This window comes from Pelatocladus sp. BLCC-F211 (genome assembly GCF_041928655.1).
Lineage (GTDB): Bacteria > Cyanobacteriota > Cyanobacteriia > Cyanobacteriales > Nostocaceae > Pelatocladus.
In genome coordinates this window covers 1-57671 of sequence record NZ_JBHFLM010000110.1, presented here as the reverse complement: position 1 = coordinate 57671, position 57671 = coordinate 1, and the positions used below count along the sequence as shown (strand labels likewise).

The 57671-nt window shown below is 39.5% G+C and carries 53 protein-coding genes (1 of these 53 running past the window's edge); 27 read left to right on the top strand and 26 right to left on the bottom strand.

Annotated features, from left to right (window positions below; translation table 11 throughout):
- From ACE1AT_RS13520 to ACE1AT_RS13510, 3 genes are all read left to right on the top strand, one after another.
- Window positions 1-1785, top strand: partial view of a M3 family metallopeptidase gene (locus tag ACE1AT_RS13520; protein ID WP_374869072.1) — the 3' portion only. It extends 318 nt beyond the left edge of the window; the window shows 1785 of its 2103 coding nt (coding positions 319-2103); the start codon falls outside the window, past its left edge; the stop codon is at window positions 1783-1785.
- A 143-nt stretch (window positions 1786-1928) separates the two neighbouring features.
- Window positions 1929-2738, top strand: a complete 810-nt coding sequence (locus ACE1AT_RS13515; RefSeq protein WP_374869070.1) for a DUF928 domain-containing protein — start codon at window positions 1929-1931, stop codon at window positions 2736-2738.
- Window positions 2739-3591: 853 nt separating this feature from the next.
- Window positions 3592-4449: a universal stress protein gene (locus ACE1AT_RS13510; protein ID WP_374869068.1), complete on the top strand. Its 858-nt coding sequence runs from the start codon at window positions 3592-3594 to the stop codon at window positions 4447-4449.
- A gap of 103 nt (window positions 4450-4552) precedes the next feature.
- On the opposite strand, the gene psbM is transcribed toward ACE1AT_RS13510, so the two are convergent.
- The 5 genes from psbM to ACE1AT_RS13485 form a co-directional block, all read right to left on the bottom strand.
- Window positions 4553-4669, bottom strand: a complete 117-nt coding sequence (gene psbM / locus ACE1AT_RS13505) for a photosystem II reaction center protein PsbM (protein WP_096678173.1) — start codon at window positions 4667-4669, stop codon at window positions 4553-4555.
- Window positions 4670-4801: 132 nt separating this feature from the next.
- A complete protein-coding gene (locus ACE1AT_RS13500) occupies window positions 4802-5098 on the bottom strand; it encodes a 2Fe-2S iron-sulfur cluster-binding protein (RefSeq protein WP_374869066.1) in 297 nt (98 codons plus the stop codon).
- A gap of 195 nt (window positions 5099-5293) precedes the next feature.
- Entirely contained in the window at window positions 5294-5431 is a 138-nt protein-coding gene (locus tag ACE1AT_RS13495; RefSeq protein WP_016863373.1) for a photosystem II reaction center protein K, read from the bottom strand.
- Between the two features lie 93 nt (window positions 5432-5524).
- On the bottom strand, window positions 5525-6646 hold the full coding sequence (gene tgt / locus ACE1AT_RS13490; protein ID WP_374869064.1) for a tRNA guanosine(34) transglycosylase Tgt: 1122 nt from the start codon (window positions 6644-6646) through the stop codon (window positions 5525-5527).
- A 166-nt stretch (window positions 6647-6812) separates the two neighbouring features.
- The gene (locus ACE1AT_RS13485; RefSeq protein WP_017311895.1) at window positions 6813-7265 is read right to left on the bottom strand and encodes a hypothetical protein; all 453 of its coding nucleotides are present in this window, start codon (window positions 7263-7265) and stop codon (window positions 6813-6815) included.
- 691 nt (window positions 7266-7956) lie between these two features.
- On the opposite strand from ACE1AT_RS13485, the gene cobS reads away from it, so the two are divergent.
- On the top strand, window positions 7957-8730 hold the full coding sequence (gene cobS, locus ACE1AT_RS13480; protein WP_374869062.1) for an adenosylcobinamide-GDP ribazoletransferase: 774 nt from the start codon (window positions 7957-7959) through the stop codon (window positions 8728-8730).
- Window positions 8731-8934: 204 nt separating this feature from the next.
- Here the strand turns inward: cobS and ACE1AT_RS13475 are convergent, their stop codons facing one another.
- The 3 genes from ACE1AT_RS13475 to ACE1AT_RS13465 all read right to left on the bottom strand — a co-directional run bounded on the left by ACE1AT_RS13475 (window position 8935) and on the right by ACE1AT_RS13465 (window position 10465).
- On the bottom strand, window positions 8935-9396 hold the full coding sequence (locus ACE1AT_RS13475) for a PPC domain-containing protein (protein WP_374869060.1): 462 nt from the start codon (window positions 9394-9396) through the stop codon (window positions 8935-8937).
- A gap of 112 nt (window positions 9397-9508) precedes the next feature.
- A complete protein-coding gene (locus ACE1AT_RS13470) occupies window positions 9509-10159 on the bottom strand; it encodes a ComF family protein (protein ID WP_374869058.1) in 651 nt (216 codons plus the stop codon).
- Window positions 10160-10252: 93 nt separating this feature from the next.
- Window positions 10253-10465 carry a hypothetical protein gene (locus ACE1AT_RS13465; protein ID WP_374869056.1) on the bottom strand — a complete coding sequence of 71 codons (213 nt, stop codon included), beginning with the start codon at window positions 10463-10465 and terminating at the stop codon, window positions 10253-10255.
- 175 nt (window positions 10466-10640) lie between these two features.
- Between ACE1AT_RS13465 and ACE1AT_RS13460 the strand changes: the two genes are divergently transcribed.
- Window positions 10641-10862 carry a helix-turn-helix transcriptional regulator gene (locus ACE1AT_RS13460; protein ID WP_096678183.1) on the top strand — a complete coding sequence of 74 codons (222 nt, stop codon included), beginning with the start codon at window positions 10641-10643 and terminating at the stop codon, window positions 10860-10862.
- A gap of 153 nt (window positions 10863-11015) precedes the next feature.
- Here ACE1AT_RS13460 and ACE1AT_RS13455 read toward each other — a convergent pair whose 3' ends face one another.
- The 8 genes from ACE1AT_RS13455 to ACE1AT_RS13420 form a co-directional block, all read right to left on the bottom strand.
- The gene (locus tag ACE1AT_RS13455; RefSeq protein ID WP_374869054.1) at window positions 11016-12227 is read right to left on the bottom strand and encodes an EcsC family protein; all 1212 of its coding nucleotides are present in this window, start codon (window positions 12225-12227) and stop codon (window positions 11016-11018) included.
- A gap of 146 nt (window positions 12228-12373) precedes the next feature.
- Window positions 12374-15142 carry a GAF domain-containing protein gene (locus ACE1AT_RS13450; protein WP_374869155.1) on the bottom strand — a complete coding sequence of 923 codons (2769 nt, stop codon included), beginning with the start codon at window positions 15140-15142 and terminating at the stop codon, window positions 12374-12376.
- Between the two features lie 559 nt (window positions 15143-15701).
- Entirely contained in the window at window positions 15702-15896 is a 195-nt protein-coding gene (locus ACE1AT_RS13445) for a DUF2949 domain-containing protein (RefSeq protein WP_016859551.1), read from the bottom strand.
- 501 nt (window positions 15897-16397) lie between these two features.
- Window positions 16398-16961 (bottom strand): DUF192 domain-containing protein, encoded by a 564-nt coding sequence (locus ACE1AT_RS13440; protein WP_374869052.1) that lies wholly within the window; start codon window positions 16959-16961, stop codon window positions 16398-16400.
- 77 nt (window positions 16962-17038) lie between these two features.
- Entirely contained in the window at window positions 17039-17725 is a 687-nt protein-coding gene (gene nblR, locus ACE1AT_RS13435) for a response regulator transcription factor NblR (RefSeq protein ID WP_016859549.1), read from the bottom strand.
- A 328-nt stretch (window positions 17726-18053) separates the two neighbouring features.
- Window positions 18054-18971 carry an NAD(+) kinase gene (locus tag ACE1AT_RS13430; protein ID WP_374869050.1) on the bottom strand — a complete coding sequence of 306 codons (918 nt, stop codon included), beginning with the start codon at window positions 18969-18971 and terminating at the stop codon, window positions 18054-18056.
- A 134-nt stretch (window positions 18972-19105) separates the two neighbouring features.
- Window positions 19106-20086, bottom strand: a complete 981-nt coding sequence (locus ACE1AT_RS13425; RefSeq protein WP_374869048.1) for an SDR family oxidoreductase — start codon at window positions 20084-20086, stop codon at window positions 19106-19108.
- Window positions 20087-20236: 150 nt separating this feature from the next.
- Window positions 20237-20344 (bottom strand): PetM family cytochrome b6-f complex subunit 7, encoded by a 108-nt coding sequence (locus tag ACE1AT_RS13420; RefSeq protein WP_016859546.1) that lies wholly within the window; start codon window positions 20342-20344, stop codon window positions 20237-20239.
- A gap of 308 nt (window positions 20345-20652) precedes the next feature.
- Between ACE1AT_RS13420 and pdxA the strand changes: the two genes are divergently transcribed.
- Both pdxA and ACE1AT_RS13410 read left to right on the top strand, forming a co-directional pair.
- Window positions 20653-21735 (top strand): 4-hydroxythreonine-4-phosphate dehydrogenase PdxA, encoded by a 1083-nt coding sequence (gene pdxA, locus ACE1AT_RS13415; protein WP_374869153.1) that lies wholly within the window; start codon window positions 20653-20655, stop codon window positions 21733-21735.
- Between the two features lie 200 nt (window positions 21736-21935).
- Window positions 21936-22448: a hypothetical protein gene (locus tag ACE1AT_RS13410; RefSeq protein ID WP_374869046.1), complete on the top strand. Its 513-nt coding sequence runs from the start codon at window positions 21936-21938 to the stop codon at window positions 22446-22448.
- Between the two features lie 80 nt (window positions 22449-22528).
- On the opposite strand, the gene ACE1AT_RS13405 is transcribed toward ACE1AT_RS13410, so the two are convergent.
- Window positions 22529-24157: a TAXI family TRAP transporter solute-binding subunit gene (locus ACE1AT_RS13405; RefSeq protein ID WP_374869044.1), complete on the bottom strand. Its 1629-nt coding sequence runs from the start codon at window positions 24155-24157 to the stop codon at window positions 22529-22531.
- A gap of 341 nt (window positions 24158-24498) precedes the next feature.
- On the opposite strand from ACE1AT_RS13405, the gene ACE1AT_RS13400 reads away from it, so the two are divergent.
- Window positions 24499-24954 (top strand): rhodanese-like domain-containing protein, encoded by a 456-nt coding sequence (locus tag ACE1AT_RS13400; protein ID WP_374869042.1) that lies wholly within the window; start codon window positions 24499-24501, stop codon window positions 24952-24954.
- Window positions 24955-25104: 150 nt separating this feature from the next.
- On the opposite strand, the gene ACE1AT_RS13395 is transcribed toward ACE1AT_RS13400, so the two are convergent.
- A complete protein-coding gene (locus ACE1AT_RS13395; RefSeq protein WP_374869040.1) occupies window positions 25105-25734 on the bottom strand; it encodes a ribonuclease H-like domain-containing protein in 630 nt (209 codons plus the stop codon).
- Between the two features lie 147 nt (window positions 25735-25881).
- Window positions 25882-26424, bottom strand: coding sequence for a CAP domain-containing protein (locus ACE1AT_RS13390; protein ID WP_374869038.1), 543 nt, complete (start codon window positions 26422-26424; stop codon window positions 25882-25884).
- Between the two features lie 408 nt (window positions 26425-26832).
- Between ACE1AT_RS13390 and ACE1AT_RS13385 the strand changes: the two genes are divergently transcribed.
- From ACE1AT_RS13385 to ACE1AT_RS13360, 6 genes are all read left to right on the top strand, one after another.
- Window positions 26833-27006: a twin-arginine translocation signal domain-containing protein gene (locus tag ACE1AT_RS13385; RefSeq protein ID WP_374869036.1), complete on the top strand. Its 174-nt coding sequence runs from the start codon at window positions 26833-26835 to the stop codon at window positions 27004-27006.
- Window positions 27007-27209: 203 nt separating this feature from the next.
- Complete coding sequence (locus tag ACE1AT_RS13380; protein ID WP_374869034.1) at window positions 27210-27500, top strand: glutaredoxin family protein; 291 nt, start codon at window positions 27210-27212, stop codon at window positions 27498-27500.
- A gap of 39 nt (window positions 27501-27539) precedes the next feature.
- A complete protein-coding gene (locus ACE1AT_RS13375; RefSeq protein WP_374869032.1) occupies window positions 27540-29039 on the top strand; it encodes a UDP-N-acetylmuramoyl-L-alanyl-D-glutamate--2,6-diaminopimelate ligase in 1500 nt (499 codons plus the stop codon).
- Between the two features lie 290 nt (window positions 29040-29329).
- Window positions 29330-30727: a DICT sensory domain-containing protein gene (locus ACE1AT_RS13370; protein ID WP_374869030.1), complete on the top strand. Its 1398-nt coding sequence runs from the start codon at window positions 29330-29332 to the stop codon at window positions 30725-30727.
- Between the two features lie 239 nt (window positions 30728-30966).
- Window positions 30967-32142 (top strand): AbrB family transcriptional regulator, encoded by a 1176-nt coding sequence (locus ACE1AT_RS13365; RefSeq protein WP_374869028.1) that lies wholly within the window; start codon window positions 30967-30969, stop codon window positions 32140-32142.
- 150 nt (window positions 32143-32292) lie between these two features.
- Window positions 32293-33147, top strand: coding sequence for a DNA adenine methylase (locus ACE1AT_RS13360; protein ID WP_374869151.1), 855 nt, complete (start codon window positions 32293-32295; stop codon window positions 33145-33147).
- Window positions 33148-33395: 248 nt separating this feature from the next.
- Here the strand turns inward: ACE1AT_RS13360 and ACE1AT_RS13355 are convergent, their stop codons facing one another.
- The 3 genes from ACE1AT_RS13355 to ACE1AT_RS13345 all read right to left on the bottom strand — a co-directional run bounded on the left by ACE1AT_RS13355 (window position 33396) and on the right by ACE1AT_RS13345 (window position 34770).
- Window positions 33396-33740 carry a hypothetical protein gene (locus ACE1AT_RS13355; RefSeq protein WP_374869026.1) on the bottom strand — a complete coding sequence of 115 codons (345 nt, stop codon included), beginning with the start codon at window positions 33738-33740 and terminating at the stop codon, window positions 33396-33398.
- Between the two features lie 147 nt (window positions 33741-33887).
- Window positions 33888-34133, bottom strand: coding sequence for an element excision factor XisI family protein (locus tag ACE1AT_RS13350; RefSeq protein WP_374869024.1), 246 nt, complete (start codon window positions 34131-34133; stop codon window positions 33888-33890).
- Window positions 34096-34770: a rhomboid family intramembrane serine protease gene (locus tag ACE1AT_RS13345; protein WP_374869149.1), complete on the bottom strand. Its 675-nt coding sequence runs from the start codon at window positions 34768-34770 to the stop codon at window positions 34096-34098. The genes ACE1AT_RS13350 and ACE1AT_RS13345 overlap by 38 nt, the downstream gene beginning before the upstream one ends.
- 294 nt (window positions 34771-35064) lie before the next feature.
- Between ACE1AT_RS13345 and ACE1AT_RS13340 the strand changes: the two genes are divergently transcribed.
- The gene (locus ACE1AT_RS13340; RefSeq protein WP_374869022.1) at window positions 35065-36072 is read left to right on the top strand and encodes a hypothetical protein; all 1008 of its coding nucleotides are present in this window, start codon (window positions 35065-35067) and stop codon (window positions 36070-36072) included.
- Window positions 36073-36251: 179 nt separating this feature from the next.
- Here the strand turns inward: ACE1AT_RS13340 and ACE1AT_RS13335 are convergent, their stop codons facing one another.
- On the bottom strand, window positions 36252-36707 hold the full coding sequence (locus ACE1AT_RS13335) for a Spy/CpxP family protein refolding chaperone (protein ID WP_374869020.1): 456 nt from the start codon (window positions 36705-36707) through the stop codon (window positions 36252-36254).
- Window positions 36708-37299: 592 nt separating this feature from the next.
- On the opposite strand from ACE1AT_RS13335, the gene ACE1AT_RS13330 reads away from it, so the two are divergent.
- The 12 genes from ACE1AT_RS13330 (at window position 37300) to ACE1AT_RS13275 (ending at window position 53178) form a co-directional block, all read left to right on the top strand.
- Window positions 37300-38949, top strand: a complete 1650-nt coding sequence (locus ACE1AT_RS13330; RefSeq protein WP_374869019.1) for a PfaD family polyunsaturated fatty acid/polyketide biosynthesis protein — start codon at window positions 37300-37302, stop codon at window positions 38947-38949.
- Window positions 38950-38963: 14 nt separating this feature from the next.
- A complete protein-coding gene (locus tag ACE1AT_RS13325; protein WP_374869017.1) occupies window positions 38964-39881 on the top strand; it encodes a hypothetical protein in 918 nt (305 codons plus the stop codon).
- Window positions 39882-40086: 205 nt separating this feature from the next.
- Complete coding sequence (locus ACE1AT_RS13320) at window positions 40087-41238, top strand: beta-ketoacyl-ACP synthase III (protein ID WP_374869015.1); 1152 nt, start codon at window positions 40087-40089, stop codon at window positions 41236-41238.
- Between the two features lie 169 nt (window positions 41239-41407).
- A complete protein-coding gene (locus ACE1AT_RS13315) occupies window positions 41408-43180 on the top strand; it encodes an SBBP repeat-containing protein (RefSeq protein WP_374869013.1) in 1773 nt (590 codons plus the stop codon).
- Window positions 43181-43260: 80 nt separating this feature from the next.
- Entirely contained in the window at window positions 43261-44493 is a 1233-nt protein-coding gene (locus tag ACE1AT_RS13310; RefSeq protein ID WP_374869011.1) for a hypothetical protein, read from the top strand.
- 126 nt (window positions 44494-44619) lie between these two features.
- Window positions 44620-46086, top strand: a complete 1467-nt coding sequence (locus ACE1AT_RS13305; protein WP_374869009.1) for an NAD(P)/FAD-dependent oxidoreductase — start codon at window positions 44620-44622, stop codon at window positions 46084-46086.
- A 137-nt stretch (window positions 46087-46223) separates the two neighbouring features.
- Window positions 46224-46523: a phosphopantetheine-binding protein gene (locus ACE1AT_RS13300; protein WP_374869007.1), complete on the top strand. Its 300-nt coding sequence runs from the start codon at window positions 46224-46226 to the stop codon at window positions 46521-46523.
- Between the two features lie 373 nt (window positions 46524-46896).
- Window positions 46897-48768 (top strand): hypothetical protein, encoded by a 1872-nt coding sequence (locus tag ACE1AT_RS13295; RefSeq protein ID WP_374869005.1) that lies wholly within the window; start codon window positions 46897-46899, stop codon window positions 48766-48768.
- Between the two features lie 47 nt (window positions 48769-48815).
- The gene (locus tag ACE1AT_RS13290) at window positions 48816-50222 is read left to right on the top strand and encodes a condensation domain-containing protein (RefSeq protein WP_374869003.1); all 1407 of its coding nucleotides are present in this window, start codon (window positions 48816-48818) and stop codon (window positions 50220-50222) included.
- A 38-nt stretch (window positions 50223-50260) separates the two neighbouring features.
- Complete coding sequence (locus tag ACE1AT_RS13285; RefSeq protein ID WP_374869001.1) at window positions 50261-51649, top strand: condensation domain-containing protein; 1389 nt, start codon at window positions 50261-50263, stop codon at window positions 51647-51649.
- A 52-nt stretch (window positions 51650-51701) separates the two neighbouring features.
- A complete protein-coding gene (locus ACE1AT_RS13280; RefSeq protein ID WP_374868999.1) occupies window positions 51702-52736 on the top strand; it encodes an NAD-dependent epimerase/dehydratase family protein in 1035 nt (344 codons plus the stop codon).
- Window positions 52708-53178, top strand: a complete 471-nt coding sequence (locus ACE1AT_RS13275) for a DUF2141 domain-containing protein (RefSeq protein WP_374868997.1) — start codon at window positions 52708-52710, stop codon at window positions 53176-53178. Before ACE1AT_RS13280 ends, ACE1AT_RS13275 begins: the two co-directional genes overlap by 29 nt.
- A 327-nt stretch (window positions 53179-53505) precedes the next feature.
- Here ACE1AT_RS13275 and ACE1AT_RS13270 read toward each other — a convergent pair whose 3' ends face one another.
- From ACE1AT_RS13270 to ACE1AT_RS13260, 3 genes are all read right to left on the bottom strand, one after another.
- On the bottom strand, window positions 53506-54405 hold the full coding sequence (locus tag ACE1AT_RS13270) for a carbohydrate ABC transporter permease (RefSeq protein ID WP_374868995.1): 900 nt from the start codon (window positions 54403-54405) through the stop codon (window positions 53506-53508).
- 125 nt (window positions 54406-54530) lie between these two features.
- On the bottom strand, window positions 54531-55826 hold the full coding sequence (locus tag ACE1AT_RS13265; RefSeq protein ID WP_374868993.1) for an ABC transporter substrate-binding protein: 1296 nt from the start codon (window positions 55824-55826) through the stop codon (window positions 54531-54533).
- A 109-nt stretch (window positions 55827-55935) separates the two neighbouring features.
- Entirely contained in the window at window positions 55936-57234 is a 1299-nt protein-coding gene (locus ACE1AT_RS13260) for a diguanylate cyclase domain-containing protein (protein WP_374868991.1), read from the bottom strand.
- Window positions 57235-57671: the final 437 nt, after the last annotated feature.

Below are 57671 nucleotides of genomic sequence, written 5' to 3'. Positions count from 1 at the left end.
GGTCAAAGTCAACCAATTTACAATGCTTTTAAAGCCCTTGCTGCAAGTGATGCTTGGAATGGTTTTGACTCAGCCCAACAGCGCATTGTCCAAGCTGCGATCCGTGATGCGGAACTTTCTGGGGTGGGTTTACAAGGTGAAGCACGCGATCGCTTTAATAATATCCAAATGGAGTTAGCGGAACTTTCTACTAAGTTCTCTAATCATGTTTTGGATGCGACTAAGGCTTTTAGCTTGACGTTGACAAAGAAAGAAGAAGTAGACGGTTTACCGCCTAGTTTGCTAAGTTTAGCCGCCCAAGCAGCACGAGATACGGGGTCAGAAAACGCTACTCCCGAAAATGGCCCTTGGCGCATCACTTTGGATTTTCCCAGTTACTATCCTTTTATGCAGTACAGCACTCGCCGGGATTTGCGGGAGGTTCTTTACAAAGCTTATGTCAGCCGTGCTGCTGGGGGAGTGTTGGATAACAACCCCATCATTGAACGCATCTTACAGTTGCGTCAAGAATTAGCAGAGTTACTTGGGTATAAGACTTACGCGGAAGTCAGTTTAGCAAGTAAGATGGCTCCGAATGTCGAAGCTGTAGAAAAGCTGTTGGAGGAATTACGCGGCGCTAGCTATGATGCTGCTGTCAAGGAGTTAGAAGAACTCAAAGCTTTTGCTGCAAGTCAGGGAGTCGCTGAAGCCAATGATTTAAAACATTGGGATATTGCGTTTTGGGCTGAACGTCAGCGAGAAGAAAAATTTGCTTTTACAGCAGAAGAGTTGCGCCCTTATTTTCCTCTTCCCCAAGTTTTGGATGGTTTATTTGGCTTGGTGAAAAGACTATTTGGTGTGAGTGTGACTCCTGCTGATGGTCAAGCACCAGTTTGGCATGAGGATGTGCGCTATTTCCAAATTGCTGATGAAACGGGTAAGGCGATCGCCTATTTTTATTTAGATCCCTACAGTCGTCCTGCGGAAAAGCGCGGTGGTGCTTGGATGGATATCTGTATTAATCGGGGTAAAGTTACCGAAAATGGCGTGAGTCAGACTCGCTTACCTGTGGCGTATTTGGTGTGTAATCAGACACCACCTGTTGATGGTAAGCCCAGCCTGATGACTTTCGCGGAAGTAGAGACTTTATTCCACGAGTTCGGTCATGGTTTACACCACATGCTGACTAAGGTCGATTATACTTCCGCAGCAGGTATTAATAATGTCGAATGGGATGCTGTGGAATTACCTAGCCAGTTTATGGAAAACTGGTGCTATGACAAAGCTACTTTATTTGGCATGGCTAGGCATTACGAAACAGGCGAACTTTTGCCAGAACATTATTATCAAAAGCTCTTAGCAGCCAAAAATTACATGAGTGGTAGTGCAACGCTGCGTCAACTCCACTTTAGCTTGTTGGATATCGAATTACATCACCGTTACCATTCTGGTGGTGGTGAAACTCCCAAAGATGTACGCGATCGCATTGCTAAAACAACTACTGTCATACCCCCATTACCAGAAGATGCATTTTTGTGTGCTTTTAGTCACATCTTTGCAGGTGGATACGCCGCAGGTTATTACAGCTACAAATGGGCAGAAGTACTTAGTGCAGATGCTTTTGCTGCTTTTGAAGAAGTTGGTTTAGAAAACGAGCAAGCAGTAAAAACCACAGGTAAACGCTACCGTGATACAGTTTTAGCACTCGGTGGTAGCCAGCATCCCATGGAAGTGTTTAAATTTTTCCGGGGTCGCGAACCGAGTACTGAAGCCTTGCTAAGGCACAATGGCTTAATAGCCGCTTAGTTTGTAGTGAGCGCTTCAGCGCTCATTACAAATCCGCAGGATTACTTATGATAAACTGTAGGGCAGGAACGAGGATAAGTTAATAACGTCTGAGTGTGGGTGGATACGGTCTTTGGTGAGACAGTTGTAAATTTTTAACTTGAATGTATCGCCCAAATTATCTGAAAGTCAGCCTGTCTTTGCTTTTAAATTTACTTCTGTGTGGTTTACCTTCGGTAGCTTTCACACAGACGATTGCTAAACCACAAACTCCAAGTAAACCAAATCAGGTCAACAACCGCAATCAGCAAAGTGGTAGTGTTCAAGTCAAGGTTCCGACCAAAAATCTTCCTGGACGTCGGGAAAATGGTAGTACACGTAGAGGTGGCTGTCTTTTTGGCGATCAACCGCTTTTAGTCTTATTATTACCATCCACTAATTTAGGATTGACAACTGCTGCTTATCCCAAGTTTTTCTGGTACACACCTGACAATACCGCTCAAACGATGCTATTTTCTCTCTACACAGTAGATGAAAAATTGCGTCCACGGACTTTGGTGTATCAAACTAATTTTAAACCCAGCAGTAAAGCTGCGATCGCGAGTTTGAATTTACCTAATAATGATCAAGTTCCGCCTTTAGCAATCAATCAAACCTATCAGTGGTCTGTCTCGATTGTTTGCGATATACAAGACCCTTCTCCGCGCTCTGTAATTAGTGTACACGGTTGGGTGCAGCGAGTTGCTATCAATAATAATGTAGCTAACAAGTTAAAGCGATCGACTTCCAGAGAACGTCTTTCTGTCTACGCTGAACAAGGTTTATGGTTTGATTTACTCTCAACAGTAGCGGAGTTACACGCCTGTAACCCATCGGATACCAAACTTTCTGATATTTGGACAAGTTTGCTACAGCAGATAGAGTTAGATTACTTAGCTAAACAGCCTTTGCATCAACAATGTCCGCGACGCTAAGGGACTTGCAGTTTTAAGGGACAAGGGGAGCCATTGCGCCCTTGCGGGTTAAGAGCGTTGTAGCACGTGGTGTGGACAAAGGGGACAAGGGAGAATCACTAATGACAAATTAGCTTTATTTGTGCCAACTTACTTAGAGCAGTACAATAACTTGATTAATAGAAACAATACCAGTCTGAGAGTTTAATTAAGGAAATTCTATACCACAGATAAGTAATACTTGTTTATAATTCTTTCCCTGATTACCAGAAAAATAGCTAACAGTACAATTAAATTTTGTCAATTATAAATATCCAGTTTATTAAGTAATTTATTGAAAATAAAATTTATGAAATTATCCCAGTGTTAAAAATTTGTTATTTTTGAGTCTAACTACTGTATAACTGAAGAATTTGCATCTGTATCTTGCTATCACTCTGTAAATATTCTTATACAAAGACTTCGCTTTTACTAACCATTTTCAGCTAAAGTGGTTTACTGAATAGCTTTTTGCTTGTCTTTGCAATACTTAACTAGAGATTAATTAAAAAGCGTAAACATAGATTAAAAGTGATAAAATTCATAACCATTCATTAAGTTAATCATGCAGAATTATAGAGTAAGCTAAATTATTAAAGCCTAGTTGAAAAGCTCAGTCACTAGGTATAAAGAGTAAGAACATTTAGTCAAGAGTCTGGTGTCGAAAATATTAATTGTTTGGTGTTAATTGTTAATTGTTGATTCTTGATTGCGATTAACAATTAAACATTGACTATTGGCTATTGATTATTGACTAAGTGATTTAGCAGGCGGTGAAAGTTAAAGTTGAGCCAATTACTAGAGAGCAAACAACTCACAGCTACGGAAGACGAAAATGATACAAAACATTTTGATTGCTGTCTCTGGATTGGGACACGCGGAAGAGATGCTTAAAACTTTGAAAGAACTGCCATCAATTCAACAGGCAAAAGTTACAGTATTGCACGTTGTTCCACCACAACGCACCGCCGATTCGATGACAGCGAAGTGGGAAGAAGGTGGCAAAATCTTGGCTAATGCGATTCAGTCTCTTGCTTTGAATCCAACTCAAGTCTCTTCCATTTTGCGACAAGGTGAGCCTAAAGATGTAGTTTGCCAAGTAGCAGATGAAATTGATGCAGACTTGATTATTATGGGTTCTCGTGGACTAAAGCGTCTGCAATCAATTTTAGCAAACTCCGTCAGTCAATACGTCTTTCAATTGTCCTCTCGCCCGATGCTGCTAGTCAAAGATGACATTTATGTCAAAAATATTAAGCGCATTATGGTGGCAATGGACAATTCTGATGCGTCAAAACGCTGCCTAGATTTGGCTCTATTCTTGATTCGAGATATCAAGGGTGGCGAACTAATTTTAACACATGTGATCACAGATTTAGGAGGAGGTGAACCTACTGCCACAACCCAGGTTACTGCTGACCAACACCCCGTTTTAGCTGCTGCTGCTGCGGAAGCAAAAAAACTGGGTGTGCAACCTCGTTGTGTGCTAAGTATGGGTAAACCTGGTGAAAAAATTTGTCGTTTAGCAGAAGAACTGAACGTAGACCTATTGTTAATGGGTTCTCCCGATCGCCGTCCTTCTATTGCTAAGAGTTTTGTCGATTTAGACCGACTTTTAGGTTCTTCTTTGTCTGATTACGTGAGAATTAATGCGACTTGTCCAGTGTTATTAGCGCGAACATCTGCTGCTTAAATCAGTTATCAGTGATCAGCTAGTAGCTGATCACTTTGAACTTTAAAAACCCTCACACTAAAAGTGCAAGGGTTTTTGTTTTATAAAAAAAATACACAAAGCATTAACTATCTTTTCTACCTTCGCGGCTAGCTGTTTGGATGTAAAGAATGATTAAAAAAACAGCAGGAACCAGCACAAATAGAATGCTGGCTACAAACCCCAGGTCATTAACCTGCATAGTAAGAAAGCCTCTCTTAGATTCCAGTCAACACTTTTAGGATACCATCATCATGGCTTGGGTGAGTTATTTGTCCTTTGTCATTTGTGATCTGTTCTTTGTCATACCAATGACTAATGACTATTGACTAAATTAAGGCTTTGTTACCACACTGACTGGCCCATTAACTACTGTTTGACAAGCAAGTCGGTAATTAGCAGGCTTTTTCTTTAAGAAACGGTTTTCTACTTCTGTAGGAGGTGATAAATTTTCCTGTCCTTCGATAATCTCTACAATACAGGTGCCACATTGACCATAGCCACCACAATTCATCATTTTTCCCCAAACTTTATAAATGTCTATGGCGTTTTCTAAAGCTTTTAGTCGTAAATTAGCACCATCAGCAGCAATAACTTCTTTATCCTCTTTCACGAATTTGATATTACCCATAGTTCAAACCTCGTTGACTGTTTGCCTGAATTAAGAGCTTGATTTGTAAATCAACTTGTTGAATCCTATATTAATTTATTTTAAAAAATAACAAAATATTAATAAATGTAAAATTTTATAACTAAAGTATAGCAAAAAAATAAGACAGGTGTTTCGCCTGTCTCCATAAAATTATGCAAATAACTTTTAAATAACTTATCTAAAACCCACGGCTGCTTGCCAAACAAAAGCTAGCAGTAAGAAGAACAAAGGAATGAGCGGGAGAACGTCTACTAAAGGGTCGAAGATTTGGAATGCTTCGGGTAGTTTAGCTAATAAAATTGCTGCTTCCATTTTTGTTTAAATCCACTTTATCCAACACAGCTTTCAGAATTGACAAACATCTTAACACGCATTGGTCATTGGTTAATAGTTAGTACTTCTACATCACTCCATGACTCCTTTTTTGAGCCACTGACCAAACTCTGTGGTAAAGGTGTCGTTCAATATAGCTTCTCGTATTTTTTGGGTAAAGCGAATCAGTTCGGTGATATTGTGAATACTCAATAATGTATATGCCAAAATTTCTTGCGATCGCACTAAATGAGAGATGTAGGCACGGGTAAAATTCTGACAGGTATAACAAGGGCAAGTTTCATCTAAGGGTGTAAAATCTTCACGAAATTTAGCATTCTTTAAATTCCAGCGATCGCCTAGTACCATAGCCGTCCCATGTCTTGCCCAACGTGTAGGGATCACACAATCAAATAAATCTACACCAGAGGCGATCGCAATCACCATTTCTTGATAAGTACCTACACCCATCAAATAACGGGGCTTGTGGTATGGTAACAACGGTGCGGTAACTTGTACAACTTGATGAATTAGTTCTGGTTCCTCGCCCACACTCACGCCACCAATGGCATAACCTGGTAAATCCAGCTTCTGCAAAGCTTCTGCCGCCTGACAGCGCAAATCTAAATACACTCCGCCCTGAACAATGCCAAATAATGCTTGTTCTTCCTGGCGTTGATGTGCTTCTATACACCGTAAAAGCCATCGGTAAGTGCGCTCTGTTGCAGCTTCCACCTCTTGGCGATTAGCTGTAGCAGGCGGACACTCATCAAAAGCCATAATCACATCCGCCCCTAGGGTATTTTGAATCTCGATAGATTTTTCGGGTGTGAATTTGATAATTTGACCATCGTGGGGTGAGCGAAATGTCACGCCTTCTTCAGATATTTTCCGCATTTCGCTCAGACTGAAGACTTGAAAGCCTCCAGAATCGGTGAGCATCGGCCCATTCCATCCCATAAACTTGTGCAGTCCTCCACCTCCTGACACAATTGCTTCTCCTGGTTGCAGGTGCAGGTGATAGGTATTAGATAGCACCATTTGCGCCCCTGTTTCCTTGAGTTGAGCAGGGGTAAGGGTTTTGACAGTTGCCAAAGTCCCCACTGGCATAAAACGAGGAGTTTCAACTACTCCATGTGGTGTGTAAAACACCCCAACTCGTGCTTTGGTGTGGCTACATTGAGCCAGACATTGAAAAGAGAAGTTTGTAGTCAAGAGTCAACCGATTTTGGATTTTGGATTTTGGATTTTGGATTGACCCCACAGATCAACCTGGGGGCAAAATCAATGGTCAAGAGCCAATGGTAGATCATCATAACTTATTCTCCCTTGTCTCCCTTCCGACCCCCAACCCCCAATCCCCGATCCCCGATCCCCGATCCTAAAATAGATCAGAGGGATCATCGTCAATTTCTGCATCCCATCTAGCTGAGAGTACTTGTTCCATCATTGCTTCTATGGCGCTGACATTTAAGCAACGCTCATCTCGCTCTTGCATAGGAGTAGAAAGAGGAATCAAGCGCAGACGACTTCCTTCTTGTACTAAGTCAAAGTAAGTTTCTTTTTGTGGTGATTGTTTTAATTCTAGGTAATCAAAACTACAAAGATTGAGATAAAGGGCGTGGTTAGCAACCAGAGTAGATCGTTGCGGATTGGCAAATACTTCCATCACATTCCCTTCACCGTCGCTCTTGCACTCACCATCCTGGGTGTAGAAATAGCGAACACGACCTAAATCTGTGAGTAATCGTCGCATATCGAGCTTGTTGACAACCACACCTGTGTTGATAATGCATGGAGCTGGTATCTTACTTTCGGGTAGATGGTGACTCATAATCCAATGACTTCTGGAGTGTAGATAAAAACTACCAGGACTTACGCAAACAATAGCTGCAACTCTGAAATCAGAGTATGGCAATTTATGAATTGCCATTACAGCGTGTAGTTTTGTGTAAAGTCCTAACTACATAGCTAAACAGTCGATCTCGTCGCTTGGTTGACCCCTGCTATTTAATATTTATCTAATAAATTGATCAACTTTGTATAGCGATCGCCTAATTAGCTGCAATAAATTATTTTTTGTTGACATAATGCCGGAAACGTGGTTTTTAATAATCTTAATAAATATACTTACTCCTAACAAAATAGAAGGTTAAAAGGTTAGCTGGAAAAGAAAAATCTGTGATCATTCGTTTTTTGTGTATCACATGATATTAGTATCTGAATTAAAAATGGTTAATGTATCTTTTTTTCTATTGTTTGTTTGATTAGTGCTAGTATATCAAGTTCATAATGGCTACTTTATTTATATCCTTTCTGAAAGCAAGTATTTATACATTTAGTACAGTTTTTACTGTGATCAGCATAACAAAATTTTTTGGTGAAGTTACTCATACTGGTCAATCTTATTTAAATTTTTAAAGATGAATTTCAGGGTTGTGCCGGAATTATGAGCGTCATTATTACTCGTCATTTGAACCATGATTCATGATTTATGACTACAAATAACAACTAGCGTAACTACTATGACCAACAAGTGTCAGTGGTGGAAACAACTACTACTTGGTATCGGATCGTCTGTTGTATTTTATACAATAATCCCTTTGCCATACATGTATGCTTTTGATTTCCAAGGAGTAGCCCGTTTTGCTCCTGTAATTGGACTGATGATTGGAGGGATTTTAGGCTTATTTGATGCTCTGCTAATTTATCTGGGTGTACCAGCACTAACCGGTAGTGCTTTGGTTGTATGCAGTTGGATGGCGATTACTGGAGGGCTACACTTAGATGGAGCAATGGATAGCGCTGATGGATTAGCTGTGGGTGATCCTCAGCGTAGACTAGAAGTTATGGCGGATAGCGCCACAGGTGCATTTGGAGCAATGGCCGCGATCGCTTTGTTATTACTTAAAACAGCTGCACTGACAGAGATAGAACAAAACCGTTGGTTAATCATCATGACAGCTGCTGGGTGGGGACGTTGGGGACAAGTGATCGCGATCGCTCGTTATCCTTACCTGAAACCAACTGGTAAGGGAGCCTTTCATAAACAAGCTATTCGTTCATATAAAGATTGGCTACCAACACTAGTTTTATTAATAGCTTTGAGTAGTTGGCAAATTTTCCTCAACCGTAATCAAATCTTTTTTGCCACAGCAATGATAGTTAGTGGAAGCGCGATCGCAATCATGACTGGAGCCTGGTTTAATCACAAACTAGGCGGACATACTGGCGATACTTATGGTGCTGTCGTGGAATGGACTGAAGCTTTGTTTTTATGTGTAATGACAATAATTTGATTTTATATTTGAGCGTAAGTCAGTGAGAATAAATCAAACTACGTTAAGTAATATATTTGAAATAAGTTCGTAGTAACCACTTTAGTGCTTAAAATGAGGACTTTAGTCCACCCTGCGGGTAGACACGAAGTGGCTTCTGTTCCCCGAAGGGGTTCCCGTAGGGTAAGTAGCCGCTCTTACGAGCGTCTACACTACAAACTTTTGTTATTTGACTGGTTGCAATCGCGTTACTTTAAGTTTAAAAGTCCCGACTCCAGTTTCGCCGAAAGACCGGACGCGAACGATGTAAGTTCCGGGTTCTACAATGCGGGTAAACAACAAAGAATTACTGCTACCATCAGGGCCATCATCATTTTCTGCGACTGTCGTACCGTCTGGTCCCAGCAGAGTGACAATACTATCAAAGTTTTCCGAACTGAGATCAACCGCGAGATTATCACCCTTTTTCAGACTCACCATATAGTCACGGGCAAATCCACCCTGACCTGTGGGAATATCTTTTTCTGACAGTGTATCAGAAACTTCATAACTGCCAGGAAGAGGAATTGGATTGTACAACTTGTTAACTTGAGCCAAAGCTGCTGTTGAACTTATACCAATTGCCAGCAAAGAGGCAGGAATGAAAGCAATTTGTTTTAAACTGACGATAAAAGCCTGACTTCTCATCCCCAAAAGTTTTCCCACAAATTAAGCGCGATTGGCCTAATTATAGTTGTCTCTAGTACAGCTTGCCCACGTATGATTCAGTTATCAGTTATCAGTTATCAGTTATCAGTTATCAAGGTTTAAATGATTTAGCAGTGGTTGCAACTGCCACTAAACCATAAACAGATATACTGCTTTGATGAAGTGTTTGGATTGCAGACCTAGCAGTTGCACCTGTGGTATAAATATCATCTACTAATAGTACTGGGAATTTCAGAGGCACACGCAAATCTTGCCCTAATCCAAAGGCTTCTGTTAAGTTTTCTTCTCGCCGTGAGGCAGATAAGCTAAATTGTGCTTCAGTTGCTTTAATTCTTTCTAAACCATGTTTTTTTAATTGTAATCCGGTGACTTCACAAAAGCTTTGAGCGATGAGTGTAGCTTGGTTATACCCACGTTGCTTGAGCTTTTTGGCGTGAAGTGGAATCGGAACAACTACTAAATTACGATCGCACTCCTGATGTGATAACCATGCTTCTGCTAACAATTGTCCCAAGGGACGAGCAACTTCGGGGTGATTTTCGTATTTCATTGTGGCGATCGCTCGTTTGAGGATACCGCCATATGCACCCCAAGCAAATATCGGTAGACAGTGGGTGTTGGGATTATGACATTTTTGCAGTTGGCGAATACAGTTTGGACATAGTTCTTGGGAGGTGGAACGCTGACACAAAGGACAATGAGATTGGAGAAAGAGGTTGAGTAGGTTTTTCCAATTGATCATTTGTCATTTGTGATTTGTCATTAGTTATTGGTCATTTGTAACAAATATTTCTCTGATTCGGTAGGGTGAGGATTGCTCACCCTGGATGGAAATTTAAATTGGTTTTGTTATTTTTCTAAGTGTTTGGGCAATGGCTTGAGCGTCTTTGTCAACAAAAACATCTTGCTCGCCGTTACTCCAAGTCAAGAAGCAGGTATATTGTAATTTATTGTGAATAGGTATATTCCGAAAACGAATCTGGCGAATGTAAGCTAAATTGATTAAACCTCTTGTAGCTGTTTGACAAAGAACGAGTTGTGGCATCATGGAATAGTCCTGAATCTATGTTTATGGAAATGTCCTGAATGTATGTTTGGGGACAGAGAGGGCGAGGGTACTTGGAGGTGCGATCGCCCTTCTCTTATTAATATTAAATCCCATTTAATAACACGTGTCAATGGGTTATATTAAAAAAATAATACACTGGGAGTAATCTTATCCAATGGGACTAACAAATAGAATTCAAGAATTTGGTAAAGAAAAAGGTATTCCTAGCGCCAACAAATTTTGGCAAATCACTGGACTGCCAAGAGCAACTGCATTTAGGCTTTGGAGAGATAGAAATATTTATCCGGACAGAGGAACCGTTGAAGTGATTTGTAAGCAATTAAACGCCCAACCGGGTGATTTTTTGAATTACGTAGACGAGACTGATGAGACTTGATTAGTTATCAATTATCAGTTATCAATTATTAGTTATCAGTTAACTGTTTTGGGTGCATCTTTATAAATATTAAGAGAGTTCGTAGTAAGGACTTTAGTCCTTAAATGAGGACTAAATGAGGACTAAAGTCCTTACTAAAAACTTATTAAGTGACTATTGAGTATTGACCATTGATTGAATTTGATTCAAATCAATACTAAATTTAGTGGCGATCGCATGAATAACTTTTTGTTCTGCGGATTTAATCTCACCATCGACTTTGGCAATTCTGTAAGCCTGAACTAAGAGTGGTATGGCAAAATCTCGGTTAAGTTGATTAAGCAGTTCTTGCAATGGCTGGGGTGATTTGATGTTTTTGCCTATTGCTTCCAAAGAAGTTGGACTGAGATTTAAAGCTTGTAACTCTGGCAAAATTTCTTCCCAAGTCTTGTCGGGATGTCTGGCGAGGATCATATGAACTAAGATTTGATCCATCACTGTTTGTTGAGCGATCGCAGTTTCTAAATAATTTTCGCTTTCTTGCTTGAGTTCTGCTAAGGTTTCTTCAGAAGTTAGAGACTTGGATTCATCTAGCTTGGCTTCATAAAATCGACAAGCCGCGTATCCTAAAGAATAAACCATCGTCGCGTTGGAGCTAGCACCAATTACCGCTCCCGCAAAAGGTACATTTCGCAACAAACCTAAACCAGCTGTTCTCAACAAACGGCCACCACCGAAAGCTAAACCGAAAATTGCCAAAACTTCACCTTTACGGCTCTGATCTTTTAAATCTAACCCATAGGCAGCAGCAATCTGATAAATCATTTCTGACTGTAACTGGGTTGTAGCTGCTAAGTCTACTGCTAATAGCGCCGCCGCAAATCCTGGTAATATACTGCTTGCAAACCCTATTCCACCTGCTTTCGCTGCTTTCTCTACCATGATCCGGTGAGCAATTTGGCTAGGTGATTCATGGGGATGTTCTTGCTGAAGCTTTTTCACCGCAGCTGTGGATTTTTCGATATCAACATTATCACTAGCACCAACTAACCAATTGAGATTTAACACGCCGGCGACTCTACGGATGAGTGAATTCTCACCCAGGCGTTCTGTTACATGTCCTGCTGTATGAGTTGCTTTCTCAATCAGATGGCGTGCTTGCTTGGCTGCTGCTTCCCCTACTTCGGCTGCTGTTTCTGCAACTGCTTTCCCGGCTTCGATTGCAGTGCTACCAGCGACTGTTCCTACTCCCACAGCGGTTCCAGCAGCACAGCTTAATGTTTCGGCAAAGGATTCTAATAAAGAATGCTTATCTTCTTGAATATCGGTAGCGGGTGTATTATTTGTTGTTTTATCTTTTGTATCTTTTTGAGATTTCTCTGCCATTGCTTGGCACCTTCAATCATATTCCTTCTATTTAGGTTTTAGCGGAGGTGCGATCGCTTTGACATCTTTCTGAGAGGATAAGTCGGTGGTGAAAATTAAAAATAAGGACTAAAGTCCCCACTACGAACGTAGGTTCTATTTTTTTATCAAGTCGCATTTTGCCAAACGGGAATTTCAATACAAAATTCGGTTCCTTCCCCTTGTTTGGAAGTGCAACATAACACGCCTTTGTGACTTTCAACTACAATTTGATAGCTAATAGATAATCCTAAACCAGAACCACGACCGGCAAGTTTGGTGGTAAAGAAGGGATCAAATACTTGTGCTTTGACTTGTTCACTCATCCCAGGGCCATTATCAGCAATTCGTACCCGGACATTATTAACAGCAAGTTCTGTGCAAATACGAATTTCTGATTTAGTCAAAAGTCCAGAATTTCTAACTATCGACTGTTGACGATAGACTGTTGACTCTTCTAAAGCATCGATGGCATTATTCAGGATATTAAAAAAGACTTGATTGAGTTTATCTGGATAGCATTCAACATTGGGTAATTCGCCGTAATCTTTAATAATTTGAATTGGAGAATTACGATTTTGAGAATTAAGTCGGTGTTGTAAAATTAACAGAGTACTTTCTATGCCTTCGTGCAAATTAACAGATTTCATCTCAGCTTCATCAAGGCGTGAGAAGTTTCTTAAAGAGAGGACTATATCCCGAATACGTTTAGCACCGACTTGCATAGATTCCAAAAGCTTAGGCAAATCTGTTACCAAAAAATCGAAATCTATTTCTTGCGATCGCTGGAAAATTTCTGCTCCTGGGTGAGGACAGTATTCTTGATACAAGCGCAATATATCAAGTAGATCAGATGTATATTGATTGGCATATACTAAATTGCCAGCAATAAAACTGATTGGATTATTAATTTCATGGGCAATACCAGCAACAATTTGCCCCAATGAAGACATTTTTTCACTCTGAACAAGTTGAATTTGGGCTTTTTTCAAATTTTCTAAAGAGACTTGTAAGGCACACTGAGCAGCAGAACGTTCAGCAATTTCTACTAATAATTGATGATTGGCATCTTTTAAAGCCTTGGTTCGCTTGTCTATCTGAATTTCTAATTCATCCTTAGCCTGAGATAATGATTTTTCTGCCAATGCTCTTTCTTGATGGAGAGCGATCGCTGCGGCGGCGGCGGCTAATAAATCCACTTCTAAGGAATCCCAAGAACGTACTTCTTGGCAATTATCAAAACCAATAAAGCCCCAGAATTTATTGTTTACGATCAGCGGCAAAACCAGAATCGAGAGAATATGATGATCAGTAAGTATATTTTGTTCTGGCTCCAGAAATTCTGTAGCTATGCCTGTAACAATATCACCTCTTGCTAACAATTCAATCCAACGGGGAAAAACTTCTAGCAAGGGTAAATTTTGTAAGGTTAGATTGTTGATTTCTTTGCTACACCAGACGCCACGCTGACGAGCAAACAATTTTTTTGTATGATCTCCAAAGTTCTCGAACAGGTAAACACGACTAGCACCAGAAGCTTGCCCCAGTGGTTCTAAAATGTGTGTATAGCAATTGCCATCAGTATCATCAGCTAGCAATCGCCGTTGTACTTCTACTAGTATTGCTAAATAACGTTCTCGCTTTGCTAAAGCAGCTTCAGTCTGTTTGCGTTCTGTGATGTCTACTAGCAAGCCATCCCAGAGAATGTCACCGTTTGCTAGTTTTTCTGGACGAGAAGCACCAGACAGTGACTTCAACTTCCCACTAGGATTAATAAAACGCCCTTCCCACACCCAAGGTTCTAAGGTTGTGGCTGAAATGGCGATTGATTCATGTAAAGTGTGGTGATCGTCAGGATGAACCTGTGATAATAGCAGTTGTGCATTTTGTTGTATCTGTTCTGGCTCTAATTCAAACATTTCCCGACAATAGGAACTAACGTAGGGAATATTCACTGAACCATCAGGATGTAGCACAAACTGATATATTACCCCTGGCATATGGGTTGTAAGTTTGTGAAATCTAGCTTCACTTTGTCGTAGCGCCTCTTGTGCTTTTTGACGCTGGTTTGCTTCCATTGCCAAGGTAACTAAGTCGGCGATACAACCCCCAAAATTTTGTTCTTCAATAGTCCAATGGCGCACACCCCCAGTAAATTCGTGACAGACTACGCCAATCATTTTCCCTTCTAACCAAATGGGTGCATCTAACATAGATGTGACGCCAACCGCAGGTAAGTATGTTGTCCCAAATTCGCAGGTACGGAGATCAGTATAAGCATCATTAGCAGCAATAGTACGCTCTGTTTCTAATGCTTGAAAGTATGCTGGATAGTTGACTGCTGCTAATTCTGCACCACTACTGTGACGCTTTGGCGTTTGTTCGTAGAGGTTGAGACATTCTATTTTGGAGCGATCGCAATTGTAAAGCCAAACGCTGACACGTTCTACTCCCAAGGTGCTAGCAGCAGCTTCTGTAATTTCATCTAAAGCATGATTTAAATCACCTAATGCCATAGTTTTACTCTTAGCTAGTGCCAACAACACTTGATTTTGTTGTTCCAAGCGAGTTTGAGTATGACGTAGGTTAACTTCACTGCTTTGTCGTTCAGTGATCTGACTGAAAGTACAGATTGTTTGGTTTGTATTGTCTTGCAGTTGAGTATTTACCAGCAACCAAATGTAACTACCATTTTGAGGATGAGCAATACCTAAAACTAGATTTTCTTGTCTTGAAAGCAGCAGCTTTGGGTTAGCAAATACTGTTCCGTCTGCTTGCAAAACTTGCCAATAAGCACCAAAAGCAGTAGTTCCCAAAAGTTCTTGTTCTGTACGATGTAGCAGTTGACAACCTAGTACATTGCAAAATAGAATTTCTGCATTTGTACCCAATACCATTAAGCCGACCGGTATTTGCTGGAGTAAGTCAGAAGAGATAATTGATGAAGACACAGGAAGAACAAAACGTGTAGACACGAGGCATTAAATAGGGATTTATGATTATACTTTTGTTCATACATTCTTATATATAAATAAGGATATAAGAACAATACAAAAATACGCCTATTTATCTAGTTTTTACCGATGAAATGACTATATTAAGTATTTTAATTTTCAAAATATAATTTTTGTTACCAAAAAATAACCGAAATAATACTGATATAACAATCATTCAAAAATTTTAAAGTCGCCCATAAACACGTAGAACTTCCGGGAGCAAGTTGACATACTCACCGCGCCTTCAGGTCGGTGAGTATGTCAAAAATGACGAATGACAAATGACAAATAACAAATTATTAACAAATTTAAAGAGCGAACTGAATTATCAGCCCGCTCTTGTAACTTGTTATAAGTGAAACAGTATAAATTACTTAAGCTAACTTTCCTTCTTGCGAGACTTCGTAGGAAGCCGAGTTGATGCCACATTTTTTGTTCCCTTCAATGAGCTATCCCTAATCTATGCCGCAGTTTCCATCCAGTCGTAGATTTGTTCTAACTGTTCGAGAGTTATCAACCCATACTGCCAAAGAATCATTGGCAAAGGCCCGGGATCTTGCTTGCTGTGGCGGAGTGCAACATTGATAGAAGCCGCAGAAATTGCCAAATCCTCTTGTAAAAAACGAATTAGTTGTGTGTAGTTAGATGGTAGCATTTTGTAGTTCACCCCCTTACGTTGTTTATGCTTCTCCCTGAGACTACATGTTATGCAGTAGTTCATCGGGCTTACAGCAAGCCTTTGATCAGTCACTGAGCTAACACAATCAACCCATAAATGGTGCTTATGTCTCTTGTGTTTTTGAAGAAAAGCACTGTTGAAGTTATTAATTGTAGCGCTACTTTCACTTGGGAAATATCGAGTAGCTAACCTAGATAAATTAGGTTTATCCTTTTTACCTCAGTTGTTTAGCTAAATACACCTGTAGTCAGAAGTATTCCTTAGCTAAATAATCGCTCATTGGCGAATCTTTACACGTACGCCAAAAGATAGATTTTAGTTACAAAAAGCCAAAACTCAGACCCCAGCTTGAAGACGTCAGGGCCTGTCTGTTTGACACTGTATTAAATATTAACTTTACTATTAACTTTTTTACCAGGTACTTAATTATTTTTTTATCAAAAATTTCTTATATCTTGTTGTATAAGCGTTTTAGCATCATGGTTGATTTTTTGATCTCCGTAATTTACCTGAATCCAAGTAAGCAATTTTAACAATATCTCCTTTTTTTAATCCTAGTTCGCTAGTTCGTCCAGATCGCAGTTCAATGACTTGATCTACTTGGGTTTTAGGACCATAGGTAGGGCAGGGATCAGCAGTACAAGGTGGTACAGAGGCTGCGACCGCCTGCACAACTCCTTTGCGGAGAAAAACCATATCTAGAGGTACAGGTACATTTTTCATCCAAAAACTGACCGCCATCGGCGTGGAAAATTGAAACAACATTCCTCGATTTGGGCTTAAAGCGGGTCGATACATTAACCCCATTGCTTGTTGTTCTGGGGTTTGCGCCACTTCCAAGTCTATTTTGGTGCCATTGGGAACAACAGCCTGAGCAGAAATAGGTAGCTGCTGACCCTTACTTGTATCAAGTGATAATTGCTCAGTTTTCACTGGTTGAATTTGAGAACTAGGTGTATCAGTGGAAGATTTTGCTGGTGTAGGCGATGAACAGCCTATTAACAGCACACCCAATAGGATAGAAAGGATTGTTTTAGTCATTGGTGATTGGGCATTGGGCATTAGCATTAGACGCGATTAATCGCGTCTCTACAATAGTCTGATAACTGATAACTGAACTAAGATTCTCTCAACACATAACCGACACCGCGCACTGTTTGAATTAGGCGCTTTTGTCCTTCGTCTTCTATTTTTAAGCGTAGGTAACGAATATATACTTCTATCACATTTGATTCACCCATGAAGTCATAACCCCAAACATTTTCCAGAATCTGTTCGCGGGTTAGGACTTCGCGAGGATGTTCCATCAAATATTTTAGTAATTCAAATTCTTTCATGGTCAAGTCGATCGCTCGTCCGTTATAAATAGCGCGACGGGTGGCGAGGTCTAAAACCAAATCGGCAAAACGTAACTGTTCTGTGGTGTCTACATCAGGTTTTAAGTAGAGGCGAATTAAGTTTAAAAAATCTTCCGACCGATAAGGCTTAAGAAAATAATCATCAGCTCCTGCTTCTAGGCAAGCTATGCGATCATCAACTGTATCCCGTGCCATCAAGACAAGCACAGGCGATCGCACTCCGGTAGTTCTCAGATTTTTACACAAAGACAGCCCAGACTCTCCTGCTAGCATCCGGTCGATCACAACTAAAGCTGGTTGGCGATCACGGCTTTGTTGCAAACCGTTCACCCCATCATGAGCCACAACAGAATCATAGCCAGATTCTTTTAAATCAAAAGCGATCTGATGAGCCAGACTCTCGTCGCTTTCAATCACCAAAACACAGGGGTTGTGAGCAAGCGTCATATGGATGTTGGATTTTGGATTTTAGATTTTAGATTCGTACAAATGTTCTAACGAACGCTTGTACACCAGTTATAAGCGTAATTCACAAGTTTACTAGTGATAGATATTATCCTGAGTTGACAAGCTATCTCAAATGTTTTAGCACGTCAAAGTATAGCTTTAGCAATAAAAAACTCTATACGCAGAAAATTTAATCTCTTGTTTAAGATTTCGGGTAATCGGGCATGGGGCATTGGGCATTGGGCATCGGGCATCGGGCATCGAGAGAAATTTCTCTGTTATCTTCCTTGTCTCCCCAATCCCCAATCCCCAATCCCCAATCCACCAATTACGGCAATTCCACTGAGGTTGGTTTGGCAATATGTGGCAGACCCCAACCTAGTTTTTCCCGTAGAACTCGGAAAAATTCTGGCGGTTGCAGGCGAACAAATCTAGCACAGTATTGCGATCGCTCTACATTTACGCGATCGTCTGGCAAAACATAACACCCACCATTACCATCAACTACCATTACCAATCGAGGAGTATTGACTGGATAAATGTTGACTGGTTCTGTATCAGGAAATACCAATGCCCTTGATGCCAAAGAATGGGGACAAATAGGCACTAGCTGTAATGCTGGTACACCCGGAATTACAACCGGACCACCAGCACTCAATGAATAAGCCGTAGAACCTGTTGGTGTAGAAATAATCACACCATCAGCAGCAATATCAACTGGTGCGTGACGACCCACTGCAATTTCAAAATGGCACATTGAGGTTAATGGTTCTCGATGTAGCACCATTTCATTCAAACAGAGGGCTTCCCACAGGATTGAATCTCCCCGAAACACTTTGACAGTGAGCATTGCTCGCTCTTCAACTTCATACTTACCTGCTATTAGTTGATCTACTGCTTGAGGCAGTTGATTGAGGTAAGTTTCCGTCAAAAATCCCATGTGACCTGTATTTACAGTGAGCATGGGGATACCACAAGAAGCAACTAAACGGGATGCTGCCAAGACTGTGCCATCTCCCCCTAGCACGACAGCGAATTTTGTTTCTGGGTCGAAACCAGGAGGTGTCAAACCCTCAATAGGTGTGTGACATATAGGACTTTCTGGGGTAGAGTAGCCCAACATGCCACCGATGCCAGTTGTGATGCAGACATCCCAACCGTGGGCGGTGAACTTTTCTTTAAGTTCAATAGCGACGCGACCCGCTATCGGTTTAACGTCGTTGTAGATAATGCCTACTTTCGGCACACTCAAATATCCAATCTTTAGGAGCTGCTCTTTATTATGTTAATCGTGACATACTTTGGTCAATTTAGTCATTAGTCATCAGTCTTTCGTTAATAGCTTTTGACCCTTGACCATTGGCCATTGATCCTTGACTATTAACTATTAACTTTTTTAAAAGGAGTTTTTTTGTCTTTTTTCTTTTTATTTTTCTCGTAATCTAGCTGTTTGAGTTTCTTCATAATGCGATTGAAGTACTCTTGCAAGTAGCTTTCTAGGGTTGTGGTGTCTTTGGAATCAAAACCAAAAACTTGGTATGCTTCATCCATCGAAGCATTGAGAGGTTTACCACTTGCTAGTACTTCTGTAAATGCCAGCCTGTCTGCTACATTCCATCCCCACTGGAAGAAGCGGAGAATTTTGCGGACAGTACGCAGTAAATTAATTGGCATCCGTGTGACTCTAGCTTCTCTGCCTGATAGGCGTTCGCACAAGCTAATTATTTCTTCTGCACTCCATGCACGAGTACCCACAACTGGGAAAGTCCGCTTTTCGGTTTCTGGTACACTCAATGCTCTAACTGCAAATTTAGCTATATCCTGAGTGTCCATGTAGGCTATAGGCGAAGATTCACCTGTTACCCAAACTGGCTGATTTTCTAAAATGGGGATGCCATATTGACCAATTAAGCCCTGCATAAAGCCGGCTAGTCGCAAGGTGGTATAATTTAAGCCCGATTCTGCTAAATAAATTTCTGTACACCGCTTAATTTCCATCAGTGGGACTTCTGGATATTTGTCGGCATCCAGTATGGAGAAGAATATAAAACGCTCTATACCTGCTGCTAAACACGCTTGAATTAAGGATACCTTGCCCTCCCAGTCCACTTTTTTAATACTTAATGAATCGGTAGGACGAGATGTAGCCGCATCAATTACGGCGGTAACACCTTCTAATGCAGCTTTTAATGTCTGGGGGTAGCACAGGTCTCCCGGTACAAGTTCCGCACCCCACTCTTTGAGAAATGCGGCTTTCTTAGCACTCCGGACAAGACAACGTACTTTATACCCCTCATCGATGGCACGACGAGCCACTTGTCTTCCCAAGGTGCCAGTGGCACCGACAATTAATAATGTCATGAGGGTTTTTTGCGAAACTTAAAGTTTTATGAATAAAATCTTAACAGAATTAGATGAGCAAACAAAAGTTTACATTATCTTTAACATGATGACAGGATCGAGAGACTACAGCAAAGCCTCTCGGTCTGGTAAAAATTTCAACTCAAAGAATTACTCTTCTTCTGCACCCTGGACTTTTAGCAACAACGCACCTAAAGCCCAGCCTACAAAAATTAAGCCAAAGGATAGTAGAGCTGCATTGAACATTTCGCCGCCCATTTGTTGTAGTTCTCCTTTTTTACAAATTGTTGAATTAAGTTAAGTCTACCAGAGCCTTTTGGAACTGCTATTAGGATTAGACTAATATGAAGTATTGTGACACAGGTTCTCAGATTAACCTATAAAGATAAACAGAGTGAATAGTATGTCTTGCTTGTTTTCGTGATTGTTTGTTTAGACAGCCACAAACCAAGTGCTGCTATTTGTTATACTCCATTTTCCTTTGTTGGGTGACACTTCACATTATCGCATTGAGGCGGTTTTGATGAAGGAAAGTAACAAGCTGTGTTAAGAAAATCACTTATATGATGTCTCAGTCCGATCAAAAAAACCTTATATCACCATTACAGCATCGCCCACGCCTAGCGCTAACCTTGGGAGATCCAAGCGGAATTGGACCAGAAGTGATATTAAAAGCTTTGGCAGATCCAGAACTGAGTAAAATTTTTGATGTGACGGTTGTGGGTAGCCAAGATTTACTTTTGGAAAACTATACTAGGGTTCTTGTCAGTGGGAATTTAGTACCTCTAGCGAATCCAGAAAATTTATCAATTCTGGATGTGCCGTTAGAAGAAGAAATTAAACGCGAAATTGTGATGGGGACAGGTAATGCAGCCAGTGGTGCAGCTAGTTTCGCGTATATGGAACGTGCGATCGCCTGTACCCAAAAAGGTGAATTTGATGCGATCGTGACTGCTCCGATTGCCAAATCTGCTTGGAAAGCAGCAGGGTATGATTATCCAGGGCAAACAGAACTTTTAGCTGAAAAGTCAGGTACAGATAAATTTGGCATGTTGTTCGTAGCGCGATCGCCCCACACGAGTTGGACACTAAGGTGTTTACTTGCAACTACACATATACCTTTATGTCAAGTGCCGGAAGCATTAACACCAGAGTTGCTGACAAAAAAACTCGATTTGCTGGTGGAATGTTTAGAGAAAGATTTTGGTCTTGATAGTGGCAAAATTGCGATCGCGGGTTTAAATCCCCACAGTGGTGAACAGGGACAACTCGGACATGAAGAACAAGAAAAAATTATTCCCTGGCTAGAACAAGAACGGCAAAAACGCCCCCAATGGCAACTAGATGGCCCAATTCCGCCCGATACAATGTGGGTTGAGCCAGGTAAAGCTTGGTACAGTGGCGTTAACTCAACCAAAGCCGCAGATGCTTATCTGGCACTTTACCATGACCAAGGTTTAATTCCGGTCAAGCTAATGGCATTTGACCGTGCTGTCAATACATCTATCGGTCTACCTTTTATTCGCACTTCACCAGATCACGGTACAGCATTTGATATTGCAGGTAAGGGAATTGCTGATGCAACCAGTATGAAAGCAGCGATCAACTTAGCAGGCGAATTAGCAAGAGTGAGGAGACAAAACAATTAAAAATTAAACATTAAAAATTAAAAATTGGGAAAGGAACAAGGAGGACAAGGGGAGCCACTGCGCCCTTGCGGGTTAAGAGCGTTGTAGTACGTGGCGTGGACAAGGAGGAATACTTAACCACAAATCAACAACCAAATCTTGACTATTGACCCTTGACCCTTGACTATTATCTGTGGTGTTTTTAACAATCACAATCAACGATGAATAATAACAAACTTCGCAACATACTCGTCGGAGCTGGAATTGCTGCTGTTGGTGCTATTGGAACTAAAGCCGCAGTAGATTATTTCCGCAATCGTGGGAAGGAAGAAGTTGTTGATGAAAGTCAGGGTGACGCTGTTGCTACCTCTCCCCAAGAAGTTGCTTATGCAGCTGTAGAAACTAACTCTGTGCAAGATTTTCTAGATAAAAGTTTTGGTGAAGCAGGGCGTTATGTCCCAAATCGGCCACCCAAAATATTTGATTATGAAAACAATCAATATATGGTCATTTGGGCATACGACAATAAACAACAAAAAAATCAAATGTTGGCTTTTCTCTACACCGATGAAGGTCGGAAAATGATCGCCAGTGTTGGGTATACCAATGAGAAAACTGACTACAATCTTAATTTAGATAGCACACCTTTTGCTGTGGAATTAAATAATCAACAATTGCGTTCTGGAAAATCTGAAACTGGTGGAACGAGCGATGTTGATTTTGTATTGGCTTAAAATTTTCTGAATTTATTTTTTTGTCAAGGTGGTTGAAAAGCCACCTTTTTTATTAATTTTTTTATTTTATGCCGACCTAATTACTTCTGTTCAATAGTGTCTCTGGTAATTTTATATGCTTCCACAAAAGTTCGATAGGATTCTTGAGAAATCTGTTCGGCGATCAAGTCACTTGCTACTTGTTCGAGAATTTGGTCTAATTTGGTTTTTAGTAAATCTTTGCTGATGGTTTTATCTTGTAATAATCCTACAACTGCCTTGATATACTCCGCAGAAATTTCTCTTTGTTTTTGCTCAATTTCTTGATAGAAAATTTCTTTCTCTCTTTCTATTGCTTCTCTTGTCGTTTTATAAGCTTCATTAAAAGTACGAAATGATTCTTGAGAAATTCTTTCGCCGATTAAAGCCTCAGCAGCATTTTTAAAAGTATTATCAAGTTGTTTTTGTCTATCTTCCAGCTTACCTATACCTTTATCCATAAGTTTGATAGCCGTATTAATATAGTCATCGGCTTTATCTTTTTTACTACGTTCTACCCATAATTTAAGTTGTCGAAACCAGGAAGCTACAAGGAGAAAAATAGTTAAAATTAAGGCTAAAAAATCTGCATTCTCTTGGACAAAAGATGGTTTATCTCGTTCGTAAAAAGCGATCGCACCTGGATGAATTGGTATACCTGTACCATCATTATCTCTGGGACGTGTAATACTAGCAACTAAAGGTTTGACTTCAGCATGACTTTCCGCGATCGCATCTGCTATTTCTTGACGATTTTCAAATATAATTTGCGTAATTTCTCGAATTATGTTGTTATCGATTTTTTCGCTAGCCACCAATAACCGATCTATAGCAACTGTATCTAATTCAGTCAAAGGCATAGGTGGATTACCCCTGTATGCTCCTTGGGGAATTTTCGCACTTTCAAAAGCAGGATACTTGATTTTCATTGCTTGTGCTTGAGCAATTGCTAACAAGCGCCCATCTTGATCTTGAACAAGCTGGGCAATACCAAGATTACCTAAAGCGCGGACACGAAACAGCGCATCTGCTCTTTTCGATTTAAAGTCTTCTTCTGCTTGCCTATCATCGTAATAATTACTTTTTAAACCTGAAATAATCATATCTGGTTTATCTTGTTTTACCAAACCATAATGTTCTGCTATTTTCAAAAAAGATTTATATTGTCCACCTTTAGCTGGTAAAGCAATGGTTTTACCTCGGAGTTGTTCAAATGCCTTAATATTTGGATCTCTAACAACTAACTGAAACAAATCTTGATACAACACTGCTACAGCCCGTGGAGAAGCTTGAATTTGAGAAGTTGCTGAATGAGATTGACGACTTTCAATCAGATCCATTTCTTGCCCAATTACATCTGCTTGAGCCGTCACTAATTCAGCTTTTCCTGTTTGTAACATTTCTAGATTTTGTGTTGTACCGCCTGTTGCAACTAGTTTAATGTTAATGTTGGATTTCTTTTGTATAACCTTTTGAATAGCTGCGCTAATAATATAGCTTTCTCCTTCTGGATCTCCCGCAGCAAGGATAAGTTGTGGTGAAGTGAGGCGGACAATTATATTCCAGATAATAAATAAGACTAAACCAACACTGGCAAAACCAAGGCTAATAAATACTAATTTTGATTGAGGATCAAGGTTTTCAAAAAAACTAATAAACCCTAAACTCCGAGGATTTTTAGATGTAGCCATACATGTAAAATTTTATTTAGTAAATCATTTAACAATAAAATATTTAAATGTATTATATTTGACAAAGATTAAATTGTGGTTAAACATCAAAAATTATCTACAAACTGACAAAATAAATTTTGAAATAAAGCAATATACCTCTAGATAGATAGAGAAAAATTCATCAGCTTCATTCTCAAGAAAGAGAAATTTTAGTAGCTTTTTTGGGTACATTTTGGTCAGTCACTTTAATTATGCACTCATCTCTGGGAGATTCAAATCCGGGGGACGTCCTGTATGTTCATATCTTGGCGTTCTCAGGTTTTGTCAATGTGCTTAGTCTAAATAAATGAGGAAAAATTATGGATAACAAACTTGTAGAAAATATAATTCCTTCACAACCCCCAATACATGCACAGTCTGATGTGCATGTATTGAAATCTCGTTTAGAGTGGGGAGAACCTGCGTTAACAATTCTAGATGTGCGCGATCGCCAAACTCACAACCAAGGTCATATCACAGGTGCGATGCCAATGCCATTAAATGAATTGGTAGATCGTGCAACAGCAAGCATCGCCAAAAGCCGCGATATCTATGTTTACGGTGCAACTGAGGAAGAAACAGCCCAAGCCGCACAGTCGTTAAGAAGCGCTGGCTTTGAACATGTATCCGAACTCAAAGGTGGTTTACCCGCATGGAAAGCAATTGGTGGTGCAACTGAAGGTGTTATAGAAGCACAAGTTCCTCCTAGTGCTGGTGCATACAATGTTGTGGATCGCATGAAAGAACATACAGAACAAGCAGAAAAAGAAGTATAAGTTTTTGTCATTAGTTATTGGTCATTGGTGATTGGTTGAGATGGGCTTATAGTTGCTTGGTTTAAATTCTGATCTCTTTTGGTAAAAACAATGACCAATGACAAATTACCAATGACCAACGACAAATGACCAATGACCAATGACCAAAACTTAATGTTCAAATATATCCTTGAATTGCAACAAATCTAGGGAGACTATAGTCGGTAAAAACTCAAAGCATTCTTGAGCAATCTGCAAACGTTCTTCTCGTTCAAGCATTGCGATCAGTTTTTGCTGAACTTTGAGTAAGTAGCGGACATCGTTAGCAGCGTAACTAAGTTGAGCTTCCGTGAGTCGATCAGCGTTTCCCCAATCGGAACTTTGGGAACTTTTATCTAGTTCTACCTGTTCTAGTTCTTGCACCACATCTTTTAAGCCATGACGTGGTGTATAAGTACGAACTAATTTACTAGCTATTTTGGTACAGAAAACAGGATTGACGTAAATGCCGAGATGGTAACGTAAGGTAGCTACATCGAAACGGGCAAAGTGAAATACTTTAACGATATTTGTCGCTTCCAGTAATTTTTTTAAGTTAGGAGCTTCAGTTTGTCCTTTAGCAACACGGATGGCTGTTACTTGTCCTTGGCTATTACATAATTGTACTAAGCACAAGCGATCGCGCTGTGGTATTAATCCCATTGTTTCTGTATCAACTGCGATCGCATCAGCTTGCAAATACTGGGAGAGAGAAGTGTCGCTAAGGTCGCGATCGCAAACTTGAAAATCTTGTAATTCCATGTAATCGTCACAAAAATAACGCAGTGTCTACTAGAAAATAATCCCATCAGACACTACATTATTGTAGTTGGTAGTTGATTGTTGGTGGCTAATAACAATTACCAATTACTAATTACCAATTACTAATTACCAATTAGCAATTACCAATTACCGATTACCAAGAAAAATTTGTGTCAAATAAACTTCACCTTTACTATTGGTCGCCACACCAATTCCGGTTAGATTGTAATTGCCTTTAATGTTGACTAAATGCTCAGGACTTTTGATCCAGCCAGTGACAGCTTCTGCGGCTGGATCATTATATCCTAGATTATAAGCAACATTTTCAGCAGCGCTTATGTAGCGAATAGGAATAGCATTAACTCGTCGTTCAAATCCTTGATGGCTAAAGGGAACTTTACCTCTAGCCATATTTTGACTATGAATTCTTGCTTGTTTAGATATCTTTGCATTTAGAGTTAGTTTTTTTAGACCTAGAGAAGCTCGATATCGATTAATTCGCTCAAAAACTAATTTTTCCAAATCAGTTGTTTTGAAAGTAACAGCAGACGCAATCTGAGGTGATGAAGTCAGTAACGTCTGATTGGCGAATAATTTTTTTGTTGAAGTGTGACCTAGTGAAGTGGTTGTTAACCCACCAGCAAGGACAAGCATACTTAAAGCAGTGCCAAAAGCAGATTGTCGAATCATGAAGGATTACTTAAGTAGTTTACTTGATTGATGAGACATGCACCCTGGATTTTTGTTTCTTGAGATACTCGTATAGTTTTCAGTATTCAAGAACTTTCCAAATGTTTGCCTATCCCGATTTTGGCGTTAATTACAGTTAATTACAATCCTATAAATGTAAAGTAATTTCAAATAAAAAATGAAAACTTCAAGAAGTTAAATAAATACCTAATTTGATTCCAGTATTTGCACTTAATTAAATTTACTGTTTTTCTATATCCTTATACATTTATAACTTCACATCTTTTTTAATAAAAATTAAATAACTATTAAATCGTCTCCATTCCTACTCTTGAAAGCTGGAAAAATTGTTATTTTCCTGAGCGAATAAAGCTTTGAATAGCTGGATTCCATTATTGAGCTAAATTGATGAGTCGAATTAATGGATTTGTTGGACGTCGTCATTTCTTGAAGCTAGCAGGCGCAGGAAGTATTGGTATGGTGTCCAGCGTTACTGGTTGTGATCTACTAAATGTACAACAAGCGATCGCACCCCAAACAACTCTCGCTGATGCTGTAACAGCCAATCGCATTCGGTGTTAGTCCTGAAAAAGCTTTAAGCAGTTGTAGCCAACATTAAATATCAAGCAAATAAGTTAATAGAAGATTCAACAATTTTATCTAGACTTGTTCGTCAAAATAAACTTAAAATTGTTGGCGCTTGTTACGATGTGCATACGAGTAAAGTATCTATCGTAACCTAATAAAAGTCTGTTGCTTGGCAATGTGAGAATTGGTATCAACAAATGCGATTGATCTTATACAGTAAGCCGGGATGCCATTTATGTGAGGGTTTGCAGGAAAAGTTAGAAAAAATTGTAGAGATGCAAAATTTTCCATCTCTACAGCTAGAAATTCGGGATATTACCACTGATGACGATTGGTTTAAAGCTTATCAATATGAGGTTCCTGTCTTGTTTGTAGCCAATCAAGCGAATGACGCTCAGGATAAAGAGAAAATGCAACTCATACCCCGTCCTTCTCCCCGTGCGACAGTACAACAGTTGGAAAATTTACTCCGGAAGTATCTATACTAATCCCTGATCTCTAGTTCCTTTTTTGAAGAGGTTCACAACATGAAACTGCGGGAGTTAATAGCTACTGTAGAAGGGATTTTGCATTTACCTGAGCATCCAGCAATGGACAGTGAGGTGACAGGATTAACAACAAATTCCCATGCTACCATTCCAGGAGATTTATTTATTGGTATGCCCGGAACACGGGTTGATGGTGGGGATTTTTGGCAAAGTGCGATCGCAGCTGGTGCTGTAGCAGTAATCATATCTCCTAACGCCGCACAGAAACACCCCCCCACCCCAGACGCTTGTGTCATTACCGCCACAGACATGACAAAAGCCTGCGCCCAATTAGCTAAAGTTTTTTATGATTATCCAGGACAAAAACTCAAGCTTGTGGGGGTAACAGGTACAAATGGCAAAACCACAACCACCCATCTGATTGAATATTTCCTTCACAAAGCCAATAAACCTACGGCTTTAATGGGTACTTTGTATACTCGTTGGCCAGGTTTCACCCAAACTGCCATTCATACCACACCGTTTGCAGTCGAACTGCAACAGCAGCTAGCAGCAGCCATAGCTGCTGGTAACGAGTATGGTGTGATGGAAGTTAGTTCCCACGCTTTGGCACAAGGACGGGTAATGGGTTGCCAATTTGAAGTTGGGGTGTTTAGTAATCTGACTCAAGACCATCTCGACTTTCACCGCGACATGGAAGATTACTTCGCGGCCAAAGCTTTGCTATTTAATTCTGATTATCTCAAAGGGCGGGCCATAATTAACGCTGATGATGCCTACGGACAGCGATTAATTACATCTTTAGATGCAAATAAAGTTTGGAGTTATAGTGTCAGCAATTCCACTGCTGATTTATGGATGAGTGATTTAAGTTACGAACCAAATGGTGTGAGTGGTAAACTGCACACACCAAAAGGTGATGTCGCTTTTCGCTCACCCCTAGTTGGTCAATATAATCTGGAAAATCTTTTGGCAGCAATAGGAGCAGTTTTACACTTAGGTTTAGATTTAGAATTGGTGGTATCTGTAATACCAGAGTTTCCGGGAGTTCCCGGACGGATGGAAAGAGTACAGGTGAATCCACAACAGGACATCAGTGTGATTGTAGATTATGCTCACACTCCTGATAGTTTAGAGAACTTGCTCAAAGCTGCGCGTCCGTTTATTCCTGGTAAGATGATTTGTGTGTTTGGTTGCGGAGGAGATAGGGATAGAACTAAGCGCCCCAAAATGGGGAAAATAGCCGCCGAACTAGCTGACGTAGCAGTAGTGACATCCGATAATCCCCGTACTGAAGATCCAGAGCAGATATTGCAGGACATTTTAACAGGAATACCGGAAACAATTCAGCCAATAGTGATCTGCGATCGCGCTACCGCCATTCGGAGTGCAATTTTGCAAGCACAACCTGGAGATGGTGTCCTGCTAGCTGGTAAAGGTCACGAAGATTACCAAATTCTGGGAACCGAAAAAATCCACTTTGATGACAGAGAACACGCACGCGACGCCTTAGAAGAAAAGCTAAGGACTAGAGCTTAGAGATTGGGGACAAGGGGAGCCAGTGCGTTGCGGAGGTTCCACGCCACCTGCTTTATGCCGGGGAACCCGTCCACCGCAGTGGCTCCTCCGTTGTAGCACCTGGCGTGGACAAGGGAGACAAGGGAGAATTTTTCTTCTTTGTTTCTTCCTCTCCTTGTCTTACTCTTTAAAGACAATTTATAAATACTGAATCGGCGTTCTCGGAACTGGAAATAAGTAGTATAAAATTATTCCACATTCCCCTACCAATGACAAATGACAAATAACAAATGACAAATAACAAATAACAAATGAATGTTTCTCTGGTTCAGGAACTATCAATATTTCAACTGGCTTTGGGTGGACAAACATCTCCTCCAGTGTCGTCAGTGACTCCTGCTACTCTGCTATCACTATTGAAGTCACAAATAGATTTATTAATAGAACAGCAGATTCCAGCAACTTTATGGGTAAAATTGCCACCAGGAAAAATTTGGCATTCAGAAATTCAGCGCTATCAGCAGCAGTTTGATAATTCTGGAGTAGTTTATAATTGCCAAATTGAGAATGTGGGGAATACTTTGCTTGATGGGGGAACTCAGAGAAACACTCCCTCTATAATTTCACCATCCCAAACCTATGGAAAATCTCCCAAGGCGCATTTACACCCCAGTTCAAAAATAGATCGAGAGTATTTCTTAATAGTATTATCAGCCAACTTTTGCAGCTTAACAGTAGCTGAAAGAGCAATTAAAAATCAGAGAAATTTGTTGACAATAACTACTATTGAACCACTAATAATCCAGCAGGTATTAGATGGTATCAAACAAGCAATAGTGCCAGAAAAATTTGCGATCGCACCAGATGATTTAATTTGTACTAGTACGCCTGAACCAGCATTGATGAGTCAATTGTTGACAAAACAACTGCAACGACAAGATGAAATTAACCGTCAAATTATTTCTCAGCGCATAGCCAAGATAGAACAGCAAAAACAAGCACTACACCATAGTTTGCTACTCAAAGACGAATTCTTAAGTAATGTTTGTCATGAACTGCGTACACCTCTGACGCACATGAAGACAGCTTTAAGTCTATTAAATTCGGCTAGTCTGAAAAACCCCCAACGCCAGCGCTATTCCCAAATGCTCAATACTCAATGCGATCGCCAAAATTCGCTAATTCATGGCGTCTTAGAACTGGTGCAGGTTGAGCATAATTTGGAAGCAATGCACCTAGAGACAGTACACCTTGCAGACATTGTACCTGGAGTAGTTAGTACCTATCAGCCCCTAGCACAAGAAAAAGGGATTATGTTAGCCTACACCGTACCGACAGACCTCCCTGCTGTTTGGTGTGTAAGTGGAGGAGTTAGGCAAATTGTCATTCATCTGCTTTCCAATGGCATTAAATATACTCCCAAAGGAGGCCAAGTTTGGGTGCGGGGACGTCTCCAAGGCAATTATGTTCAATTAGAATTTCGTGATAGCGGTATCGGTATTGGCGAAAGCGAAATTCCCAAAATTTTTGACCGTTTTTATCGCGTGCGTCCACTACCAATAGAAGATCCTGGTGGTGCAGGCTTGGGTCTGACAATTGTACAACAACTACTACACGGGTGTGGTGGCTCTATTTCTGTTAAAAGCAAACCTTCTGAAGGTTCTACTTTTACAGTCCAGTTAGCCGCTGTCCTTGACAAAAAGTCGTAGAAAGTGGAGACAAGGGAGACATGGAAAAATTGCTGCATCTACTTTAGGATTACCTGACTACGGTTTTCTGACTGCAACCGTACTACTTTGATAGTGTGAGGGGTGCTTGGAGTGTGGCGGGTGTGGGGTGTGCTTGGAGTAAAAACCAGTAACAACCAACAAATAACAATATCTACAGATGCATGTGTGGTGCGATCGCGCTAGTTTGTTTACTAGCCGATAAAAAAAAACACTTTTTAATGAATCAAAGTTTAACTGTTGTTCCTAATCAAGAACATAGCACCACAGAAAATCCTGTTGTTAAGCAACAACAGCTATCTATCAAGCAACTGATCATCCTGAGTGTAGAGTTACTTTTGGCTATACCCTTTGGTTTAGCTCTATTTCATTTTAATTTTGGTGGTATTGCTTGGATTTTTGGCGGAATCATTTCTGGTGCGCTGGTATTCCAGATATGTCGGGTTTTTTATAACTATTCACCTAAACCTAACCGCGCTGCTAGACAGGTGGGAATGATGTTGGTGGGTATAACTATCGGTGCTTCTAATGCCCATGCTAATTTAGCCAATATTACCGCTGGTGTTCCAGTTTTTGTTTTCCTCACCTTGTTTCTAATGCTCTGTGGAGGTTGCATTGGCTACATTTATTCTCGTTTGAGCAAAACTAATCTTTTGACATCAATGCTGGCTACAGTTCCGGGTGGTGTGGGGGTGATGTCAGCTATTGCGGCAGATTACAACAAAAATGTCACTTTGGTAGCCTTAGTACAAGCGCTACGAGTCACAAGCGTAGTTTTCCTTATTCCCTTAATAGCCAGAGTCACAAATCATACCTCTACTCAACCACAGATATCATCTACTAATCAGCCATATTCTCTAGAGCTACTTTTGTTAGTATTGGTCATCAGTACATTAGCAGTTTATATAGCTAAATTATTGAAAGTTCCTGCTGCTCCTTTTTTCGCCTCGTTATTAGTGGGAATAACATTTAATCCAATTCTCCATTGGCTACCTTTGGGAGGTGATATCTACTTTACTCCACCACTCTTGATCAAATTACTGGGTCAAACGCTGTTGGGAATTACTATTGGTGAGTATTGGGGCGAAAAACCAACTTTCCAAAAACGAACTATAGGATATGCTTTGATCTCAGTCGCAATGACTCTTGCTGCTGGGGTTGCTGCTACTTTGCTGGCGATGCAATTAACCTCTTGGGATTGGTTAACTTGTCTTTTGGTGACAGCACCTGGAGGAGCTGCGGAAATTATTTTAGTTGCTTTGACACTAGATCATAATGTAGAAATTGTTACAGCAGGTCATGTTGTACGACTAATTGCCATTAATAGTTTCCTGCCTATTTGGATATTTTTGTTTCGCCATTTTGAAAATAAAGAAGATAGAAGGAAAACGGTATAAAATGGTGTAAATCTGGAAGATGAAAATTTCTTGGTGTCTTAGTGTCTTAGTGTTGAAAAATTGACTTTTGAACCACTAAGACACCAAGACACAAAGATGAAAAGCCTAAAATTAGGGAAATTTTTTGAGGATAAACCGGATTCCTATACGATGTTCAAAAGCCCGCTGCGTTACCCTGGTGGCAAATCCAAAGCACTGAATACAATTGCTAAATACTTACCAGATAATTTTTCGGAATTTCGCGAACCTTTTGTCGGGGGTGGTTCTGTATTTATCTACCTCAAACAAAAGTTTCCAGACCGAAAATTTTGGATTAACGATTTAAATCCTGAATTGTACTTTTTTTGGAAAATTGCTCAATCAAATTTACCTCACCTAGTTAAAGAATTGCGTCTGATCAAAGATAAATATACAAATGGTAGATTATTATTTCAAGAATTGACCAGTATAGAAAATACTAAGACTTTAACTGAACTTGATAGGGCAGTGCGTTTTTTTGTTCTCAATAGAATTACCTTTTCTGGCACTGTGGAATCAGGTGGATTTTCACAAGAAGCTTTTCATAAAAGATTTACTCATTCTTCTATAGAACGTTTAGAAAAATTAGAAAATATTTTAACAGATGATATAAAAATTACGAATTTAGATTACAGTCAACTTTTAACCACAGAACAAGAAGACATATTTTTATTTTTAGATCCTCCTTATTTTATTGCTACAAAATCAAAGCTCTATGGTCGAGATGGTAATTTACATATTTATTTTGACCATAAAAACTTCGCTGAAATAGTGAAAAAATGTCATCATAAGTGGCTGATAACATATGATAATTCGCCCCAAATCCGAGATAATTTTAAATCATTAAATATCTATGAATGGGAATTACAGTATGGAATGAATAACTATAAACAGAGTGGAGCAGCCAAAGGGAAAGAATTAATAATTACTAATTACCAACCCAAAGAAGAAATAGAGAAAGAATTAATAGTACTGACTTCTAACTGATAGCTGACACATCCTACAAGTCCTTGACTAGCATTTCAGTAAAAATAAAATCACTGTAGGGTGTGTTAGGCGCATTTTTTGATCTCAATTTTTCACGAAAAACATGATAAAAGCGCCTAACGCACCCTACTGGACTGTCTAGGCTAAAATAGTGCATTAGATTTTTAGTTTTTTCAGCGAAGACAGCGCCTACTACGAACTTTTTTCTATTGCACTATATTTAGCCTAGACAGTCCACTACTTAAGATTTAGTTTATAAGGTAAAACTTTCCGAGTTCTAAGCTCAAAGTTCCGAGTTCTAAGCTTGAAGTTCCGAGTTCTAAGCTCAAAGTTCCGAGTTCTAAGCTCAAAGTTCCGAGTTCTAAGCTCAAAGTTCCGAGTTCTAAGCTCAAAGTTCCGAGTTCTAAGCTCAAAGTTCCGAGTTCTAAGCTCGAAGTTCCGAGTTCTAAGCTCAAAGTTCCGAGTTCTAAGCTCGAAGTTCCGAGTTCTAAGCTTGAAGTTCCGAGTTCTAAGCTCAAAGTTCCGAGTTCTAAGCTTGAAGTTTGAGGTTCTGAAGGTGAAATGTAATGTTTTGGGAGTATAGTCGCGAACAAAATCGCGATTTCTTTTCGCTATCTTTATGATCACCTCATGCTGTAACGCACCCTTGATTTTTAAGTCAAGACGCGATTTATCGCGTCTCTACAAGTGGTCTATCTGTCGCATTCTTTTTTCAAATAGGGATAACTGATAACTGTCTTTCAAGCTACACCATAGTCTGTATATTGTCGCAACTCTGGTGGACGGAACCCAAGTACAATATGCTCTATGGGAATTCCTGCTCGTTCTAAATCTGCTGCAATCCCTTCTTCTGTCCCATCTCTTTGAATCCAAATCTTGCCATCAATCAAGTCAATATGCACCAAGCATCCCAACCGATATCCATCCACAGGTAGCGATCGCGGGTGCTTAATATTCTCGTCTATGCAGTCCCAAAAAGGGAGCAAGAACCACTCCAGCGACAAAACCACCAATGTGCGCCCAGTAAGCAATTCCCCCGGTCTCTACACTCATATTGGCTGCTGCTTGTAGACTTGCAAAACCAGAAATCAAATTTTGAATAAAGTAAAGCCCAATCAGAAATAAGGCTGGAATTCTCACAGTTGTGACAAAAATACCTAAAAATATTAATGTGACAACTCTTGACTGGGGAAATGCAATAATATAGCCTCCTAAAATTCCAAAAATTGCACCACTTGCTCCCAATGAAGGAATCCCAGAATTCATACTGATAAACCACTGACATAGGGCAGCAAAAGCACCACAAATCAGATAATAAGTTATATACTTAAAATGCCCCAGTTTATCTTCGATATTATTACCAAAAACAAACAGAAATAGCATATTTGAAATTAAATGCCACCAACCACCATGAAGAAATTGGGACGTAAATAATGTTGTCCATTCGCCAGTGAAGTTGGTAGTTAATTGTTCAGGGATAACTGCATATAACTGCAAAAACTGATTTAGTTGTTCATTTGATAGTTGAAGTTCATGCAGAAAAATTAGAACGTTCATCCCAATCAACCCATAGGTGATGTATGGGGTAGTTCGCGTTGGATTTTCGTCGTACAAAGGAAACACAGGTGTTGTTCCTAATAATCTATATAACTGCAATATAGCTTGTGTGATTACTCAATGAATAATCATAATTAAGATGCAAGTAATAAAAATGACATGCTATGCTTGTATCGACCAAGTATTTAACTATATTTTATTTTTTCAATTTTTATTTGCCGAGCTAAGTAAATACTAACAACGATAAAGTAGATATATTTCTTTTATTACTATGTATCCAGTAATATTACTTATAAATTTGATATTATTTTTCTCTCAACCCTCGCTAAACTCTAAACCATTGCTCGAATAAGCTGTCAAATGAACACACATACTACTCAAAACATAACTGACATCATTGATCACCATCTTTCCTTTGCAGAAAAAACTGTCCAAAAATATTCAAAACAGACAAACTTAGATTCTCAAAGCATAGCGTTGTTTGAGCATAATTTTATACAACTGTGGCAAGAACTTACACATAGTTTTGAGAAACTGCTTCAGGAATTAGGTAAAAAGCGGCAAAATGTAGATACCGACTTAAAAAAACAAGTAGAAGTAACTTTGCAAATTTGTCGAACTGATACAGGAATTCCTTCTATATCAGAGATAGAAAGGCGGGTTCAGATTGAGAATAGCTATGAAATTGTCTACGAACAGTACCTGAATGAAGTTCGCGCTCATTTTTTGCAAAATTTATTATCTCTAGAGCATGAACTCGGGCGATCGCTTGAGCGAGTAAAATCTCAAATAGCAGAGATACTGATTAACAAGACAATTTTGGGAAAATTCACAGCCAGCAAAAGTTCTGAATTTATCCAAGTACTAGCAACAATAATACCAGATCAACTTATTTCAACTATACCAAGTCAGCTAAAAATTGCATTTCAAATATTGGCTGAGTGTAAACTGAGCTATCGAGAATTTATACTTTATCGCATTCGTCCCCATATAGATGGATTAACTCCAAAACAGCCAGAAACTCCTCAGTTGACGAATTCGCCTTCTGCGGAACAAATATTTCTCAATCTCAAGATAGCTCATGCCCAAAGTCTTCGTAAATGTGAAATAGCTTTAAAACAGTTGCTGAGTGAGCCTAATGAACTTGCTTTTGCGATCGCAGAAGAATTTGTTGATCGCACAATTCGTACAGCAGATGTGGAGAATGAATGGCAAGTTTTACTACAAAAAGTACAACCAAATTGGGATGATTTTTTTGCTAAACCAGAACAAATTCAACGCAAGTGGATTCACTCTACACAACAAACTACAGATACAAATATAGTAGTGAGCGAAGTAGATACAATCTTTACACTGATGGATTTTTAACTTAAACTTGCAAGCCATACATTTATTTGCACGCTTGCTAAAATCCAAAACCAAGATAATTTGGGGTAGACATTGCTACCCCAGAGAAAGTTATTAATTTGATGCTTCAGTAGATCAGCCTGAATAAATTTCTTTCGTTATAAAATATACTAACAACGAAATATCATTTATATTTCCTGCTAACGATTAAATTGTTGACGACGTGAAGCTTTATTTGCACGCATTTCTTGTAGTTTTTGTCTTTGTTCAGGAGTCAAAACCGCGTCAATTTGAGATTTTTGAGACTCCATGATTTGTCGCATTTGAGCTTTCTGATCTTCGGTAAGATTGAGGGAGGCTTTTAAATTGCGTCTTTCTTGACGATTTGCTTGACGATCTTTCTTTGCATTTGCGAGTTGTTCCCGTTGTTGTGGGGTAAGAATTGCATCCATTTTAGCCTTTGTATTCCGGCGAATTTCTGCTATTTGGGTTTTTTGTGTATCTGTTAGTCCTAAATTTTGGAATGGGCCTTTATCTTGAGGAACTTGTGCAACTTCAAAAGAAGATGAGGTTGTTTGTGCTTGGACTGCAAAGGGAATAGCAGTTAAACTCAGAGCAACAGCACCAGCAATCAGTGATAATTTTTTGAGTTTCATTTGCGACCTCTAGCGTTTTCTGTGTTTATTTGTCTCTATCTTAAGAATTTATATTTAACAGTCACATGAGGAGAAAGTCACATATAGCCCATGACTTAAGTCATGTTTGTGACGTGACCAATAATATAATGTAAACTCACAGATATCTGTCTACAATTAGTTTTAGTTATACCAATTCTTCGTGAAGCTGCATAGAATTTTTGCCCCCCCCCAACCCCCCCCCCCCCGCGGGGGGGGGGGGGGCAGCCCGGGGGGGGGGGGTGTTTTGGGGGTGAAAGATTAAATGTTTTTTAAAAAAAAAAAAAAAAAAAAAAAAAAAAAAGTTTTTTTTTTATTTATTTTTTTTTTTTTTTCTAATACCTTTTCTTTTTGAAGACGAATACAACCACCCCCCCCCGGCTTCGCCACCCCCCCCCGCTTGGGGGGTGGGTTTGGGGGTGGGGTAAAATTCTATGCAGCTTCACGAAGAATTGGTATAAGCTCCTTGATTATTACTGGAATGCAAAAAAACTAGTTTAATATTTCCGTTTCTCTAACAAAATAAAGCTAGGCGTCACTACTTCCTAAGCATACAAGATAGAGGGCTAATAACGTGAGTATTTTAAACACAATAATCTCTAAAAATCAAAACAATCTAAAATTTTCAGAGTTTTGTCACAAGCAAAATCAAGTTTGGCAAGGTTCTTTAGATTCTCTCTCTTTTGATCAAGAAGGTATAAAAAATAAGCTACTGAATTTAGAGAAACCTTGTTACATTATTAGATTAGATGATGAAATTGGTGTAACCAACGAAGGTTATTTACACCATTCCAATGGACAAACAGGAAAAGTGGAAATGCTGATAGCTATTCCACCGCTAGCTATTCAACAGTTAGGCGATCGCAATTTCTTGGATTTTTACAATGTTAAATATGCTTATATGACTGGTGCAATGGCTCATGGTATTGCTTCTGAAGAACTAGTCATTGCTCTTGGGAAAGAAAGAATTTTAAGCTCATTTGGCGCAGGAGGACTATCTCCTTGCCGTGTCGAAGCAGCTATTAACCGGATTCAACAAGCTTTACCAGAAGGCCCTTACGTTTTTAACTTACTTCATAGCCCCAGCGAACCTGCGATTGAACGTAGTACTGTTGATTTGTATCTCAAATATCAAGTGAGAACCATAGAAGCTTCTGCTTTCCTAGATTTAACTGACAACATCGTCTACTATCGATCTGCTGGGCTTAGTTTAAATGCAGCCAATCAAATCGAAATCAAAAATAAAGTCATTGCTAAAATTTCTCGCAGAGAAGTTGCAAGCAAATTTCTTCAGCCTGCTCCTATAAAAATTCTCAAGCAATTAGTTGAACAAGGTTTAATCAGCGAATTTCAGGCAAAACTAGCCGAACAAGTTCCAATGGCAGATGATATCACTGTAGAAGCTGATTCTGGTGGTCATACAGATAATCGTTCTCTAGTTTGCCTCTTACCCTCAATTTTAGAATTGAGAGATGAAATTCAAAATAAATACTGTTACGAAAAACCTGTTCGAGTTGGAGCAGCAGGAGGGATTGCAACTCCTCAATCAGCATTAGCTGCTTTTATGATGGGTGCTTCTTATGTTGTCACTGGTTCTATTAATCAGTCTTGTGTTGAAGCTGGAACTTCTCAACATACAAAACAATTATTGGCTCAAGCCGAGATGGCTGATGTGATGATGGCTCCAGCAGCAGATATGTTTGAAATGGGGATCAAACTTCAAGTTTTAAAAAGAGGAACTTTTTTCCCTCTACGGGCGCAAAAATTACTGGATTTATATAAAACATATGACTCAATTGAAGACATTCCAGCGGAAGAAAAAGATAAACTAGAAAAACAAGTTTTTAGAAATAATTTTGAAGTTATTTGGAAGGAAACCACAGCCTATTTATCCCAAAGAAATCCCGATAAATTAATCAAGGCTGCCAACAATCCTAAACTGAAAATGGCTCTCATTTTCCGTTGGTATCTTGGATTGTCATCTCGCTGGTCTAACTCTGGGGAAAAAGGTCGAGAAATTGATTATCAAATCTGGTGTGGTCCAGCAATGGGTAGTTTTAATGACTGGGTAAAAGGTACTTATATCGCTGAACCAAATAATCGGAAAGTTGTTGATATTGCTAACCATATTATGAGAGGAACTGCATTTTTATTCCGAATGCAGAGTTTGCAAATCCAAGGATTGCAAATGCCAGTTAACTACATTCAGTATCAGCCAAAATAGAAATTATCAAAGTTATGAAACGTATATTGGTTGTTTATTACTCACAATCGGGGGATGTGACTCGCGCAGCCGAATCTTTTACCAAATATCTCAAGATACCAGAAGTCGAGCTTACCTGGGAGTGTATTAAACCAAGAGATAATTATCCTTCTCCTTGGAATTTATATAAGTTTTTTGATGTTTTTCCGGAATGTGTGAACGAAGAGCCTCCGGCTATCTCTCCACCGAAATTTGCTCAAGATGAGAAGTTCGATTTGGTTATTCTTGCTTATCAAGTTTGGTTTTTGGCACCATCTTTACCAATTCAGGGATTTTTAAAATCCAAGTATGCAAAAGTTTTGAAGGATACAAAAGTTATCACTTTAATAGTTTGTCGAAATATGTGGCACTCCGCCTCAGAAATGATGAAGAGAATGATTGCTGAAGTTGGAGGTATTCATATCGACAATGTAGTTTTGACTCATCAAGGGCCACCTTTAGCTACCTTCATTACCACTCCCCGGTTACTGTTGACTGGGAAAAAAAACAGATTTTTGGGAGTATTACCTGCTGCGGGGGTTATAGATGAAGATATCTATGCACTATCAAGATTTGGCAAGCGTTTAGCCAACAATATCGAGGCGTTAAGTGATTATTCTCATCAGCCAATGCTTAAAGGACTTGGAGCTATTGAAGTAAATAAACGCTATGTGATTCCGGAATTAATTGGGCGGATACTATATCGACCATGGGCTAAGATAGCTCGTTTTTTTGGTAAGCAGGGAAGCTGGAGGAGAATACCAATTATCTGTATTTTTGCGCTTCAGCTTATATTTGCTATTCCAATTGTCCTTATAGTTTCCACTGTTGTTCAATTTCTATTTGCTCCACTGATTCATAAAAAAATAACGTCTTATGTTGAGCTTCTAAAATCCCCATCTGGTGTGGGTTAGAAGTTAACAGTAACTAATTGCTTTCAGGGAAACACCTTTATAAATTTGACCAATACTTCTTTGATGGTACAAGCCCCTATTCCCCCAAATTGGGGGTTAGGGGAAGGGGCTGTGGAGTCAATCCAAAATCGTTCGACTGAGCGCTCACGGCGAAGTCCAAAATCTAAAATCGAATGACGTTTTGCTAAGTTCTTTGGAGAAGATTATGAATTCAGCATACATTACAGGTCTAGGAGTTTTTCTACCTAATGAACCAGTAAATAATGAGGAGATTGAAAATGTTCTTGGGTTAGTTAACGGAAAGCCTTCTCGATCTAAAAATCGAATTCTCAAAAACAACGGTATCAAATCTAGATATTATGCAATAGATCCAAAAACTGGCAAGCAAACCCATACTAATGCACAATTAACAGCCCAAGCAGTACGTGTTCTTACAAAAAACACTAATCTTTTCTTAGAAGAAATAGAGTGTTTGGTCTGTGGTACATCTTCTCCAGATCAGATTATTCCTAACCATGCTCTTATGGTACATGGAGAGCTTGGATGTCCTCCCTGTGAGGTTGTAGCCACAAGTGGTGTTTGCTGCTCAGGGATGACTGCATTCAAGTATGGATACATGAACGTATCTTCTGGTTGGAGCAAAAATGCTGTAACAACAGGATCAGAAGTTGCATCAACTGCATTTAAGGGGATGTACTTTCAACCAGAAATAGAAGCAAAAATTCAAGATTTGGCAGCAAAACCGATCATAGCTTTTGAGAAGGATTTTTTGAGGTGGATGCTTTCCGATGCCGCAGCAGCAGTGTTGATAACGGATACTCCTCGTCAAAATGGTATTTCACTCAGAATAGATTGGGTTGATATCATCTCTTTTGCTAATGAGCTGGAGACTTGTATGTATGCGGGAGGTGTAAAGAAAGCCGATGGTTCTTTACAAGGGTGGCGGGAAGTCGAAAATCCAGAACAAGTATGGAAAGAGAGTTATTTTGCCTTAAAGCAGGATGCAAAATTGCTAGGGGAAAATGTAGTTCCCTATGGAATTCAAAAAGGCTTTGCACAAGTGCGAGATAAACATAACCTAAAAGTCGATGATATCACTTGGTATTTGCCTCACTACTCATCAGAACATTTCAAGCAGCCACTTTACGATGAATTGGTGGGAATTGGATTTGAGATTCCGTTTGATAAATGGTTTACTAACCTAACCTACAAAGGTAATACAGGTTCTGCCTCTATCTTTGTTATGTTAGAAGAATTAATGTCATCAGGAAAATTAGAACCAGGTGATAAAATATTTTGCTTGATTCCCGAAAGTGCTAGATTTTTATACGCCTATATGCTTTTGACAGTGGTTTAATGTGTGGTGCATAGCTACTACTAAACCAACCCAATATTGACGGGTGAAGACGGCGTGGGGACGCGGTGAATGTTTGCGCCACCCGTTATGAATGAAAAAAACAAGTCAAACCCTCTTGCCTTCTGCCTTGTTTCTTCAGAGATTGAAGTAAGCTCCAGGTTTAATTCAGATGGAAAATCTATTGAGCAAATTGGAAAGTGATATCAATGCCAACTTTTTAAGGGTATTTAATGTCAGCACACCCGGTAGCGACTTACTTTTCAGGAGCGAAAACAGTGAACTTATGTGGGGTCGCTCTGGAAATGATACTTTTGTGGGTTTGAAACCTGGTGATGATCATTTCGCTCAACCGCAAATTGATATTATCCTGGGTGATGCAGACTTAATGGCAGCGCTACAGGGTAGTCAGCTTCACTGGGGCGACAGATTTGTTCTTGGTGATTGGAAACAGCCATATTATACCGACGCTAAAGGACTTGATTTTGGTTTAAAGCAATTTGCTTCAATTTTAGACTTCAACCCCTGGCAGGATGTCATTCAGCTACATGGCACATCAGAAGACTATCACTTGGTCAAATCTCCCGTAGGAACAGCAATATTTTGGAAGCAGGGAACTGTACCTGACCTTGTAGCCGTTTTACCTGGGATTCATCATTTGAGTCTTGAGGGAGATTACTTCCAGTATGAGGGCTACACCCCACCACCTGGACCAGTACAAAATAAGACTCAGCAATTGGGGACTGCCGATTTTGACATACTTACAAGTTCAGCCACAGATCCCTTTGGTAATTTATATGTAGCAGGAGGGACTAGCGGCTCGTTGAGAAAAGATAATGCGGGGTCTAATGATGTCTTGGTGGGTAAGTATGATAGCGATGGCAATCAGCAGTGGTTTCAACAGTTTGGTACTGCCAGTGCTGACTTAGCTACTAGCATCGCCACTGACAACAAAGGTAACTTCTATCTAGCAGGAATATCGAAAGGCGATTTTGGGGGAGCCAATCAAGGAGAAGGAAATTATGATGTCTGGGTGGGCAAGTATGACAGCAATGGTAATCAGCAGTGGATTCAACAGTTTGGGACTGAACTGATTGATGCCTCCTTCAGCATGAAAGTTGATGACGATGGCAGTGTTTACCTCACAGGATTCACTATTGAGCAACAACAGGAAGGACTTTTTTTCGAGCCGAATGTCTTCGCGGATGATGTCTGGGTAACTAAGTATGATAGCAATGGCAATCAGCAGTGGTTTCAAGAGTTTGGGAGTTCCGCTTTTGATGAAGCTTACGCTGTTACCGTCAGTAATGACGGCAGTGTTTATTCTACAGGCTGGACTCTGGGTGACTTGGGAGGAAAGAATGCTGGGCAATATGATGTCTGGATTGCCAAGAATGACAACAATGATGGTCAGTTGGAGTGGACTAAACAGTTTGGCACTAAGGATTTTGAATTCCCAAAGGCAATTGACACAGACAGTCAAGGCAATGTCTACATGACAGGATGGACTTTAGGTAACTTGGGAGGAAAGAATGCTGGGTCTGATGATGTTTGGATTAGCAAGTATGACAGCGATGGTAATCGACTGTGGATAAAACAGTTTGGTACTGGCGGTGATGATGCATCTTCGGGCATGAAGGTCGATTCAAATGGCAATATTTTTCTAGTGGGATATACCGACAAAAACTTGGAAGGAAGCAATGCCGGCTCTAATGATGCCTGGGTTGCTAAGTACGACAGTGACGGCAATCAGTTGCGGATTCAACAGTTTGGAACATCCAAGTCTGATGCCGCTACCAGTATTACATTAGACAAGTTTGGTAATGTGTTTGTGACAGGAACTACTGAGGGTTCCTTGGGAGCTATTAATGCTGGGTCTGTGGATAGCTGGATAGCCAAGCTCGATTCCGAGTCAGGTACTTTACAAGATTTTAGTGGTACTTAAAAGCAGTTATTTAGATATTGTTTTACAAGCTTCTTCACAGATCAAATCTTTGATTTTACAGAATCCATAAAGAGGGACACATGATAGATAACACTGAAGAGTTAAAGACAAAAAAACAACACCAGATTAAATCTGATATACAGGTCAAGAAGCATTTAAAAGCCACCGAAATCAACTATCGGCGTAACAGGGAGTCCAACTATACTGAGAAAATAACCGAGTTGGATCAAAATTTTGATTACAACAGCCACAGAGATCATTATTGGAGTGATCCTGAGTTTTCAATTCTCTATGGCACTCCACTTTACGATGCAGCTTCTCCCTCGCAAAAGATTGCTCTTAATCATCTATTTTGGGTTGGAGGTTACAATCTTACTGCTGCTAGCGAAGCTAATACAGCTCTTTACAATCAAATAACAGGTAGTGTTTTTTACAACATAGGTGGTTACGAAACCCTCTGTCATGAACTGGATGTAGAAACTTCACAAGAACGTTACCACATTCATGCTTTTCGCACGATTGGTAACTTGACGGAGATGGCCCTGCTAGGTAAGGTAATATTTGGTAATCCCCTCACAGGGAATGAGTCTCAGGTGATTCAAAAGGGTCTAGTTGGGCGTTTGTCGCCTGGACCTATACGGCAGTTATTCGGCTTTAACTGGGGAAGCACACCTTTCTTGGCATCCCAGTACTATGCCTTGCGCTTCATCGCCAATATGATTCTCAAGCTCACAGAACACAGTCGTTCTCAGTATTTCAAGGAGTTAGAAAAGAAAGGTGAGTTTATCCCATCTCCGACGGCTGTCTCCCACTACCATTTCTTGGATGAATCTTTTCACACTACAACTTCGCTGTTGATCGCTCAAGAATTGTACAAGGACTTCCCGAAGCCAACAGCCTACGAGAAATTCATGGCTAATTTTTCAATCTACATGATGCAACTTACGATTCTGAATGGGCTTTCTGCTGGGGCAGTTGCAAGCTTTTCTCCAGATCAACTCTTTGTTATACCCCTAGTCTACAAGATACTAAGGTCTCCTCTATTTGGTATGTCTACCCAAGAAGCACTCTCTTGGATAGAGAGATGCTTCTGTCACGAGCATGAAGGTTTACATTTGAATTTAAAGTATCACCAACGTCTTATTTCAGAACTGTGCAGGTTTTTCGATAAACTAGACTACACATGGCCTATCAATCGTGAAATGCGTGTTATGGCTACAGGAGCCTCGATTAGCAAGGCTGTCCAAAATAACACTAAATTCTTTCATAAGTTCTCCAAGTCTGTCGCCTGTGAGAATAGTAATCCGACTTGATTCATGAACTTACTCGTGAAGACCGGGAACTCTTAACAGGAAGTGTACTGAGTTTTTTTCAAAAATTAAATAGGAATCCAATAGAATTCATTAGATTTAAATATTGAATTTAAGTTGATCAATTTCATGAATCACAGTTACTATGACGTTGTTGTGATTGGAGGCGGCCCTGCTGGCTCCACCTTAGCTACTTTACTGGTTCGGAAAAAATATCAGGTTTTAGTACTCGAACGCGAAAAATTTCCCCGTTTTCATGTAGGGGAGTCTCTGTTACCTGCAACCCAGCTAATCTGGGAAAAGTTAGGAATTGCTGAACCACTACAGCATCTTGGTAACACATTTAAATATGGTACAGAAATTCGGATTGGGCTGAATCCACAGCAGTCTGAATACGAGTACAGCAGACAAGAATTTTATAAATTTCCCAGGCAAAAGCTGCAACAGCGCCCTTATGCATATCAAGTAGAGCGAAGTGAGTTTGACCTGTTTCTGCTTAACCATGCTCGGAAAGAGGGAGCCACAGTTTTTGAGGAGGCAGTGGTTAAAGAAGTCCTTTGGGAAGGTGACGAAGCAACTGGAATCCGTTGGAAAAGTAAAGATAATATTGAATACATCACCAAAGCCAAATGTATAGCTGATTGCTCAGGTCGATACGGCTTAATAACTAGAAGCCGCAAATTCCTAATTCCGAACAAAACGATCAAAACCTCGGCTGTGTTCGGACACTTCAAGCATGTCACCCGTGCTTCTGGTATTCAGCAAGGCTACTTCAACGGCTATGTAATTGAAAACGGTTGGATCTGGTTCATTCCACTTGCATCAGACATCATGAGTGTTGGAGTAGTAATGAATGAGCCAGGAACAAGTTGGTGGAAGCAGAAAAGCCCAGAAGAAATTCTACTCACTTATATTAATCAGTATAAGTTTATCCAAGAGCGGTTTGAGCAGGCCGAACAATTTTCCAAAGTCCGAATGTTGCACAATCTATCCTACGCCTCAAAACAGTCTGTGGGTAATGGCTGGATTCTTGTGGGAGATGCTAATTTCTTTGTTGATCCTCTTTTCTCGTCTGGGGTACACCTCGCCTTTCGTTCGGCAGAAAAAGCAGCAGATGCTATTGATGGGTATTTGAAGAACAATCGAGACAGGAAAGTTTTTCAACACTACCAAAAGTGGAGTCAGAAGGAGCATTTCCATGTTTCCACAACGATGGGCCTCATGTACAAGATGCTGAAATATCGAGTTTCCATGGAGATTCTTGTTAAACTGACTGGCAAGTACAGCAACCACTGGAACAATCCACTATTACGGCGCTTAGTTGCCTGGGGTAGTGGGTATTACGAAGAGTTTCATTTGGTACTTTATTGTTCTTGGGTGTTCTGCATTCTTCTGATCGGGATTGGTAGGGTGTGTGAAAAGTTTTTGGGTATGTCAGCTTGGAATACCCATCCTGAGTTCTACTCAGAATCACCACAGGCGATCGCAAAAACCGTAGAATCCTTGAGAAATGAAAATGTTAGCAATCCAGTTCTATCAACCACTCCAGCCCATGACCTCAATCATCCAGAGCAATCGATGGTTTCAGGTGATTAGGCAGAAACTTGACTAAATTTCTCTCAATCTAGTCCTATATACATTGGTGTGTAGACACTATTACTTGAACAACCTTACTTCACAACTAACGCTATTTTCAGTATTGTTCAAATTCCTTTGATTTCACAGGTATAAATATGAGTCAGTCTGTGATTAATTCAAGTGCTAAACAGTCTTACACAGCAGAAGAAATACAAGCCTGGCTAGTCTCTAACATTTCTGAGATGCTGGGTGTTGAACCAGATGAAATAGATATCCGAGAACCTTTAGACAGTTACGGCTTAGATTCAGTACAGGGGATGGTTATTACCAGTAGAGCAGAGAAATTGTTTGGATTTAAGATGTCTCTAATTCTGTTGTGGCATTATCCCACTATTGAAGCGTTAAGCAAGCGTTTAGCAGAAGAATTAGTAGATTCTGAATCATTTGAGATTTGAAAATAACCTACCCTTTGGGAAGTCAATTAATTTTGGATTTTGAATTTTGGATTTTAGATTAATTTCAATCTAAAATCTAAACTTGCTAGTCAAAATTCAATTCCCATTCGTAATATCCTCAATTCTTCATATAGGACTCATATTTGATTTTTGTTGGCGTAGCCTGCGCTCTGCGCTTAAAAAACTCAGTACACTTTCTGTTAAGAGTTCCCCGTTAAGAGTTCCCGGTCTTCACGAGTAAGTTCATAAATCAAACCGGATTCCTATATCAATTTCATTTTTAGCTAACTGTATTTGTCTACTAGTTAATTTTTTACTAGAAAATTTATTTCTGAAGCCGCATAAACACTATCATAATGAGAGATAAAAAACTATGAACGTACATGAACTTTTAGAAAACCTGACTCAAAACGGTATTGACTTGTGGGTTAACAATAATAAACTAAATCTTCGTTCTCCCAAGGGGGTAATGACACCAGAAATACAGGCGGAACTAACTGCTCATAAAACTGAGATTTTGACCTTGCTACGCGATAGAGATGTAGCTCTCAAAGCTGCTTTTGTTCCCTTAAGTATTGGACTGAGTTTACAAACTATTGGTCGTTTAATTGGAGGATTTATTGAAGAATCAAGTGTGGAATATAAACCACCAGTGATTGATCCGAAAGTTATGGCTCAAAAGCTAACAATTACATTTAGACCATTATCGAAAAATTACAATCAGCTAGAAGTTATTAAATTCCAAGAAGAATTGGCAGCGAAACTCAAGGAGTATGGAGTAAAAGTTTTACCTTGGCAAGAAGCAACAATCGAATTAAGTTATGAAATTACTTTGCCAATAAGCAAATTAAATAAACGCTTCAAAATCAGGAGTGTCAAATCGGAAATAGATGCAGTAATTGATGTGGAAAAATCTCCTGGTTATATCCGAAAGTTGGGTGTTTTGGCAGCAGAGACTTTGTATCAAATGTATTCTCGCTTTATCTTGAAAGATCGAGAAATTTCTGTTTCTAGAATAGCAAAATTGAGTAGTTGGGCTGAAGACCATGTAGCAAAATATATTGAAGATCCTACTAACACTCAAGTAATTACCTTAACAGAAATAGATAAAGAGTTTACAAATCCTGTAATTTCTTATCAAGAAAAAATCAATATTGGCTTAAACACTCTCATCAGAACATTTTCAGAGATGGTAATTGGAGTATCTCATGAAAAAATTTCAATTTTAAATATGAATCTTTCTGATTCTGTGTTTCCTAAAAATGAGATGGGACACTTTGTTTTAAACTCATTAGTGCCTAAAGTTTTTGTACCAATATATCCACTTTTACTGAGTCGATTTACTTTAGGACAGTATAATCCTCATGAATCTAGCTATGCTGCAAAACTGGTAAAATTAGGGAATGATCTGGCATCAACAGGTTTATTTCCACCAGGCTTTAAACTGTGTGAAGTTATTAAAAGAAAATCTCATAGAGATATTGTTAACGTCATTGTGAATGGGAGGACGGGTGTCTCTTATGGTTTTGTTGCTTATGCTGAACCTCCGCAATATGTTGGTCAACCAGAAATAACTGAAAATGAGTGGCAAAATCTATTATCAGTTGCGGGATTTAGTAGTGATGAATTTCGTCAGAATGACAAAGGTAGATATTACATCAAAACCAAGATCAAAGGAGAATATAGATTTAAACAGATTCCAGATATTTGGCTTGTCAGTTCTCGTTCCGGCTCAAACAAAACCGATTTAAAACTTGAAAGCGATATTATTCGGATTGGTTTGAAAGAAAAGTTATTTTTGCAATTACCACAGAGTATTCATCCAGAATTAGTAGATATCAAACCTTCTTATGATATCTATGTCATGCTTGCTATTAGTTTATCTGCTGCCTTATATACACCAGAAATTATTAAAAATGGTGCGCCAATCGTTCATTTTCACGGCTACCCAGCATCTGACTGGTTTCAAGCAAATGAATATTATGTTGGAGTAAATAACCCTTCAGTTCCTTGTGGAACTTATGAATCAGGAGTACTAAATTTTCTGGGTATTTCTAGCTTGGCAAATCAAGAGGTAGAAAATACAGCTTTAGTAAGTTTGGTAGAACCAGATCATGGCACAAATTTTATAGCTCATGATTTGGAATATCTAGTAGAAAGATTGAAGATTGGGTGTCAACAAAATCAAATTGAACTTGGTGGAAAACATTTTGCTTCTTTGAAGGCAAAAGTGAGCGATCGCTAAATTGAATGAGACTGAGTACAAAACATGAAATACAATACATACAACTTATGCTCTACGACAGAGAACTTTCTCCTTTGGAGCAAGTTATAGAAATTGTGAATCGTCGTGCTAGCGCCTACAATATAGTCACGATTTGTCGCATCAACGGACTCCTCGATGAAGAAACCATCAGACAAGCTTTGGAATTACTACAGCTACGTCATCCTCGGCTTAACTCTCGGATTGTCGATAAGTTAGATAGTTTGCGTTTTGAAACTGGAGATATCCAGATTCCTTTACGTGTAGTTAAAAAGCTGCACTCACAACAGTCACAGGAAGTTGTTTGGGAAGAACTCAATCACAAAATTGCGAGTGACAAAAGTTTAATGCGAGTTGTCCTTGTTCATCTCAAAAATGACAGCAAGGTCAATTATTTGATTACAACAATACATCATGCGATCGCAGACGGCTTGTCATGTATACAACTGCATTCAGAACTTTTGCAATATTGCCAAAAAATCATATCTTTTGAACCAATAGAAGTCGTCAGCTTACCTGCACTACCACCGATTAAAAAACTTCTACCAAAATCAATGCAGGGATGGAAAGGTGCGTTAAATATTTTCTTGACCGTATTTAGACATGTGGTCAGAGATATTCGATACCGACCAAAAACCTTAAAGTTTGAAAAATTTGCACCCATCGAATCACGCCGTACTGGTATTGTCCACAGAAAGCTTAACAAAGAGCAAACCACACAGTTAATCAATGTTTGTAGAAAGAATAAAACAACAGTACACTCTGCTTTGTGTACGGCGATGTTGTTTGCAGCAGGGAGAAAAATCAATGCTGGCAAAAAAACAAATGTTGGTGTTAGCTGTTGGTCAAGCGTCAATCTGCGTAACCGACTCAATCCAAAAGTTAGTGATGAACATTTAGGTGTGTTGGTTTCCGGTGATATTTCCTGTCATACCTTAAAGATAAATACAGGCTTTTGGGATTTAGCTCGCAACAGAAAACAACAGATGGAAGCAAGTACAAAAGGTGATCGGGTCTTTTGTTCAGCTTTATTAATTGAGCCGTTAACCGATTTTCTGATCACATTTCCTCGCCAAATGTTTGCCACAGTGGGTGTCACAAATATAGGTAGAGTGAACATTCCTGCGGATTATGGTGTATTTAAACTTGAAGAAATTAGCTTCGTTCCTGCATGGGGAGCATTTGGGGGTTTGTGTGTTGCTGTTCTCACTTTTGAAGAAAAAATGGTTTTGAATTTCATGTTTTCTGAGCCTGCAATTAGTCAGGAAACAGCAGAAGTTATCGCCGATAATGTCCTTGCTTGTATTGTTGAGGCTTGCAACAACGCAAAATTCACTTTTTCCGATCAAATTTTTGTACTTCCTCCGCCTCAGCTACCCTCTACTGCTCCTACTGCTTTGAGTGTTGTTCGTCGAGGCTCTGGACGCTATCAGTAATATCATGTCCGTTTAAAAACTTATTTGAAAAGGTAATTATGCTCTATGACAGGAAACTTTCTCCTTACGAGCAAGCGATGGAGATTTTGAATCGTCGTGCTACAACATACCACATAATTACGATTTGTCGAATTAATGGAATCTTCAGCAAAGAAATTGTTAGACAAGCTCTTGAGTTGTTACAGGCACGTCATCCTCGTCTGAAATCGCGGATTATCGGTAGATTAAATAATTTACGCTTTGAAACTGGAGACATCGAGATTCCTTTACGTGTTGTGACAAAACTGCACTCACAACAGTGGCGAGAAGTTGTTCAAGAAGAACTCAATCAAAAAATTGAGAGTGACAAAAGTTTAATGCGAGTTGTCTTTGTGAGTCTGAAAAATGAGAGCAACGTCAATTATGTGATCACAACAATACATCATGCGATCGCAGACGGTTTATCATGTATGCAATTGCATTCAGACCTTTTGAGATATTGCCAAAAACTCATTTCTTTAGAACCAATAGAAGTTATCAGCTTGCCTGCATTACCACCAATTAAAAAACTCTTACCAAACTCAATGCAGGGATGGAAAGGTTGGTTAAATCTCTTTTTAGGCATATTTAGACTTTTATTAAGGGATATTCGCTACCGACCACAAACCTTAAACTTTGAAAAATTCGCACCAATTGAATCACGCCGTACTGGTATTGTTCACAGAAAGCTCAACGAGGAGCAAACCACAAAGTTAATAAATGTTTGTAGAAAGAATAGGACAACGGTACACGCTGCTTTGTGTGCAGCGATGTTGTTTGCAGCAGGTAAAAAAATCAGTGCTGATCAAAAAACAGATTTGAGTGTTAGCTGTTGGTCTCCAATCAATTTGCGTCACCGACTCAAACCACCAGTCAGTGATGAACATTTGGGTGTGTTGGTTTCCGGTGATATTTCCTGTCATACCTTAAAATCAAATACACGCTTCTGGAATTTAGCTCGCAACAGAAGACAACAAATGCAAGAGACTTTGTCAAGCGATCGCATCTTCTGTTTGCCCTTATTAACCAAGCTGTTGATTAAATTTCTTCTCGCTTACCCTCATCAAGTATTTTCCACAGTTGGTGTCACAAATATAGGTAGAATCAATATTCGTTCAGAGTATGGTGTATTTGAACTTGAAGAAATCAGCTTTGTGACTTCTAATGCAGCATTTAGAGGATTGTGTGTTGCGGTTCTGACTTTTGAAGAAAAAATGTATTTGAATTTCATGTTTTCTGAGCCTGCAATTAGTCAGGAAACAGCAGAAATTCTCGCCGATAATGTTGTCGCCTGTATTGTTGAAGCTTGTAAAAATAAAAAATTTACTTTTGCTGATCAAATGATTGCCCTTCCCCGATATCCTGCTTTGAGTATTGTTCGTCGAGTTCCTAGACGCCCTCATTCATGAAGGCAGAAAGCAGTCTCAATCAAACAAGTTTCACCCCTACACCCACTTTCTTATGAACCTCTTTGGACAAACACTTCTCATTTCAGGAATTGGTGGATTTATTGGCTTGCGGACTACTGAACTAGCCATAGCGCGAGGGATGAAAGTCCGGGGACTAGGACGTTCCGCAGAGAAAGTCAAAAAAGCACAACAACTAGGTGCTGAGGTAATAGTTGGTAGTGTTACCGATCCTGCGACTGCTCATAAAGCTTGTCAGGGAGTAGACATCGTTTTGCATACGGCTGGTATTGTCCAAGAAACTGGACAAATCAAGCATTTTCGTGAGGTCAATGTGGGTGGAACGGTGAATATGGCTAAAGCTGCTAAAAATGCCGGTGTCAAAACCTTTACTCATCTCTCCAGTGCGATGGTTTACGGTTTCAACTATCCCGATGGCGTTACGGAAGAGGGGCCACTGCGTGGTGAGAATAATCCTTTCTGTCAGACAAAAATAGAAGCCGAAGCAGCACTCTTAGAACTGGATACTCCACCAGGTTTTGGAATCATCATTATTAGACCAGGAGATGTTTATGGCCCAGGAAGTATTCCCTGGATAGTCCGACCAATAGTGATGATGCAGCGAAAATTATTCGCATTGATTAACGATGGACAAGGTGTTATCAACCATTTATACATTGATAACCTGATTGATGCCATCTTTCTTGCTATGGAAAAAGAAGCATACGGAGAAATTTTTAATATCACTGATGGGAAAAATACTTCTTGGAAAAAATATTTTACTAATTTAGCTGAAATCGCAGGTTTATCCGTGCCTATTTCTTTATCAAAAGATGAAGCCAAATTATTTCTGCGGGTACGCGAACAGGGACAAAAACTTTTTCGGAAAAAACCCGATCTGCTACCAGAAACTATGGATTTTCTCTCTCGTCCCTATGCTTATTCTATTTCCAAAGCTCAAAAGATGTTAAATTTTGAAGCAAAAATTGACCTAGAAGAGGGAATGCGACGCACCCAGGAATGGCTGCAAATAACAGATATTCATAAATTATTGCAAACATATGATCATACAAAAAATTACTCTATTTAATCTGTTTTTAGTCTCTAATTTTGTCATCTTGGGCTTGGCTACAGCAAGTCAAAATTCTACTATTAACTTAACTGTTGTAGTCAATGGAATCCGTCATCAAAATGGGCAAATTTGCCTGAGAATTTATAATAATGAACAAGGATTTCCTCTGAGTGATGCTAGTGAAGTACAAAGTGGTTGCGTTCAGATTCAGGGAAATTCTATCAAAAAGGAATTCTACGGATTAAAGCCTGGAACTTATGCTGTTGCCGCAGTAGATGATCAAAATGGAGATTACACACTAAACAGAGACTTGTTAGGTATTCCACAAGAGGGTTTTGGTGTTTCCAATAATCCAACAATATCAGTCAAAACTGGTATACCAAATTTTAAAGACTCAAGTTTCCCGCTGAGGAAGAATGCAACTATTAGGATTGCGATGAAATATTCGCTTGATCCATAAAAGATCAAGTTGGACTGTGCTGCGATCGCGATCAGCCCATAGTAGCTTCTATACAAGCTACCGATTGATGCTGTAGTGAGTTAACCGCCACAGCCAAAAGTGTATCTGAACCATCGCACCAAGGACAAATATGTATACATGTTGCATGAAAGTTGCATATACCTTTAAAAAATCATGATTTTCTGGAATTCTTAGTTATAGCTCAGCGAACCTTGTGCTCTTGGATTCATTCCCGCCAGTGCTATTTTTCACACTGGCTTTTTTTTTACTTTTAATCAAAAATCTAGTAATCCGCCAATAGATCCCCGATCCCCGATCCCCCTTCCCCTACACCGTTAAACGAGATTTTTTCAACAACCAACTTGCGATCGCGACAGCTGCAATCAATAATACAAATGTCACCACTACCAGCGCCGCTCCATAACCGAAATCTAAATACCGCATGATTGTCGAGTAGATATACAAAGATACAACTTCCGTCGCGCCACCAGGCCCACCGCCCGTCATCACAGCAATTAAATCAAAAATCCCGAAAGCTTGGGCAAAGCGAAACAACATCGCGATCAAAATTTGTGGCATCAACAGTGGTAAGGTAATTTTATAAAAACTTTGCCAAGGCGTAGCCCCATCAATTGCATGGGCTTCGTACAAATCTGAGGAAATTGACTGCAAACCAGCCAGCAACAAAATACTAATAAATGGCGTAGTCTTCCATACATCTGCAAACACGACTGCAACCATTGCTAGAGTTGGTTCTCCCAGCCAATTTATACCAGTTTGAATCACACCCAACCTCAGCAAGATATCATTTACCACCCCAAATTGATCATTAAAAATCCACGCCCACGCCAAACCAATCAAAGCAGTGGGTAAAGCCCAAGGTATGATCGCGATCGTCCGTATCGCACCTCGTCCAAAAAATCGTTGATTGAGAACCAAAGCAATTCCCAACCCTAACAGCAATTCAAAAATCACCGATGCAGTTGTAAATACAGATGAAATCCAGAAACTTTGCCAAAAACGCCCATCTCCAGCCATCCGCACATAATTATCCAAACCAGCAAAATTAGCCTCTAGCTGAGTTCCCAAATTCTTAGCAAACAAACTCAACCAAAAAGCCCGCAGAATCGGATAACCAAATACTAACAACAACAACAGCAGCGCAGGCAATAAAAAAAGCCACGCTGTTCTCTGTTCTCGACTACGGATTTTACTTAAATTGGTCATTGGTCAATGGTCATTTGTCATTGGTCAATTGTCAATGGTCAATGGTCAATAGTTATTCTCTACATCTCTCAAAGCTATTTCCCTTTCTTCCCAATTTTTAATTTTTAATTTTTAATTTTTAATTTTTAATTTTTAATTGTTTTGTTCCCCAACAACCGCCTCGTCTCCTGTGCTGCTGCTTTCATGGCTGCTTCCGGTGACATGCGATTTGTTAATGCTGCACTCAGGTAACGTTGTAAAATATCTGAGGTTTGAGCATATTGGGCGATGGGTGGACGCAAAACGGCTTGTTCTACTACTTCTAGTAATTGGGGATAGTGGGGGTAGGTGGCGACAATTTGCGGATCTGTAAATAGTGAACGTCTGCTGGGTACAAAACCAGCTTTGAGAATAAATCGACGCTGTGCTTCTTCACTAGTAAAGTATTGAATTGCTGTCCAAGCTTCTTTGGGATGCTTGGTGGTTTTAGAAATTCCTAAACCCCATCCACCTAAACAAGCTCCCCCACTTTCACCAGAGGTGCTAACCATTGGTTTGATAGCTATTTTACCTTTAATCGGGGAATCCTTGGCATTAGCTAAAGGCCAAACATAAGGCCAGCTACGTAAAAAAGCCGCTTGTCCACTTTGAAAGATGCGTCTAGTTTCTTCTTCTTGGTATGTGGTGACACCAGGCGGAGAAATCCCTGTTTGAATTGTCTCTTTAAGAAAAGCGATCGCTTTTAAGGTTTCCGGTCTATCTAATCCTACTTCTAACGTGTTAGGATTCACCCAAAATCCCCCGAAACCTTTGAGAACTTCGACAAACATCGCCGCTAAACCTTCATATTGGCGACCTTGCCAAACATATCCCCAATTTATCTTGTCTTGTTGTTTTAAAGTTTGGGAAATCTTGATTAAATCCGTAAAAGTTTCTGGTGGATTAAACCCCGCTTGCTTGAGTAAATCTTCCCGATAATACAGCATTCCCACATCACTCCGCATGGGAATTCTATACAATCTACTTTTGTAACGTCCCCCTTCTACATCTCTGAGTGAGAATGCTGTCAATTCTGATTGTGTAACTTTATCTGTTAAATCTAACAGCCACCCAGCCGCAGCAAATTTAGGTGTCCAAATCACATCCATATTGATGAGGTCGTATGGAGAATCACCTAAAATAAATGCCGATGTATACAGGTCTTCAAGTAAATTAGTGGCGTTTGGTCCCTCAATAATATTAATGCGAATACCAGGATTTTTACTCTCAAAATCTTTGATGATCCCCTCTTTCCAAGGTTGAGCATCAGGGGCTGTCATCAACAAATTGAGGACTACTGGCTGTTGGGTTTGAGCAGAAGGAACAGATATAAACAGGACACCCAACAATACCGAAACAAAAATTACTGTTAACCATTTAAACTTTGTGAGAACTTTTACCATTAGCTTTGCTGGCTGACGGTCAGATATCCACTTTAGTCTGAAAAAGCAGGTAATTTAATAGAATGTTAAGTGATTAGTAGAGAATTCAGAAAAAACGTAATCTTATTTATTAATCTGTAAAATTATGATCGAAAACAATATAATTGCCCTTTCCTTTTCCCTTAGCGCGGTACATTGCTACATCCGCATCCCGCAATAGATTTGTCGGTTCTTCGTAACCATTGCTACTTAAAGCAATCCCGATGCTAGCTGTTGTAGATATTTCATGTCCATTGAGGTGAAGAGGTAAACTTAAAGTTTCTTGAATGCGTTTAGTAATATTGATAGCGTCGCTAACGTCTTTAATATCCTCTAACAACACTGCAAATTCATCACCGCCAAATCTAGCAACAGTGTCACCACTACGCAAGCAAGAATCCAAACGTCGAGCGATCGCTACTAATAAATCATCACCCATTCCATGCCCAAAGCGATCGTTAATGATTTTGAAGCTATCTAAATCTAAAAACAAAACGGCAAAATGATAATTTAGGCGTCTTTTGCAACGTTCTGATGCTTGTTTTAGCCTATCCAAAAATAATACTCGGTTAGGTAGTGCTGTCAGTCCATCATAGAAAGCATTGCGAACTAGTTGTGCTTCTTTTTGCTTACGTTCAGTAATATCTTGAAAAACTATCACAGCACCTGTAATCACACCCACATTATCGCGAATCGGTGAAACAGTATCCCCAATCGGAATTTTTCTTCCATTCCTAGTTATGAGAATACAGTTTTCTGGTAGTTGCAAAACTACACCTGCTTTCATTGCTTGTGTTGCAATGTGAACAATCTCTTCTCCAGTGTCTTTGTCAACTAAATTTAAAACTTCTCCCAAATATTTTCCAAATGCTGCTTTTTGCTCCCAACCAGTAAGTATTTCTGCTACCGGATTCATCATTTGGATGCAAGCATTAATATCTGTCGTTACTACTGCACAGCCCATACTATTAATCAGCGTCAGTAGTCTTTGATTTTCACGTTGCCACTGTTTTTGAATTTTATCTTTATAAAGAGCCATTTCAACTGCATTATATAAATCTTTTTCAGTAAAAGGTTTAGCAATATAGCGAAAAGGCTCTTGTAATTGATTTTTATTTAATGATTTATAATCTAAACAGTCTGTTAGATATAATACTGGAATTTTAAAAGTATCTTGAATAATATCTACTACTGGTACACCGTCTATTTCTCCTACTAAACAAATATCAATTAATACTAAGTTTGGTTTACTTTCTGCAATATTCTGTATAGCTTCTTTGACAGAATTAGCTATTTTATGAACATGATATCCTAGCTTATTTAAACTATTTCTAATATCTACAGCAAGGATTTCTTTGTCCTCTATAACTAGGATTTTTGGGGCGTTCATGCTAAAATTACCAGTTCGATAGGAGCGAATTTATTATCGATGATAGATATGCTTGGAAGACCGTAATCCTATCATATTAAATTGCCTATATTACTGTGTCTTAATTAACTAAAATAGTTATTATTATTTTTATTAGTGTATAAAATTACCATTGTTTTAATTTTTAATTGACTAAAAGAAGTAAGGACATATGTTTATTGTCAAGTTAATATAATGTTGCGTAATTAACTTTTTGAAAATTACAATTTACAAGTATTAGCAGTATATAGCAATCCTATTAGGACTTACGCAATAATTCTCCCAAGCTCTTATTTCTTAGTGTCCTTTGTGTCCTACCCTGCGCTTCGACACTCCCTGTCTACTTGCACGCCTGTCGCTAACGCGCCTACCAAAGGTAGCCGAGTAAAGCGCGTCTATGTGGTTAGTTTTTTCATGAT

Excerpts from the sequence above, each read along its gene's own strand:
- ACE1AT_RS13310 (WP_374869011.1), top strand. The coding sequence starts at position 43,261 with ATGATAGATAACACTGAAGAGTTAAAGACAAAAAAACAACACCAGATT.
- ACE1AT_RS13465 (WP_374869056.1), bottom strand. The coding sequence starts at position 10,465 with ATGATGCCACAACTCGTTCTTTGTCAAACAGCTACAAGAGGTTTAATC.
- ACE1AT_RS13340 (WP_374869022.1), top strand. The coding sequence starts at position 35,065 with ATGAACACACATACTACTCAAAACATAACTGACATCATTGATCACCAT.
- nblR (WP_016859549.1), bottom strand. The coding sequence starts at position 17,725 with ATGACGCTTGCTCACAACCCCTGTGTTTTGGTGATTGAAAGCGACGAG.
- ACE1AT_RS13280 (WP_374868999.1), top strand. The coding sequence starts at position 51,702 with ATGAACCTCTTTGGACAAACACTTCTCATTTCAGGAATTGGTGGATTT.
- ACE1AT_RS13300 (WP_374869007.1), top strand. The coding sequence starts at position 46,224 with ATGAGTCAGTCTGTGATTAATTCAAGTGCTAAACAGTCTTACACAGCA.
- ACE1AT_RS13285 (WP_374869001.1), top strand. The coding sequence starts at position 50,261 with ATGCTCTATGACAGGAAACTTTCTCCTTACGAGCAAGCGATGGAGATT.
- ACE1AT_RS13320 (WP_374869015.1), top strand. The coding sequence starts at position 40,087 with ATGAATTCAGCATACATTACAGGTCTAGGAGTTTTTCTACCTAATGAA.
- ACE1AT_RS13515 (WP_374869070.1), top strand. The coding sequence starts at position 1,929 with ATGTATCGCCCAAATTATCTGAAAGTCAGCCTGTCTTTGCTTTTAAAT.
- ACE1AT_RS13460 (WP_096678183.1), top strand. The coding sequence starts at position 10,641 with ATGGGACTAACAAATAGAATTCAAGAATTTGGTAAAGAAAAAGGTATT.
- ACE1AT_RS13315 (WP_374869013.1), top strand. The coding sequence starts at position 41,408 with ATGGAAAATCTATTGAGCAAATTGGAAAGTGATATCAATGCCAACTTT.
- ACE1AT_RS13455 (WP_374869054.1), bottom strand. The coding sequence starts at position 12,227 with ATGGCAGAGAAATCTCAAAAAGATACAAAAGATAAAACAACAAATAAT.
- ACE1AT_RS13395 (WP_374869040.1), bottom strand. The coding sequence starts at position 25,734 with ATGGAATTACAAGATTTTCAAGTTTGCGATCGCGACCTTAGCGACACT.
- ACE1AT_RS13305 (WP_374869009.1), top strand. The coding sequence starts at position 44,620 with ATGAATCACAGTTACTATGACGTTGTTGTGATTGGAGGCGGCCCTGCT.
- ACE1AT_RS13385 (WP_374869036.1), top strand. The coding sequence starts at position 26,833 with ATGAGTCGAATTAATGGATTTGTTGGACGTCGTCATTTCTTGAAGCTA.
- ACE1AT_RS13370 (WP_374869030.1), top strand. The coding sequence starts at position 29,330 with ATGAATGTTTCTCTGGTTCAGGAACTATCAATATTTCAACTGGCTTTG.
- ACE1AT_RS13265 (WP_374868993.1), bottom strand. The coding sequence starts at position 55,826 with ATGGTAAAAGTTCTCACAAAGTTTAAATGGTTAACAGTAATTTTTGTT.
- psbM (WP_096678173.1), bottom strand. The coding sequence starts at position 4,669 with ATGCAGGTTAATGACCTGGGGTTTGTAGCCAGCATTCTATTTGTGCTG.
- ACE1AT_RS13405 (WP_374869044.1), bottom strand. The coding sequence starts at position 24,157 with ATGGCTACATCTAAAAATCCTCGGAGTTTAGGGTTTATTAGTTTTTTT.
- ACE1AT_RS13335 (WP_374869020.1), bottom strand. The coding sequence starts at position 36,707 with ATGAAACTCAAAAAATTATCACTGATTGCTGGTGCTGTTGCTCTGAGT.
- ACE1AT_RS13425 (WP_374869048.1), bottom strand. The coding sequence starts at position 20,086 with ATGACATTATTAATTGTCGGTGCCACTGGCACCTTGGGAAGACAAGTG.
- ACE1AT_RS13470 (WP_374869058.1), bottom strand. The coding sequence starts at position 10,159 with ATGATCAATTGGAAAAACCTACTCAACCTCTTTCTCCAATCTCATTGT.
- ACE1AT_RS13445 (WP_016859551.1), bottom strand. The coding sequence starts at position 15,896 with ATGCTACCATCTAACTACACACAACTAATTCGTTTTTTACAAGAGGAT.
- ACE1AT_RS13260 (WP_374868991.1), bottom strand. The coding sequence starts at position 57,234 with ATGAACGCCCCAAAAATCCTAGTTATAGAGGACAAAGAAATCCTTGCT.
- ACE1AT_RS13420 (WP_016859546.1), bottom strand. The coding sequence starts at position 20,344 with ATGGGCGGCGAAATGTTCAATGCAGCTCTACTATCCTTTGGCTTAATT.
- ACE1AT_RS13295 (WP_374869005.1), top strand. The coding sequence starts at position 46,897 with ATGAACGTACATGAACTTTTAGAAAACCTGACTCAAAACGGTATTGAC.
- ACE1AT_RS13275 (WP_374868997.1), top strand. The coding sequence starts at position 52,708 with ATGATCATACAAAAAATTACTCTATTTAATCTGTTTTTAGTCTCTAAT.
- ACE1AT_RS13450 (WP_374869155.1), bottom strand. The coding sequence starts at position 15,142 with ATGGTATTGGGTACAAATGCAGAAATTCTATTTTGCAATGTACTAGGT.
- ACE1AT_RS13400 (WP_374869042.1), top strand. The coding sequence starts at position 24,499 with ATGGATAACAAACTTGTAGAAAATATAATTCCTTCACAACCCCCAATA.
- ACE1AT_RS13325 (WP_374869017.1), top strand. The coding sequence starts at position 38,964 with ATGAAACGTATATTGGTTGTTTATTACTCACAATCGGGGGATGTGACT.
- ACE1AT_RS13380 (WP_374869034.1), top strand. The coding sequence starts at position 27,210 with ATGCGATTGATCTTATACAGTAAGCCGGGATGCCATTTATGTGAGGGT.
- ACE1AT_RS13270 (WP_374868995.1), bottom strand. The coding sequence starts at position 54,405 with ATGACCAATTTAAGTAAAATCCGTAGTCGAGAACAGAGAACAGCGTGG.
- pdxA (WP_374869153.1), top strand. The coding sequence starts at position 20,653 with ATGTCTCAGTCCGATCAAAAAAACCTTATATCACCATTACAGCATCGC.
- ACE1AT_RS13475 (WP_374869060.1), bottom strand. The coding sequence starts at position 9,396 with ATGAGAAGTCAGGCTTTTATCGTCAGTTTAAAACAAATTGCTTTCATT.
- ACE1AT_RS13290 (WP_374869003.1), top strand. The coding sequence starts at position 48,816 with ATGCTCTACGACAGAGAACTTTCTCCTTTGGAGCAAGTTATAGAAATT.
- ACE1AT_RS13440 (WP_374869052.1), bottom strand. The coding sequence starts at position 16,961 with ATGACTAAAACAATCCTTTCTATCCTATTGGGTGTGCTGTTAATAGGC.
- ACE1AT_RS13410 (WP_374869046.1), top strand. The coding sequence starts at position 21,936 with ATGAATAATAACAAACTTCGCAACATACTCGTCGGAGCTGGAATTGCT.
- ACE1AT_RS13500 (WP_374869066.1), bottom strand. The coding sequence starts at position 5,098 with ATGGGTAATATCAAATTCGTGAAAGAGGATAAAGAAGTTATTGCTGCT.
- ACE1AT_RS13485 (WP_017311895.1), bottom strand. The coding sequence starts at position 7,265 with ATGAGTCACCATCTACCCGAAAGTAAGATACCAGCTCCATGCATTATC.
- ACE1AT_RS13375 (WP_374869032.1), top strand. The coding sequence starts at position 27,540 with ATGAAACTGCGGGAGTTAATAGCTACTGTAGAAGGGATTTTGCATTTA.
- cobS (WP_374869062.1), top strand. The coding sequence starts at position 7,957 with ATGACCAACAAGTGTCAGTGGTGGAAACAACTACTACTTGGTATCGGA.
- ACE1AT_RS13365 (WP_374869028.1), top strand. The coding sequence starts at position 30,967 with ATGAATCAAAGTTTAACTGTTGTTCCTAATCAAGAACATAGCACCACA.
- ACE1AT_RS13390 (WP_374869038.1), bottom strand. The coding sequence starts at position 26,424 with ATGATTCGACAATCTGCTTTTGGCACTGCTTTAAGTATGCTTGTCCTT.
- ACE1AT_RS13495 (WP_016863373.1), bottom strand. The coding sequence starts at position 5,431 with ATGGAAGCAGCAATTTTATTAGCTAAACTACCCGAAGCATTCCAAATC.
- ACE1AT_RS13510 (WP_374869068.1), top strand. The coding sequence starts at position 3,592 with ATGATACAAAACATTTTGATTGCTGTCTCTGGATTGGGACACGCGGAA.
- ACE1AT_RS13360 (WP_374869151.1), top strand. The coding sequence starts at position 32,293 with ATGTTCAAAAGCCCGCTGCGTTACCCTGGTGGCAAATCCAAAGCACTG.